We start from the raw sequence: 56,773 nt of genomic DNA on the forward strand, positions 1-56,773 counted from the left end.
GCGGCGCCACGAAAATGGAGCTGTACGCGCCGCAGGTCACGCCGACCAAAAGGGCCACGATAAAGGTTCGCAGAGAATCTCCGCCGAAGATCAAAAGCGCCACGACCGCGAAAAGCGTCGTCAGCGACGTGTTGATGGAGCGGCGCAGACACTGGTCCACGCTGTTTTCGATGATTTGCTCGATGGTCAGGCGGCTCCGTCTGCGGCTCGCGAGATTCTCCCGGATCCGGTCGAAGATAACGATCGTGTCGTTGATGGAATAGCCCACGATGGTCAGGATCGCCGCGATAAAGGGCGTATTGACCTCGTAGCCGAGGATGGACACGAGCCCCAGAGCCAGGATCACGTCATGCAACAGGGCCACAATGGAGCCTATCGAAAAGATAAATTCAAAGCGGAACGTGATATAGAGTACGATCAGGACGGATCCGACCGCAAGGGAGATGAGCGCCGCGTATTTGAGCTCTTCCCCGATACTGGCCCCGACTTTTTCGATCTTGTCAATGCTGTAGTTCCCCTGGGATTTGAGATTTTCCAAAACCGTTTCCTTTTCGTCCTCGCTGATCTCCTGGGAACGCAAAATGATGATCCTGTCTTCGGATATCTGGGTTTTCCGGCTGTTGGAGCTCATCTGGGGAATTTTGTCCCCGAGCTTGTCCAGGGATTCGTTGACGGCGGCCAAAGTCACGGGCTTTTCATAAGTCACCTGGAACAGATTTCCTCCGGAAAAGTCGATCCCGTAGTTGAGCCCCTTGAAAAATACGGCTGCCAACGCCAAAATCACGCAGACCGTGGGAATCAGCAGATAAATTTTCTTGTGTTCGATCAGTTTTAATTTCATGTTACGCCTCCTCCTTGACCACGCCGAAGAATTTGATGTCGCGCAGGTTGAAGGTGCGGACAAAGATCAAAAGCAGCACTTTTGTGATCGTAATGGCCGTAAACATCGAAGCCAGAACGCCGATGGCGAGCGTTACGGCAAAGCCCTTGATGGGCCCCGTGCCGAAGGTGAAGAGGATTACTGTCGTAATCAACGTCGTGATGTTGGAGTCGAAGATCGACACGAAACCCTTGCTGAACCCCGCGTTGATGGCGTTCAGGATGCTGTTTCCGTGGCCCAGTTCCTCCTTGATCCGCTCAAAAATAATGACGTTGGCGTCGACGGCCATGCCCGCCGAGAGCACGAGTCCCGCGATCCCGGGAAGCGTCAGCGTCGCGTCGATAAAATTGAGAACGCCGATCGTGATGATCCCGTAGATGGCCAGGGCAAAGTCCGCCACAATACCGGGCAGGCGATAAAAGAACAACATAAAGACGCAGATCAGGATCATGGCCAGAATCGAGGCCCGTTTGCTCTGGGCGATGGACTCTTCTCCCAAGGTAGCCCCCACGATTCGCGTCTCGGCCACTTCGGCCTTGATCGGCAAAGCGCCGGCGTTGAGCAGCGTCGCCATGGCCTTGGCCTCGTCGGGCGTATAGCGGCCGGTGATCTGGCCCCTGCCGCTGGGGATCTCGCTCTGGATCACGGGCGCGGTCTGCTCCACGCCGTCAAGGGTAATGGCCAGCTGCTTTCCGATGTTTTCTCTCGTGATGACCGCGAATTTTTCGGCCCCTTCCTGGTTCATCTCAAAGCTGATCACGGGGCGGGCCAGTTCGTCTGTCGTGACGGAAGCAGATTTGAGGGCGCTTCCGGTCAGAAGCGTCTCGCCCAGGGTCCCGTCGTCGTTTTTCAGTTTAAACTCCAAAAGGGCGGTCTTTCCGATCATTCTGACGGCCTGTTCCGTGTCCTGGATCCCGGGCAGCTCTACGATAATGCGGTTGCTCCCCGCCAGCTGCACTTCCGATTCCGCGACGCCGATCCCGTTGATCCGGCGGTCGATGACTTCCATGAGCCTGCGCATGGCGTCGGCGTCTATCTTGGTATTTTCATCCTCGACGGCCTCCAGTACGACATAGACCCCCCCTTTCAAGTCAAGGCCCTGCTTGATGGGCTTGTGCAGCGCGAGGTAGAGGGCGCCCGCGACCACAATGACCACAAACAGCAGTTTAATCCATAGTTTCTTCATGTTCTCCTCCAATCCGTAATTTGTTTTTTGTCCGTTCTTGTTCCAGAAAATTTTCCAGGATCAGGGCCGCCGCCAGCTTGTCAATGCGCTTTCTTTTTTCCGGCGCGCCTTTTTCCATGATTTCGTTCAATATCCTGTCCGCGGCGACGGTCGTATAGCGCTCGTCGCATTCATAAATCCGGGCTTCCGGCATGGCCTCTTTCAGTTTCGCGAGAAAGGCCCGCACTTTTTCCGCCTGCCTTTTTTCGGTCCCGTCAAGGCTTTTGGGTATGCCCGCCACGATATCCGCGATCCCTTCCTCAAGGCAGATTTCGCGGATCCGCCCGACGGCTTTTTCCTTCGTCCTGTGGATCACGACAAGGGGCGTCACCACAATCCCCATAGCGTCGCATTTGGCGACGCCGATCCGAACGTCTCCGATATCGAGACCGAGGTATTTTTTCCCCACGGCCTCACCCCCGGCCGAAGGCGTCGTCGATGATCCGGCGGACTTCCCTGAGGGCCTCGGGGATCATCCCGGGATCCTTTGCGCCGGCCTGGGCGAAATCGGGTCTGCCGCCGCCGTTTCCTCCGGCGGTCTGGGCCGCTTTTTTGACGAGGTCCCCGGCCTTGATCACGCCCGTGAGCCCCTTGGTCACGCCCGCCGCAAACAGCGCTTTGTCGGTCTTTGACGCGAGGAAGATCACGGCGTTCTCATGCCGGTCTTTGAGATAATCCACGGCGTAGCGCAGTTCCTCAATGGATTTTTCGGGGAAACTGCCGATGAAAATTTTCGCTCCGCCCCGGATTCCGGCCTCTTTTTCGAGGTCCTCGATTTCATATTTGAAGAGTTTTGTCTTGAGGTTCAGGATTTCTTTTTCGCCCGCCCGGATTCTGTCGAGCATCTCGTCAATTTTTTCCCTGACGTTCATGGCGTTTGTCTTCATGGTCTTTTCGATCCGGTCCAAGATCTTTTCTTTGATGGCCGCGTCATGGTAGGCGTTTAAGCCCGTCAGGGCCTCGATCCTGCGGATCCCCGCCGAAACGCCGCTTTCGCTTTCGATCTTGAAAAAGCCGATCCGGGCCGTGTTATCGACGTGGGTGCCGCCGCAGAGTTCTTTGGAAAAGTCCCCGGCGCTGACGACCCTCACGACGTCCCCGTATTTATCCTCAAAGAGCGCCTCCGCGCCTTCTTTCTTCGCTTCTTCCAGCGACATATGCCCCACGTGGACCGGAATCCCCTGGGCGATCTTGATGTTGACCAAAATCTCCACTTCCTCGAGCTCCCGTTCCGTCAAAGCGTCATAATGATTGAAGTCAAAGCGCAGTTTCTCTTTGTCGGCGTAAAAGCCCGACTGCTGCACATGGTCGCCCAGGATGAGCTTGAGGGCTTTAAACAACAGATGGGTCGCCGAATGGTTTTTCATCGTGGCAAGGCGTGTCATTTCGTCGACTTCGAGGAAATATTCCGCGCCCGCGACGGGTTTTCCCTTTTCCACGGCCACCTTGTGCATAAAGATCCCTTTTTGCTTTTGCACATCGAGGACCGTCCCCTCGAAGCCTTCCCCGGTGATCTTGCCGGCGTCGCAGTGCTGACCGCCCGATTCCGCGTAAAATGGCGTCTGGTCGAAGATCATTTGCACGGCGCCATCCCCGGCGTCCTTGACGTGGAGGAGCCTTCCGGTGTCCGTCAGCGTCTCATAGCCCGTAAAACGGGACGCGCCGTATTTGTCGTAAAAAGCCTCCAAAAAGGCGTCCTGTCCCTGCTCAAAGACGATTTCTCGGGCGAGACGCGCCTTTTCGCGCTGTTCTTCCATTTTACGATCGAATTCCTCCCGGGAGACGAGGATGCCCTTTTCCCGGCAGATTTCCTCGGTGAGCTCATAGGGAAAACCGTAGGTGTCGTAGAGTTTGAAGACCATTTCCCCTTCCATCTTAACTGCTTTTTCGGCCTTGAGCCGCTCGATTTCCAGCTCGACCAGCGTGATCCCCTGGTCGAGGGTCCGGGAAAATTTTTCTTCTTCGATCCGGATAATCTTTTTTACATGATCGCGGTTTCCCGGCAGGTCCGGATAGGCGTCCCGCATGATTTCCACGACCTTGTCGACGATCTTGTACAGGAAAAGCTCCCGCTGCCCCAAAAGCCGACCGTGGCGGACTGCCCGCCGCAGGATCCTTCTCAGGATGTAGCCCCGTCCCTCGTTGGCGGGGAGCACCCCGTCGTTGACGAGAAAGGTCACGGCCCGGGCGTGGTCGGTAATGACCTTGAGGGAGAAATTGTCCCGTTCGCTCCTCCCGTAAGCGCTTCCGGTCAGTCTTGCGGCCTCCTCGAGGATCGGAAACAGCAGGTCCGTCTCAAAATTGTTGGGTTTTTCCTGAACGACAGCGGCGATCCGCTCAAGGCCCGCCCCCGTATCGATATTTTTCTTCGGAAGAGGCTCCAAATGGCCGTCTTCGAGGCGGTTGTATTCGGTGAATACAAGATTCCAGATCTCGATAAAGCGGCTGTCGCAGTCGGGATCTCCGAGCCGCGAATTTTCCGTGCCGCCGTAGGCCGTCCCCAAGTCCACATAGATCTCGGAGCAGGGGCCGCAGGAGCCTGTGGGACCCGCCGACCACCAGTTGTCCTCTTCCCCGAAACGCACGATGCGCTCTTTGGGGAAATCGCATTCCCGGATCCAGATGTCCTCGGCCTCGTCGTCGGTGGTAAATATGCTGACCCAGAGTCGTTTTCTGTCGATGCCCAGGACTTCGGTCACAAATTCCAGAGACCAGAGGATGGCCTCTTTTTTGAAATAATCGCCGAAGGAAAAATTCCCCAGCATCTCGAAAAACGTGTGGTGCCGGGCGGTCCGACCGACGTTTTCCAGGTCGTTTGTGCGGATGGACTTCTGATAGGTCGTCACCCGCGGATAGGGGGCCTCCTTTTGGCCCAGAAAATAAGGCTTGAAGGGGACCATGCCCGCCACGGTCAGAAGCAGCGTGGGGTCGTCCGGAATTAAGGACGCGCTCTCAAAGTGCTTGTGTCCGTGCTTTTCGAAAAATTCTATAAATTTGCTCCTGATTTCATTCCCTGTCAGCAATTTTCATTTCCTCCTGATCTTTTCTCTTGTTTTTATCTTTGCCTTTTATCGTTTGTTTTTTTTTCTTTTTGTCTTCCCTTTTGTCTCCGTCAATCGCTTTCTGCCGGGTCCTATTCGAGCCGGAAATTGTCGCCGAGATAGGCTTTTCTCGCCCGCTCGTCTCCCGCGATCTCCTGCGAGGTGCCGCTCATAAGGATCTTTCCCTCGTGCATAATATAGGCCTTTTCGGTGATCGTCAGCGTCTCCCGCACGTTGTGGTCCGTGATCAGAATCCCCAGTCCCTTTCCCTTCAGGTAGCGGATGCTCTCTTGGATATCCTCCACCGCGATGGGATCGACCCCCGCGAAGGGTTCGTCCAACAGGATGAAACTCGGATTGTTGGCGATGGTCCGGGCGATTTCGATCCGCCGTCTTTCCCCGCCCGAGAGGGAATAGCCGTAAGATTTTCTGACTTGCAAGAGTTTGAATTCCTCAAGGAGCCGCTCCATGGTCTCCTTCTGTTCGGCCTTAGGGAGGCCCTTCATCTCGAGAACCGCCAGGATATTTTCCTCCACGGTCAGGTTCCGGAAGACCGAAGGTTCCTGGGCGAGATAGCCTATGCCCATATTGGCCCGCCGGTACATCGGCATATCCGTAATTTCCTCGTTGTCGCAGAGGACCCGTCCGGCGTCGGGCCTGATGATGCCGGTAATCATATAAAAGGTCGTCGTCTTTCCGGCGCCGTTGGGGCCTAAAAGCCCCACGATCTCTCCTTTGTGGACTTCGATATCCACATTGTCCACGACGCGTCTTTTTTTATAGCTCTTGCAGAGTCCCTGCGCTTCGAGATTTCTCATGTTTTTCCCCGTCCCCGCTCTTCAATTAATGCTCTCTTGATCTTTTTTCCTTCTCATTTTTTCTTCTCAGTTCTTTTTTTCTCAGTTCTTTTTTTCTCAGTTCTTTTTCTTCTTGTACTCCATATACACATTGCCCCGGGCTTTGGCCTTGCGTCCGGAAAATTCGTAGAAAACCCGGTCGGCGGCGACAATCCCTTCCGGCGACTCCAAGCGCGCGTTTCCGATGAGTTCCGCCTCTTTACGTCCGTAATGGAGCGTGGCCCGGTCTCCCGACCCCGTGGACACGTCCCCGTTTTTCGCGGTGTTTTTCAATTTGACGTCTCCGGTGAGGAGCGCCGTCTCCTGCAAAATATCGGCGTTCAAGATATGCCCTTCCGCTTCCGACAGCCCGTTTTTCTCATCGGAGCCCAGCACTCTTACCTGATCTTTGGCGTAAAGCCGCTTTTTCTCAAATTGATACTCGAGATATTCCGCGTAGGCCTCCCGCTCCTTTTGTTTGAGACTCACGCTTTCTTCGGCCTCAACGCGGGCCGGGACATAATTTTTCCCCTCTTTTTTGAGAAACACCCGGGCTGTTCCGCCCGCAAAATCTGTCGTTTCTCCGTCTGTCGTCCGTCTTGCGGTGACGTTTCCGGTAAAATCCATTCGCAACTCCGATAGCCTGCCCGCTATGGCGTCGGCTTCCAGAAAGTCCCCGTTTTGCCCGGAAATTGCGATGGGCTTTCCGGCCAACTCCCCGCTTTGCTTTCCGTAGCGGAGCCGATCCCCTTTGGCCTTATAGATTTCATAGCTTGCCGTATATCCCGCTTCCGCTTCGATTTCTTCCGTTTTCTTATAGTAGATGAGCCGCGTCCCTTGGAGGACATTGCCCGGGACCGCTCTGCTCCGGATCACGGCGTTTCCCGAAAGCGTCATCTTTTCTCCCGGAAAATCATACCAGGCCTCGTCGGCGGTAATGTGATACGCCTCATAGTCGGCCACAAGGCTTTTTCCCTTGAAGAGCGCGCTGTTGTTGTCGTAGATCCCGCCCTGCAGCGTCCCCGCGAAACTCCCGTCGCGGCTTTTGGCCCGGATCTCGTCAGGTAGCGTCACCAGCTCCGTCGTGAGATCATAGACGCCGTTGGTCGTTTCGGCGTAGATTTTTTCATTTTCCAGCGTGACAGCCCCGGTGATCCGGATTTCCTTATCCTTCAAAAATGTACATTTTTCGGCGATAATCTTTGTGCCCTGGGCGTTTTCGATAAGGATCCTGCTCCCCACGTCGCCGTAGCCGCTTTCCTCGCTGTAGGTGAGGTCGCGGCCGTAGGCCTCGAAATTCTTCCCGCTGACCCTGACGTCCCCTTCATCGATAAACTCGCCTTTTTCGGCGTTATAAAGGGCGTCTGTCCCTTTGTAGGTCATTTCCTTTTTCTTCATGTAGACGCTGTAGTCGCCCCGAATCAGGGAATCGGTCCCCTTCTCGTGATATTCCACATAGGGGGCCCTCAAAATATAGCTGTCGTTTTCGACATAAGCGGCGCCGTCGAGAATATAGGTTTCCTTCAGGCGGTCCGCCGTGATTTTCTCCCCCTCGACGCGCTGACGCTTCTCCTTATCCAGAATCCACGCGCCGGAGAGCTCCCCGGCCTTTTCGTCGGCCCGGTAGAGGGCCGCTTTGCCCTCGCTTTCCCAGCGGGGTCCCGCGAAGGTATAAGGATTCCCGATCGTGGCTACCCGCGCCGTCAGGTCATAAACGATATTTTTTGTACATAATTCGCCCTCGACCGATTGGTAGCGGACCTTGTCTTTGGCTTTGATCTCCACGGTATTTTTGTCGTTGTCAAAAATGATCTCGTTTCCCTGGAGTTTCTCCCCTTTGGCCGAAGTGAGCTCCAATTTTCCGTCTTCTCCCAGCAGATAAAGTTTTTTTTCGGAAATCCGGTATTCCCCCCGCTGTGCCTTCATGCCGTATTCGGCGTTTCCGCCCGAGACGGGACCGTCGATGTAAACGATATCCCCCATGGGTCCCCGCCGGATCCTCTCGGCCCGGATCGTGTAGCCGCCCCCTTCAAAGCTCACGTCTTTCGTGATCTCAAAGGATTCGTCGGCCTCGTTCATGACGAGTCTGCCGCCGTTCAGGCGGATTCCCCGGTACAGCAGGTGAAAGGGATCTTCGCTGCGGATTTGTTTTGTCCCGATATGATAATACAGGCGTTTGAATTCCCCGCCTATGCTGTTGTTGTCCTTGTCGTAGCCGCTGACTTCGATTTTTCCCGAAAGGACAAGCTCCTTCGTCTTGTCGCTGTAATCCCCGCTGTCGCCGGTGATTGTCACTTTTCCGGTCGAGATCTCGACGTCCTCCCGCATTTCCATAAACGTCACCTTGGCGTCACTTCGGTAACGCCTGCTGGAAATCGAGAGGTCCCGGTTCATGTCCCGGGCCTTTACCCCTTCGTCGGAGCTGATCTCGTCTTTGGCTTTGTGATAGTAAAGCTGCTCCGAATTGAGCCGCCAGCCGCTTTCGCTTTCGCCCTCGATATTTTTTCTCAGGCTCACGTTGTTTTCCTTGTCCATCTCCATGTTGTCCGCCCGGAGGATCGTCCCTTTCTTCAGGAGTTTCAGCTCTCCGTCGGCAAAAAACGTGTCCTTGGATTTGAGAAAATCCGTCTGTTTCGCGGCCGTCACGTGGTAATCCTCGTTTTCGTAGACGGCGTTTGTGGTCTCGATCCGCTGGTTGGCGTCGTCGGGCAGATTTTCCTCCCGGAAATAATTGAAATACACGAGGATTCCCGCGATCAGAAAAAGCGCTATGGCGATTGTTTTTTTTCTCATGGCCCGCATCACTTCCGCTTGTCAGAGCATTTTTTTCCACTGGCTGATTTTCATCAGCGCCTCCAAGGGCGTCAGATTGTCGGCGTCCGTATCCTTGAGGAGCGAAAGGACAAGTCTTTCCTTTGTTTCCCGCTCCCGTTCCCGGGACCGTTCCGCTTCCCTTTCCCGCAGGCGTCCGTAGTCGCCGGTTCCCGATCCGGGCAGATCCGCCGCTTCAAAGAGCTGGAGCTGACTGCCGTCTATCCGGCTTTCGATCAGTTCTTTTCTGTCCTCAAGCTTGTGGAGGATTTCCCGGGACCGGAGCAGAATCTCCCTCGGAAGGCCCGCCATCCTAGCGACTTCGATGCCGTAGGACTTGTCGGCGCCACCCTTGACGATTTCCCTGAGAAACAGGATCTCCGTCCCCGCTTCCCTGACCTCTATGCGGTAATTGGCCGCCCGCCGGAGTTTTTCCTCCAGCTGGGTCAGCTCGTGATAGTGGGTCGCGAAGATGGTTTTGGCGTTGATTTTTTCGTGAATGTATTCCGTAATGGCGGTCGCGATGGAGATTCCGTCAAAGGTTGACGTTCCGCGGCCGATTTCGTCAAGGAGGATAAAGGAGCTTTCCGTGGCGCTGTTGACGATATTGGCCACCTCGCTCATCTCCAGCATAAATGTCGACTGCCCCGAAAGGAGGTCGTCGCTGGCCCCGATCCGCGTAAAGATCTTGTCGGTCACGGGGATCCGCGCCGCGTCCGCCGGCACATAGCAGCCCATATGGGCCATGATGAGGATCAGCGCGATCTGCTTCATGTAGGTGGACTTTCCCGACATGTTGGGTCCGGTCAGGATAATCAGCTTTTTTTCCGCCGTGAATTCCACGTTGTTTTTGACGTATTCCCCGGGGGGAATGAGTTTTTCCACGACCGGATGGCGCCCTCCCGTCACGGAAAGGCTCGTGCCTTCGACGATCTCGGGCCGCGTGTAGTTGTTTTTCACGGCCACATGGGCAAAATCCGCGATGACGTCAAGCCAGGCGATCCGGTAGGCGAGGTCGAGCAGTTCCTTCCGATGGGTTTTGATTTCATTGGTCAGCGCCTTAAACAGGGTATATTCCAGCTCGGCCGTCTTTTCGTCGGCCGAAAGGATTTTTTCCTCAAGGTCCTTCAGCTCGGGCAGCGTGTAGCGCTCGGCGTTGACCAGCGTCTGCCGCCTGATGTATTCGGGCGGGACGAGTTTTTCGTTTGTCTTGGTGATTTCGATAAAATAGCCGAACACTTTGTTATATTTGACTTTGAGACCCTTGATGCCGGTTTTTTCCCGCTCCCTCGCTTCCAGCTCCGCGAGATAGTCCCTGCCGTTTCGGGAAATGTCGTGTAACTCATCCAATTCCGCGTCACAGCCCGCTTTGATCATGCCCCCTTCCCGCACGGAAAAGGGCGGATCCTCCACGAGGGTCCGGTCGATGACGTCGGCAATGGCCCCCAAGCCTTGGGCGTCCACGGGAAAACTCAGCTTGTCTTTCAGGATTTCAGCCAGGGCCAGGGCGTTCCGGATCGAGAGTTTGAGGGCCGTGAGGTCCTTGCCGTTTTCGTTTCCGAGCACGAGCTTTCCCATGATCCGCTCTATGTCATAAATCTCCCTGAGGCCCTTTCTGACGTCTTCCCGCAGGATCACGTCATCGACGAAAAAGGCCGTTTCCCTTTGTCTTTTTTCGATTTCTCCCCGGTCCAGGACCGGATTTTTCAAAAATACCTTGAGGAGCCGGGAGCCCATGGCTGTCACGCATTGGTCGAGAACCCAGATCAATGTCCCGTAAGTTCCCTTTTCCCGATAGCTTTCGAAGAGTTCAAGATTTTTCTGGGTGTTGACGTTTAGCTCCATGAGCCCGTCGGGATTCGTGTAGACGATTTTTTCGACGGGGAGCGCGTTTCCCTTCTGGAGCTCGTCGAGATAAGACAGCAGCATGGCGCTGACCGACAGCGCCTCCGCTTTTCCGGCAAGGCCGAAGCTTTCCACGGAAACCACGTGAAACCAGTCTTTGATATAGCGGGCGGCGTCTTTCACTTCTTCCCGGCTGCCCGTGGTCACGTTATCCAGGGCGGCCGCGCCCGCCAATTTTCCGGCGTAGGCGCCGTAGGTTTTTTCCTCAAGGAGAATCTCCCGGGGTTTGATTTTGTTGATTTCCCCCAAAAGCCTGAAGAAGAGATTGGCCCCTTTGAGCTCCGCGGCCCGAAATTCCCCGGTTGTGACGTCTACCCAGGCCAGGGCGCACGTCGTCTCCGTGAGCTTTATCCCGAGCAGATAGTTGTTTGTTTTTTCATCGAGGTATTCGGGGTCTATGATCGTCCCGGGCGTCACGATCCGGGTCACGGCCCGTTTGACGATCCCTTTGGCAAAACGCGGATCTTCGGTCTGATCGCAAATGGCGACCTTGTAGCCTCTGGCCAGAAGTTTCGCGAGATATCCCCCGATCGCGTGGTGGGGAACGCCCGCAAGCGGCACGTCGATCCCTTTTTCCTTGTTCCGTTTCGTGAGCGTCAGGCCCAGTTCCCGGGAGGCCGTCACGGCGTCCTCAAAAAACATTTCATAAAAATCGCCCATGCGGTAAAACAGCAGGCAATCGCTGTGTTGCGCTTTGATTTCCTTATATTGCCTCATGAGCGGGGTTTCCTCAGGCATGGCGGGACTCCTCGTTTGTGACGTTTTCCGCTTCAAGCTCCCGGGCATAGGCCGCAAGGGCGGCTTCGATTTCCCCGTAGTCTTCCATGCGGTTCAGGCGGTTTTTGAGGACCGCGCTGTTCCGGAGCCCTTTGAGATACCAGCAAAGGTGTTTCCGGAGCTCGTAGACAAAGGGCGCGCCGGGGTTGTCCGCCCGGGTCAGCCGCGTATGCGCCACGGCCATGGCGATTCTTTCCGACGCCGATATTTCTTCGCTTTCGCGTCCTGTTTCAAAATATGTCCGGATGTCCCCGATGAGCCAGGGATTGCCCAAAATGCCGCGGGCCAGCATGACGCCGTCGGCATGGGACGACGCGATTTTTTCAACGGCGTCCCGGACCGTATAAATGTCGCCGTTTCCGATCACGGGGATAGCAACGCTTTCCTTGAGCCGCCGTACGCAGTCCCAATCGGCCGCGCCCGTATACAGCTGCTCCCGGGTGCGCCCGTGGAGCGTCACATGGGTCAGGCCCAGCTCTTCGGCGATTTTTCCGATTGCGAGATAGGTTTTTTCGCCGCGGATTCCGGTCCGGATTTTGATCGAAAGTCGCGCGTCGGGTCCCGCCGCGCTTTTCATTTCCGAAAGGATGGCCCGGACAAGGTCGGGATCGGCCATGAGCGCCGCGCCGTTTCCCGAATGAACGATTTTTTTCATGGGACAGCCCGCGTTCAAGTCAATATCTCTGACGCCCATTTCCGTGAGCTTTTTCGCGCAAAGGGCGGCCAGTTTCGGGTCGTGCCCGAAGATCTGCACGCCGTCCCCCGGATGTCGCCGGAGCATTTTCCCCAAGGTCTTTTCGGATCCGTGGGCCATGGCGTCGACGCTGATCATTTCCGTCCAGGTCATATCAGGCGAAAAGCGGCGCAATATGCCGCGGTACGTATAATCGGTCACACCGGCCATGGGCGCCGTAAAAATTTTGATCATAGAAAAAGTTTCCTCGCGAATTTTGACGATACTAACTATAGATTTTAGCACATTTATTGGTTTTTTTCAATGTTTTCCGGCAGTTTTTTTGCTTTTTTCTCTTTTTCGGGGCTTCTTTTTTTCCGCGTTTTGTGATATAATGGGCGAAACGGCGCGTCACGGCGATTTTGGCCGCCGATCCCCGAAAGGATGTGGGAAACATGAAAAAGACAAACGCCCTGCGAGAGCTGGACCGGGCGAAAATCCCTTACGGAACAAGAGAATACGCCGTCGACGAAAACGATCTCTCGGCGACTTCCGTGGCCCTCAAGACCGGCGAGGATCTCGCCCGGGTGTTCAAAACCCTGGTTTTGACCGATGAAAAACGGGAAATGCTCGTGGCCTGCATCCCCGGCGCCGATTCCGTGGATCTCAAAAAACTGGCCAAAGCGGCCGGCGTAAAGCGCGTCGAAATGCTCCCCCTGAAGGATCTTTTCCCGATGACGGGCTATCTCCGGGGCGGCTGCTCCCCTGTGGGGATCACGAAGCGTCACCGAACCTTCTTGCATGAAAGCGCCCTCCGCCATGAAAAAATTCTCGTTAGCGCGGGCCTGCGGGGTCTTCAGGCGGAACTTTCCCCCAAGGACCTGGCCGCGCACCTTCAGGCCGTCTGCGCCGATATCGTCCTGTGAACCCCCGCGCTTTCGCGCGAAACCCATCATACACCAAGGAGGCCCTATGCTGAAAAAACTATCCTTAGGCAATTTCCCTACGAAGATCGAGCCGCTGCCCAAGCTCTCGGCGGAGCTGGGGAAATCACTCTACATCAAAAGGGACGACCAGACCGGAACGGAATTTTCCGGAAACAAGATCCGAAAACTGGAATACGCCGTGGCGGAAGCCCTGGAACAGGGCGCGACGACCCTCATCACCTGCGGCGGCATCCAGTCCAACCACTGCCGGGCCACGGCGGCCGCCGCCGTTCGTCTGGGGCTAAAGTCCATCCTCGTCCTCCGCTCGGACGAAGCGCCCAAGGTCGAAGGCAACTATCTCCTGGATTTGCTCCTGGGGGCGGAAATCAGACTGATCTCAAGCCAAGACTACGCCGAGCGCCTGCCGGAGATACTCACAGACATCGCCGCCGGGCTTCCGAAAAAAGGGGAAAAGGGCTATATCATGCCAAGCGGCGCGTCCAACGGCGTCGGCATGCTCGGCTATTTTTCGGCTTTTCAGGAAATCACGGCCCAGGAAGAGGCCATGGGCATCCGCTTTGACACCATCGTCTGCGCCGCGGGCTCGGGCGGCACTTACGCCGGGCTTTGCGCCGCCAACAAAGTTTCAGGGAAGGGGAAGGACATCCTGGGCGTCTGCGTCGGCGGTAACGCGGCTTCTTTTGTCGGCAAATGCGCGGAAATCGCCGAAGAAAGCAAAAAATATCTCGATTTGCCCGATCTTTCGCTCACCCCCGCCGATATCCACATCGTCGACGGCTATGTGGGCCGAGGTTACGCCCTTTCCACCCCGGAGGAACTCGCTTTTATCCGGAAGGTGGCCTCCACCGAAGGGATCGTCGTGGATCCGGTCTACACCGGAAAGACGCTCTACGGGCTCTGGCACGAGATCAAAAAGGGAAACCTCCCCAAGGCGAAAAACATCCTGTTCATTCATACGGGCGGTCTTTTCGGCCTTTTCCCGAAACAGGACGAATTCGGTCTCTAAAAGAATCGAGCGGAAAAAAAGGCCCGCGCCCCGTGCGCGAGCCTTTTTTCTCTATTTCGTTTCAAGTTCGTTTCATGCGCAATGTTTTGAAAGGATTTCCTTCAACTGGCTCCTGGAAATAAGCCCCGTCAGCTGGTCCACGGCCTTTCCTTCCTTGAGGATCACCATGGACGGCACGCTCTTGATGCCGAAGCGGCCGGCGAGACCGGGATTGTCGTCCACATCCACTTTATAGACCGTCGTCTGCGTTTCTTTCGAGATTTCCTCCACGATGGGCCCCATGACCTTGCAGGGTCCGCACCAGTCCGCCCAGAACTCCAGGAGCACCACCTGTCCGGGATTAAACATGCCGGCGTCAAAGGTGCTGTCATTCAGATTTACCAAACCATACATCCGATTCCTCCTTCTCTCTTGCCGGATTTTCAGCGCATTTCCGGCGTTTTCACGTTTGATTTTATTGTATCGGGAAATCCGGAAAAAGGCAAGTTTTTTTCTTTGCGTGTTTTCCGGATTTTTCGGGTTTGGTCTTCAATTTTGTATTGATTTCGATACAGAGATTTTATTTTTGATACAGTTTTTGAACTTTTTCCGGATTTTTTCTCCCCGATCGGAGAGAAAAAAAGTTCCTCCCTTTTTACGGATTCATGTCATTTTGTTCTGTTTTTAACCGTTTTGGATTTCCCGGCGCTCCTTGTTCCGTTCGGCCTGGGATTTCCCGGCGTATCGGGCCTCAAGGGAAAAAAGCTTGTCGGGCGTCCGCGACATCGCGATCCGGGCGATCGTTCCAGCGCCGGGAATCGTCAAAATTTCCGGCGCCACAAGCGCTTTTTCGTCAAACCGCGCGCGGATTCGCTCCGCGTTGACCAGGGCGCCTTCTCCGGTAAAGAGCGTCTCTTTCGAGGGGTCCAGGGCGTCCAGCAGCGCGTCAATGTCTATATTTTCAATCTCTCCGGTCCTTTCGGGAAACTCCGCGGCCCCGTAGGCGTAGCGGGCCGCGTACACGCGTCCGCCCCGGGCGTCCAGCATGGGGACAATCTCCTCTCCCCGGCGGGCAATCTGCGCCGCCAGAACATCCAGCGTGGATACCCCGACGATATCCTTTCCGCACGCGTAACAAAGTCCTTTGGCAAGGGCGAGACCGATCCGTATGCCCGTATAGGAACCGGGCCCCACCGTAACCGCAACCCGGTCGATTTCGCCGATTTTCCGCTCCGTCAGCTCAAACAGCGTTTCGATCAGCTTTGTCGCCACGGCCGAATGATTGGTCCCGGGCCTTACGGTAAGCTCCCCCAGAAGCCCCCTTCCGCTTTCGTAAAGGGCCGCGCTCCCGGTCTTTGATGCCGTATCAATGGCCAATATCAGCAATGTTCTTCTCCCTCCTTCTTTCCCGTGAAACGGATTTCCACGATCCGCTTTTCTTCGTTTGCGGCGCCGCCCGCCGCCCCGTCTTCGGGGACGTAGCAAAACCGTATCCGCGTAAACGCTTCAGGCAGGTAGTCCGCGATCCGCTCCCCCCACTCGAGGAGAGCCACGCCGTCTCCGCCCACATATTCGTCATAGCCGATCTCAAAAATCTCGGCGGGGTCCGCGATCCGGTAGCAGTCAAAGTGATAAAGCGGAAGCCGCCCGTCCCTGTATTCGAGCACATAGTTAAACGTCGGGCTTTTGACGCTTCCCCTGACGCCGAGACCCTTGGCGAAGGCCCGGGCGAAAGCCGTTTTCCCCGTCCCCAGCTCGCCCTCAAGGACGATGACGTCGCCGGGCCGGGCTTTTTCGGCAAAATCCTTGGCCAGGGCGTTAATTTCATCAAAACTCATGATCTTTTTCACGGCTATTTCTCTCCTTCGGCGCGACCGGCCTCTTGGATTGCGGCTATGGTCGCCGTCGTCGATTTTCCCGGCACAAAGGATAAAATCCGCACTTCCCCGCCGTTTTTTTCGACAACGGCCGTCTCGGGAAGCGCATCTTTTGTGTAATCGCCGCCCTTCACATGGACGGCGGGTTTGAGTTCGTCAAGGAGAGCTGTCGGCGTCTCCTCGGAAAAGATCACGACGTCGCAGACGGGTTTGAGCCCGTCCAAAAGCTCCGCCCGGTCCGCTTCCCCGTTGACGGGCCGCGCGGGTCCTTTGATTTTTTTGACCGATTCGTCGGAATTGAGGCCGACGATCAGATAATCGCCCTGTTTTCTCGCTTCCGTCAGGTAGCGCAGATGCCCCGTGTGCAGAATATCAAAAACCCCGTTGGTGAAAACGGTCACTTTGCCCCGCGCCTTGAGCCGGGCAACGGTCGCCGCCGCTTCCGCTCTGGTGAGTATCATGTGATTTTCGCCTCCCCGCCTGCCTTGAGCCTTTCGCAAAGATCGTAGATCATCCCCGCCGTGAGGCCCCAGACGACTTCCCCCTCGTATTCCCAAAAAAAGACGTCCCGCGCGAATCCTCCCCAGGGTCTGTGATAATGCTCGGGGATGTTGCTCCCCATCATATAGGCCGAAGGGAGGTTTTGCGTTTTGATTTTTTCCCGTCTCGGCGGCGTCCGGAGAAAAAAGTCCAGCGGAATCGCAAGGATCCGTTCCACTTCGCTCTTTTGCGGGGAGAATTGCGCCGGATCCCCGATCTTGAGACGCCCCAGATAGCAATGGATCATGGAGCCGAAGGGGGTCAGCTGGGCGCCGTATTTTCCGGCAATTTCAATGTCTTCGGCCCCTATGCCCAATTCTTCGACAGTCTCCCGGATCGCCGCCGCCCGCGGGTCTTTGTCACAGGCTTCCACGGCGCCGCCCGGAAAGGAAATTTCTCCGGCCTGCCGGATCCCGGCCGCCCGTTTTTCAAGGATAAGCGAAAATCCTCCATCCAGCTCGGCCGTTGCCATCAGGACCGCGAAATGGAGGAAATTTTTTTCCCCGATGATATAGCGCTCGTTGCCGGTGAGCGCCTTCACGCTGCTCCAGTCCATAACGCCCCGTTATTTTGTCCCGAAGATCCGGTCGCCGCAGTCGCCCAGTCCCGGGTAAATATAGCCTTTGTCGTTCAGACCCTGGTCGATTTTGGCCGTATAGATATCGACGTTGGGATGATTGTTCAATAATTTGGAAAGCCCCTCGGGCGCCGCCACGAGACACATGAAGATCGTGTCCTTTTCCTTGACGCCGACGTTTTTCAGATAATTGATCGCGTAGACGGCCGATCCGCCGGTAGCCAGCATGGGATCGACGACGATGACCTTTCTCGTGAGGATGTCCTCAGGGAGCTTGCAGTAATAATAGACGGGCTCAAGGGTCTCCTCGTTGCGGTAGACGCCGATATGTCCGACTTTTGCCGTCGGCAGCAGATCGAGGATCCCGTCCACCATGCCCAGCCCCGCCCGGAGGATGGGGACGATGGCGACTTTTTCGCTGAGCGTATAGCCCGTCATGCGCATAAGGGGCGTCGTGACTTCGAATTCATCGACTTTCAGCCCCTTGGTGGCCTCGTAGGTCATGAGCTTCGCGATTTCGTTGAGATTTTCCCGGAATGATTTCGTGTCGGTTTCGATGCTTCTGAGGATCGTCAGCTTATGCTGGATCAGCGGGTGATTGATTTCGATTACTGCCATGTTCCCTCCTTTGCCCTGTCTATGAGAAAAAGACGGTCTGCCTCGCAAACCGTCAAAAATTCTAATTTCCCTGTCTGTTATATTTCTTGTTGAATTTATCCACGCGGCCCGCGGCGTCGACGAACTTGGCTTTTCCCGTATAGAAAGGATGGCACTTGGAACAAACAGCCAGCTTCAAACCGTCTGTTTTTCCGTACGTGGACATAATTTGAAATTTTTCTCCGCAGGAACATTCGACATCTACCAGATGGTAATCCGGATGAATTCCCTTTTTCATGTTTTCACCTTCCCGTCTTTTTCTTTAGAATCCGAAAAATATTATATCATAATTCTGGAACTTTTACAAGATTTTTATTTTTTCATTTTTCGGGTGACTTTTGGGCGCAAATGCGCTATAATGTAAAAAAACCATTTTTGGAATGGATGATTTTTCTTTGCGCGGGAGGACCTTTTGGGTAAAATTTACGGCTGGTACCTTGAAATTGAGGGAAAAAATGGGCTTTGCGAGACCTGGGAGGAATGCAGGGCAAGGGTCGCCGGGAAAAAAGCCCGCTACAAATCCTTTGTTTCCCGCGAGGCTTGCGAGGCCTGGCTCGCGGTGGGCGCTCCCTATGAAAAGAAAAAACCGCCCGAGGCGCTTTCCCCCGGGATCTACTTTGACGCGGGCACCGGCAGAGGCCTGGGCGTCGAGGTCAGGGTCACCGACGAAAGCGGGCGCTCCCTCATCAAAAGCGATTTTCACGCTTTTCCCAAAAATGAATTCGACAACATTTTTTTGGGAAAGGAGCGGACGAACAATTTCGGCGAATTGCTGGGCCTTGCCATTGCCTTGACGATCGCCGGGGAAAAAAAGATCCGCGCCGTTTTCGGCGACAGCCGCCTGGTGATCGATTTCTGGTCCAGAGGGCGCTGCCATGAGGAAAATCTCGATCCGGACACCGTCAAGCTCATTTCCTGGGTAGCCCGGCAGCGAAGCAAATTTGAAGCCCTCGGGGGGGCGGTTTCCCATATCCCGGGAGATCTCAATCCCGCCGATCTGGGATTCCATAAATAAGCACAAAAAGGAGGGGTCATGCAAGAAGCCTTTAAACTGTTCGGAGCGGCGCACATCCTGATGATGGTCCTGGGCATCGTGGGGGTCGTCGTGGCGCTGTTTCTGTCCAACGTCAACTACCGCCTGTTTCCCAAGATCCTGGCCGTCCTGATTTTGATGACAAAGGTCGGGGAACTGGCCTACCGGCATACGATCTTTCACGAGCCGATAACGAATCTGCTGCCTTTGCATCTGTGCAACATCTCCCTGCTGCTGGCCATCGCGGTCATCCTTTTCGAGTCGAAATTCCTGTTCCAGCTGCTGTACTACTGGTCTGTGGGGGCGGTCTTCGCGATCCTGACGCCAGAAGTCAAGGTTCCGGTCACGAATTTTGTCTCCATGAGCTTTTTCGCGACCCATTTCTTTATCCTCTACGCGCCGCTCTGCTGCATCTTCATCTACAAGATGAAACCTACAAAATCAGGGCTTTGGGCGTCTTTCGTGGCGCTGAACCTCCTTTGCGTGGCGGTCTATTTCATCAACCGCAAACTGGGGACCAATTTTATGTATATCAACGGCATGCCCGATTTCAAGTCGCCGCTGCAATTCATGGGCAAATGGCCCTATTACATTATCGGCATGGAGGTTCTGTTCCTTTTGCTGGCGCACCTGATGGCGATCCCCTTCCGGAAGCCCAAGCGCTCGCAATATTTTTACCGGAGGTAAGAAAACCGCTAAGCGCAAAATAAAAAAACGCCTGTCCCGACGGATTTGCCGCGAGGCAGGCATTTTTGTTTTTTTCTTACTTCACTTTTTTGCCGTGTTTGTAGACGGCCGCGATATGCTGAAGCGTCTCGATGTTTTCGAGAGGATTCTCGTTGAGAACCACAAGATCGGCCTTCTTTCCCTCCCGGATAGAACCGTAGAGACCATCCAGTTTCAGCATTTCGGCGGCCTTGATGGTCCCCGCCTGAAGGGCCTTGAAGGACGAAAGCCCGTGCTCCTTCATCAGTTTAAATTCATACCAGGAGTTCTTATGCTCATTGAAGGGCGTGCCGGCGTCTGTGCCCATGGCGATCTTGACGCCCGCTTTGACTGCCTTTTCAAAGCTTTTCATGTGGTCGCTCTCGACCATTTTCGCCTTTTGGACAGCGTACTCGGGGATGCCCTTGCCTTCGCCGTTAATCACTATAAAATGCACCGCCGCCAGCGTCGGGCACAACCAGGTCCCTTTTTCGAGCATGAGCCCGATGATTTCGTCCGTCAGATAAATCCCGTGCTCCACTGTGGTGATTCCGGCTTTGACGACGTTCAGGATCCCTTCGGACCCTTGCGCGTGGGAACTCGAAAACTTCTGGGCCTTTCTCGCTTCGTCGCAGATGGCTGCCAGTTCGTCATAGGTGAGCTGCGGCGATCCCGGCAGCACGTTTGGCGTCATGACGCCGCCCGTCGCCATCATTTTCAGGGAATCGACCCCTTCCCGGATCAGCCAGCGGGCGTTTTTCCGACATTCGTCGGCGCCGTCGGACTGAAGGCCGTTTTTCCAACCGTGGCCCCCGGTCATGACAATGGCGTTGCCGCAGGCGACGATATTGGGGCCGGTGATCTGTCCTTCCCGGACCATGTCCCTCAGGTGCACGTCCAGGAGATCAGGGGATCCCTGGTTCCGCACGGTCGTAACGCCCGATTCCAAAAGATCCTTCAGGTTTTGCAGCGCCCAGATCACGCGCTCGGTCTTGTTTCGCGGATCCGTATTGGGGAGATGGCTCGTCCCCAGATGGACGTGGCAGTTGAACATGCCGGGCATCAGAACCTTGTCCCCGTAGTCCACCAGCTCTTTTCCGGAGAATTCTCCGATCGGCTTGATTTCGGCAATCGTGTCGTCCACGATGCGAATTCCGACATTTTCCAGCAGTTTTTCCGTTTCGCCGGTAAAGACTTTACCGGCCTTGATGATCATTTCACCCATAATACCTCCGTTTGTCCGTTTTATATGTATGGTAGTTCCTTGTTGCCTCGCGGCGCGACGGGGGTCTTTTTCAAGCCACGTCGTTGATGACTTTGATCACGCGTCCCACGACTTTGAAGTTTTCCCCGGGGCCGATATAAATCGGCTTGTAATTGGGGTTGTCGCTGATCAGGGCCACATAGTTGTCCGTGACCTTGAGGCGCTTGACGTAGGCGTCCTCATTGACGACAAAGGCGCCGATTTCGTCGTTTCCCAGCTCCTGGCACTGTCTGCACAGGATCAGCGAGGAATTTCTGATCGTGGGCTCCATGGAATCTCCGGAAACCCGGACAGCGAAGAGTTTGTCGGTATTTTTGATCCCGGGTACGGAAATGTATTCCTCGGCCTCCTCTTCGGCCAGGGCTCCGAGGCCCGCGCTGATCCTGGGAAATACCGGGATCGCGTTGGCGAAGGGGATCGTCCCCGAAAAGCGTTCGAGGGTCTTTTCGCGGAGCTGTCCCTCGAGGGTTTTGACTTTTTTCTGCAGGGCCTCCAGCCGCTTCAGAACAATGGCGGGCGTACGTTCCACGGCCGCCAGGTATTTGAACTCCTCGGCGGTCTTTTCGTCCATTTTGAGCGTCACCGCCATTTTGTCCAGGACTTCCTCGCTGGGGGGATTTCTCACTTCGCCCCGCTCGATGTTGTTGTAGTAGGGCTGCGTAATGCCGATTTCCTTGGCGAATTTGTTCTGGGTATATCCCGATTTTTCTCTTTTGTTCCTTAACATGGTCAGAAAATCCATAACTCACCTCCTGTATATATACCTATTTATAGCATGGATCGGCAAAAAAAGCAAGTCTTTTTTTTTTTTCTTTTTTTGCCGCCGCCGCTTCGCGGTTTCAGGCGAACCGGCGCAGGTACAGGCCCAGCAGCAGCAAGTGCGCCGGGTAGAAGGCGTAAAAAATATATTTGGGGAAGGCCGCGCCCCGTTTTCCGTTATAGAGAGCGATCGGGACAAAGGGCGTCAGCGCCATGGCGAAAAGCCAGCAGCCCGCGCCCAGATAAAGCCCTTTGACGGGGGTTCCGGCGCTCAGGGCTTCGAAGAGGGGCTCCGCCACATACAGCAGGAAAAACATGGCCGCCACGCCCAAAAAGCGCTTGAATGGCTGTTTTTTGAAAAAATACATCGAGAGGATGATCCCGAGACCGTAGGCGCCGTAATCGGTCCGCAGGCCCCAACATAGGACGGCGCCGACGGCGATCACCAAGCCCTGCGGGCCCCGTTTTCCCCGGAAGCGCTCCAGGCCCCAAAGGGTCATAAGCCCGATAAAAAGCGTAAAAAACACGTTTTGATACGAAAATTCCAATGTTCGTTGAAAAATCGCGAGATCGAAGGGGCTTTCGGACAAAAATCCAAACAAAAGAAGGCTCGCCGCGTATTTCCGCAGATTTTTCGTATGCGTGAAGCCTTCGACCAAGAGAAAGGCGAATAGGGGAAAGGAAATCCGCCCCAGGCCCCGGAGAAAAATCTTCAAAAGTATAAGGTTCTTGGCGCCCATGCCCAGGCGCATCAGACGCGGGATCCAAAGCATAAAGGTCGCTTCCGTCACGTGGTCCACCACCATGCAAAAAACCGCGATCATCTTGAGCGCAAAGCCCGTCAGGACGCCGTTTGTTGTTTTTCCTGCCCCCCTCGCCATATTACCCCTTTATCTCTTCAAACATCGGTAAAACCGACAAAATCCAGTTTTTGATCCGGTCGGGAGTGAGTCCCGGCTGATTTTCCTCGTCGAGGGCAAGCCCCACGAAACGTCCGTTCAGGACCGCGGGCGATTCCTCATACTTGTATCCGGCCGTATCGGTCGTTCCGACAACTTTGGCCCCCCGGGCGGCGACGAGATCATAGAGGGTCCGCATGGCCCCGAGGTAGGATTCCCCGAAGGCGTATTGGTTTCCGAGCCCCGCGAGAGCCACGGTCTTTCCATGAAAATTCATGGCTTCAAGGGCTTCTCTGACCGCTTCCCAATCCGTCTGCAACTCCCCGACGCCGTAAGTCGGCGCGACAAATATCAGGTTTTCATATTCGCCCATGGCGGAAACGCCTTGGGCCACGTCATAAAGGCCGCAATCTTCCTTTCTCAGATAAAATTCGATTTCTTCGGCGCACGCGGCGCTTTTTCCGCCGGTCGATCCGTAAAATACGCCTATTTTCTTCATTTTTCTCCTTTCGCGTCTTTCCCCGTTGTACTTTTATTATACGCCATCCGGCGTATTCTTGCAATCTCTTTTCGCTTTTTTCTTTCTTTTCTTCTTTTCTTTCTTTTCGCTTTTTATCCGGCCTTCCGCTTTTCGGCAAAACATACACAAGAAATCTATTAAATTTTCCTTGACTTTCCGTTCCCGTCGTGTTAAGATTTTGTAACAAGTACAAATATTTGGACCGCTTGATTTACCCGCAATTTGAACAGCGTTCATTGTCTGAACCGGCGCCATAATGTCTGAAATCCCAGGAGGTAAAATATTTATGAAAGATGTGAAGGACTTGAAAGGAACAAAGACCGAAGCGAATTTGAATGAAGCCTTCGCCGGCGAATCCATGGCCAGGAACAAATATACATTCTACGCGTCAAAGGCGAAAAAGGACGGTTTCGTCCAGATTTCCCAAATTTTTGAAGAAACGGCGGGAAATGAGAAAGAGCACGCCGAAATCTGGTTCAAGCTCTTGCACGGCGGCGAAATCGCAGCGACTTACGACAATCTGAAGGACGCCGCGGCCGGAGAAAACTACGAATGGACGAGCATGTACGCCCGGATGGCCAAAGAAGCCAAAGAAGAAGGCTTTGATCGGATCGCCATGCTGTTTGACGCCGTCGGCAAGATCGAAAAAGAGCACGACGAACGCTATACGGCCCTGGCGGACAACATCGCCCAGGACGTGGTCTTCAAGCGACCCGAGAAAGTCTATTGGATTTGCTCCAACTGCGGACACGTACATCTCGCGTCGGAAGCGCCCTCCAAATGTCCCGTTTGCGATCATCCCAAAGACTACTTCAAACTCTGGGTCAAAGGCTATTGATCGAGAAAGAACCCAATCTGTGTTTCTACCCGCCGCCCCTCGGGGCGGCGGCTTTTTTTCGCGCAAAGTTTTTTTGAAATTTTCGTTTGCTTTCCGTAAAAATGATGATATAATTGATCATAGGATTTATGACAAGGAGGGTTAAAAATGATTTTAGAACACTTGAAAAAAGACGACCCGGAAGTCTACGGGGCCATCGAGGCTGAAGAAGCCCGTCAAAATAACGGCATTGAGCTGATCGCGTCGGAGAATTTCGTTCCCCGCTCCGTTCTGGAGGCCGCGGGATCCGTAATGACAAATAAATATGCCGAAGGTTATCCCGACCACCGCTATTACGGCGGTTGCTCGTGCGTCGACATCGTGGAGAAACTGGCCATCGAACGGGCCAAAAAGCTCTTTTCCGTGGATTACGTCAATGTCCAGCCCCATTCGGGCTCCCAGGCCAATATGGCCGTCTACAAGGCGCTGATCCAGGTGGGGGACAGAATCATGGGTATGAAGCTCGACCAGGGAGGCCATCTGACCCATGGGAAAAACGTCAATTTTTCCGGAAAAGAATACGAGGTCTTCTCCTACGGCCTGAAACGGGACACGGAAACCATCGACTTTGAAGAGACCGAAAAAATTGCCCTTGAGGCTAAACCCAAAATTATCGTGGCGGGCGCCAGCGCCTATCCCCGGATTATCGATTTCAAGCGCTTCCGGGAAATCGCCGACAAGATCGGCGCCTATCTCATGGTAGATATCGCCCATATCGCGGGACTGGTCGCGGCCGGCGTACACCCGAGCCCCTTTCCCTGGGCCCACATTGTGACGACCACGACCCACAAGACCCTGCGGGGCCCCCGGGGCGGCATGATCATGACAAACGACCCCGAGATCGCCAAAAAAATCGACAAGACCATTTTCCCGGGCATCCAGGGCGGGCCGCTGATGCACATTATCGCGGCCAAAGCCGTTTCCTTCAAGTTGGATCTCGAGCCTTCCTTCAAGGAATACAGCCAACAGATCGTCAAAAACGCCAAAGTTTTGGCCGAAGAGCTGGCCAAAGGAGGACTCCGGATCGTTTCCGGCGGGACGGACAATCACATGATGCTTGTCGACGTCAAATCAGGATTCAACCTCAACGGTAAAATCGCCGAAGAGGCCCTCGATAAGGCCGGGATCACCGTCAACAAAAACGGCATCCCCTTCGATACGGAAAAACCCATGGTCACTTCGGGCATCCGGATCGGAACGCCCGCCGTCACCACCCGCGGCATGAAAGAGGCGGAAATGAAGGTAATCGCGGGCTTTATCGTAAAAGCGCTCAAAAATACCGGCGACGAGGCCCTTCTTGCCTCGATCAAGACCGAAGTCAAGGCCTTTTGCGACAAATTTCCGCTGTATCAGGATTAATTTTTTCTAAAGCGAGAGCGAAAAGGACAGGTACCCCCGGTATCTGTCTTTTTTGACGCCGCCCAGGTTTCGGTCTCCTTTGACGACGCCGGCGTCTATCGTGAGCTTTTCGCCGTACCAGCGAAGGCCCGCCGAATATCCCGCCGCCGTCATGACGGGGCCGCCTTTTTTGCCCGAGGCGTCATAGTTGTCCCGGACTTTGCCGAAATCGATGCCCGCATAGGGACGGAGCCGCGAGAAAAAGCGCCCGACGGGGCCCGTCTTTTCCGGTACGGGAATCACCCAGGAGAGTTCCGTCCGGGCATAAAAGCCCAGATCCCCGGAAAGTCCAGTCCCGTAGCCTCTTACGCTGTCAAAGCCGCCCACGGTGATCCTTTCCCCCGAAAAGAGGTTGTCCCGGCTGAACTGCCCCGAAGCCATGGTCCGGAATGTGAAGCGCTGACGCCCCAAGGCGAAGGGTCGGTACCAGGAAACCGCCGCCGTCCATTTCCGGAAGGCGTATTTTTTGTCCGAAGAAAGGGCGTCGGGATCGGGCATAACCCCGATGGACGTTGCCGTATCGCGACTTTTGGCGTCTGTCGAGAGCCCCTGATGGTAACGGATTTCATAGGAAGCCATGCCGCCCAGAGCGCGCCAAATCCCGTTTACGCCCAAAGTGAGGACGCCGTAGGTCCTGTCCTGGCTCACGAGCCTTGTCTTGTCGAGAAAGGTCTTTTCGCCTTTGAGAGCGAAGCCCGCGTCAAAGCGGATCTTATGATCACTGTTGCGGAAAATCAGTTTTCCCGCCGTAAAGGAGTAGTCCTTTGTCCGGGTCTCCAGCTCATAGAGGGAAAAGGCGCCCATCCGATAGTTTTTTTCCGAGCTTTTGTTGAACCCGAAGGAAAACTCCCAGGTCTTCAGCGGAAAAGACCAGGCGGCGCCGTAGGAAGCGGTCCTGTCTATTGCCTTTTTGTCGCGGCCGAAGTCCCGGGCGTCGGCCGTGTAATAAAGCGAGAGGCTGTCGTTGATTCCGAAACCGTTATCCAGCTCAAGGGACGTTCGCACGCGCTGCTTATCCCGTCCGATATCGCTGTAGCCGACGCCGGCCCGCCATCTTTTTTTGCGGTTGCTGGCGACGATAACCCGGGAATAGCCGAAGGTCTCCCCGGGGACGAGATCCATGGCGGCGGCGTTTGACTCGAGACGGTTCAGGTTGTCGATGCCCTGGTCCAGGTCCCGCAGATTGAGGATGTCGCCCGCTTCCGCCGGAAAGGCCGCGGCGATACTGCGGCGATCTCTTTTGCCGTCGCCGTCAAGAACGATTTCCGCGATTTTTCCGTAAACCACGACGAGTTTCAATTCCCCGGTCGTAATGTCCTGGCCCGGCAGCATGACCTTTGTTGTCACATAACCCGCCTTGGCGTAGGCCGCATTCAGCTCCTCGCCCAGAGCCTTGATGTCGAGGTAATTGAGTTCCCTGCCTTCATAACTTTCGATAATCCCGTATTTGAGTGCGTCGGGCAAAAGCTGCGCCTCGTCCGCCAGCCAGATCGTGTGGATCGGAAAGCGCGGCAGCGCCGCAATCTGCGCCGCCGTAAGGGTCTGTGCCCCGGGGGTTTCCCCGCCCTGTCCCCGCTCGAAAAACTCCCGCTGTTCTTTGGGGAGTTCCTCTTTGAGAATTTTGGGGCCCGTATCCTGCTTTTTCGCCTTATTCGCGCCCGGGCGGGCCGTCGCTTTTTCTTTGCCGTAGCGGCGGGCCAAGAGCTTTCTCTTGTCGTCTTTCACATAGTCGGGCTCGTCGTTGGCGCCGAAGCGGAACTGATAGCCCAGGGAGAAGACAATACGAGAAAAATCAGCCTTTCCGCCGGATTTTTGGAAGAGATAGTTTTCGCTTTCGATTTTTGCCGTATTGACGGTATAGCTGACGTCAAAGGTAAAATTTTTGTAGCCGACGCCCGCTCCCAGGCTGTAATAGAGCCCGTCTTTGGCCTTGAAGCGTCGGAGCCAACCTTCGTCGGCCACGACCCCCGTCGTTTTGTAAATGGTCTCGTAACGGTTCGTGTTTTTCTCGTTGATGTTGAAGGACCAACCGAGATTTGCCCGGAGGTAGGGCTGCCAGTCGCCGTTTTTATTGAATACATAGCGGGCCGTGAGGTAGAGGGGAATCGAGTCGTAGAGCTTCGTTTTCCCGACGTTTACTTTGAGCGTCGGGCTTTCGACGTCGGTATAGGCTTTGACGGCGCCATGCCGCTCGTAACCTGTCCCGAAGCCCAACTCAAATCCGCCTTTGACGGCTTTTCTCACTTCCGCCGTAATTTCCCATGAGGGTTCCGCGTCTTTTTCGGGTTTTGTGGTATATGTCCCGGCGGGGGCAAGGCCGACCTTGAGCTCGACCGCTGCGGCGCTCAGGCCTTGTCCCGCGAATAATCCCAGTATGCACAAAATCAGCACAATCACATTGTTTCGTTTCATCTGTAACCCTCCGGTAACGCTGTCATTTTCCGGTATTCTTTTTTTGTAAAATATCTGGTATTCTATCACACTTTCCGACAAAAATCCACCGCTTTTTTTGCGGCAAAAGAAAAAGACCGCCATAGAGCGATCTTTTCAGGCGGGCTTGCCCGCGTTTTTCACATCTGGTGCTTCGAGATGGGACTCGAACCCATAACCTCGTCCTTACCATGGACTTGCGCTACCGATTGCGCCACTGAAGCAAAATGGTGCCGATTATAGGACTCGAACCTACAACCTAATCATTACGAATGATTTGCTCTACCGATTGAGCTAAGTCGGCACAGAATTCCGTCTACTATTCTATCACATTTTGGAAAGAAATGCAAATCCATTTGCAATTTTTTCCCCTTTTTTCCCTTTTTTTAAAAATATGGCGTCGGATTGATGGGCTTTGAGTTGAACCGGAGCTCGTAATAAAGATTGGGCTTGCGCTCGGAAGAGAGGCCCAGGACCCCGATGGCTTCCCCCTGCTTCACCTGCTGATTGAGCTTGACGTTGAGGGAAATCAGATTACCGTAGACCCCGATCGTATTATAGCCGTAATTGATCATCACGACGCTCCCCAGGCCCTGGAACTTGTCGGCGTAGACGACTTTGCCCGAAGCCGCAGCCGTCACCTGGGTCCCCATTTTGCTTGCGATCTCGATGCCGTTGCTCTCTACGGCCCCGCCTTTGGCCTCGCCGAAGAGTACCGCGTAGCTTCCCGCCACAGGCTTTTTCAGCTTTCCGATCTTGAGGGCCGCCTCTTTGATCGTGGCGACGCTTTCGTCCCTCGTGGTCCGCTGGTTGATGACCGCCGTAATCTCGCGGTTGATCCGCTCCTTTTCTCGTCTCAGGCGCTGAATGTCCTCCCGGTGGGTCCGCTGTTCCCTGTCCAGCTGAGCCATCAGCTTGCTCTTTTCTCCCTTTTTGGCGTCCATTTCCTTTTTGTTGGCGTCCAGTTTATTCCGGAGGTCCCCCAATTTCTTCCGCTCATACTCAATTTCCCGCTTGACTTTCTGAATGTCGAATTGCACGCTCTGGATATGCTCCATCCGGGAAATGTCCCCGTACAAAAGGCCCCGGAAGTTTTTCCGGGTCAGGGAATCGTTCGGGTTGTTGCCGCGGCTTTTGACATATTTGTCCCAGAGGATGATCTTTGTCCCGTATTCGCCGCGCTTGCGGTCCAGCTCCCGGGTCGTCATGCCGAGGGATTTTTCCCCGTAGTCGATATTTTTGGAAACGACGTTGATTTCGTTGATAATCTCCCGCTGCTCTTTTTCAATGCCGCGCATGTCCCGGTCGATATCCTGGATCTGGGACGCGACGGTCTTTTTTTCGCCGTCGATTTCCCGGATAATCCCTTGTTTTCGCTCAATCTTGGCGTCGATGTCCCGGACCTTGTTTTCAAGCTCCGAGACGTTTCCGGAAAAGGCGGCCCCGGCAAGCAGCAGAGAAAACAGCAGAAGCGCGTTCCGCCCGCCGTACATCAGGTTTCACCGCCTGATTTTTTGAGCGGCCAGAAGGGAACGGCCGCGATGAACAGGCAGATCCCCAAGACGCCCACGCTCTGCGGGATCAGCAGTTCCCGGAGGCTTAATATCCGCGCCTCGGGCCGGATCGTAAGCAGCAAATCCCCGAAATAGAGATAGGCGTTGACGAAAACAAGACTGGAAATGACGACGCAAACCAGCATGGGAAGTACGTTTACCCATTTCGCCCGACGCCGCAGCTTCCGCTCGTCAAGGCTCTCGTCGATTTTATTGGCGTACTCGAGGGAAAAGCCGTTGTAGAAAATGAAGCCGGTTAGAATCAGAAGCGGCGCAAAAAAGATCCCGAATAGGATCACAATCAAAAGTTTATAAAATTTGACCTCGTTTTCGCGGTATTGGATCTGCAAAAGATCGATATAGGTCTCTTTGACGTCGGCCATGGCTTCGAGCCTTTCCTGCAGGTTCGAGAGGTCGCTCTTGTTCCGGAACCAGACGATCATGCTGTCGGCCAGAGAGTTTTCACTCTCGGGAAGGGCGATGCCCAGCTGCGTCTGCAAATCCCTAAAAGACGCGTCTCGACTCACATAGCGGACATTTTTGACCCCATAGACCGAAAGAATCTGTTTTTCCAGCGCCTCTTCCTGCGCCATGGAGAGATTGGGCCGCAAATCCACCGAAAAGAAATAATTTTTGTCGATTTCTCGCGCGCACATATAAAAATTGAGGATCGTCGCGCAGAGGGCGTTCAAAAAAAAGAAAACGATCAGGAAGGGGACGACGGTGCAGCGTTTGAGCTCCGTCCGGGAAAAGCGAAGCCCCATGTCGGCGGGCGCTTCCATGACGGGGTCGTCGCTTTCAGGCGCTTCCGCCGCCATAATCGGAATCCGGATGCCCTTGTTTTCAGGCTGCCTGCGTTTTTCCTTCTCCTCAAATTGTATAAAATCAAATTCCATGGGTTTCCTTCCCTTTCCCCTTTTTCTTACATTATAGTCTTTCGGGGCTTTCTTTGTCAAGGAAGAAAGCGCTTCTCTTTTTTAATTTTTTGTGCTCAGGAGAACACGGGATTTTCAAGTTCCGCGAAGAACGCGTCCAGCGTCCCCCAATAGAGGATTCCTTCGAGGGCTTTGTGATATTGCGCCTTTTTATTGGCCACAAGGTTGATCAGAAGCGTCCTTTTGTTGTCCTTCAAGCGCGTGTTGTCAAAGCGGATGAAATATCCCTCGTCCCTTTCCTCAATGAGGGCAATGCCTTGGGCTTCCGCCTTCATTTTGATCGAGAGGTAGGAAAAAAGCTCCCCCACTTCCTCAGGGGCGGGGCCGAAGCGGTCTTCGATCTCCTGTAGCAAATTCCGGAGTTCCGCCTCGTCTTCGATTTCCACCATGCGCTTGTAAATCACGATCTTTTCGTCTTTTTCGATATAGGTATCGGGGATGTAGCCGTGGTTCAGCACCTTGATTTCCGGCATATCCCGCTCTTCGCGGTATTCCCCTTTCAGTTTCGCCATTTCTTCCTTGAGCATTTTGATATACATATTGTATCCGAAGGTCTCGAGGGCTCCGTGCTGCTTTTCCCCCAAAATCTCGCCGGCGCCCCGGATGCGCATGTCCTCAAGGGAAAGTTGAAATCCGCCTCCGACGTCTTTAAGCTCTTTGATGCTCTCTTCGCGCTCCCGCACTTTCTTTCCCCCGGAGAGGGCGTTGACAAGATAGCAGTGGGCTTTGCGCTCCCCCCGGCCGATCCGTCCCCGGAGCTGATAAATCTGGGAAAGGCCCAGTTTTTCGATGCCTTCGATGATCATGGCGTTGGCGTTTTCGATGTCGATGCCGTTTTCGATGATGGTCGTCGAGAGCAAGACGTCCAAGTCGCCGTTTTCAAAGGCCGAAATCTTCCGCTTGATCTCTCTGGGTTGCATCTGGCCGTGAATATAGTCGAGGCGCACATAAGGGGGAAGAATGGCCCGGAGCTCCGCCGCCTTTTCTTCCATGCCGCGCACATAGTTGTAAATGTAAAAGACCTGGCCCTCCCGGGCGATTTCCCGCATGACGGCGGCCTTGATGAGGGCGTCCTCCTTTTCGATGAGGACGGTTTCGATGGGTTTTCGCCCCTCGGGGGGCGTATCGATAATGGAAATATCCCGTATACCCAGAAGCGACAAATTGAGAGTCCGGGGGATGGGCGTCGCCGTCATCGTAAGCACGCTGACCTTCGTCCGCAGTTTTTTCAGTTTTTCTTTGGCTTTGACGCCGAATTTCTGTTCCTCGTCGATGACGACCAGGCCCAGGTCATGAAAATCGAGGTCGTCAGAAAGGATCCGGTGGGTGCCGATCAGGATATCGACGGTTCCGCTCTTGACTTTTTTGAGGATTTCGGCCTGTTCGCCCTTTGTCTTCAGGCGGCTCATACAGGCCACCGTGATCGGGTAATTGGAAAAGCGCTCCGTAAATCGCTCGTCGTGCTGCTCGGCCAGGACCGTTGTTGGGACGAGGATCGCAACCTGCTTTCCGTCCGTAACGGCCTTGAAGGCCGCCCGCAAGGCGATTTCCGTCTTTCCGTAGCCCACGTCGCCGCAGATGACCCGGTCCATGATCCGACCCTCTTCCATGTCTTTCTTGACGTCGTTGATGGCCTTCAGTTGGGAAACGGTCTCCTTGTAGGGAAAGCCCTCCTCAAATTCCTCCTGCCACACGGTATCGGGGGAATAGACAAAACCCCTTTCCTTTTCCCGTCTCGCCTGGATTTCAATGATTTCCTTGGCGAATTTGATCATCTCTTCCTTGAGCTTTTCCTTTTTCCGTCGGAAGCCGTGGCGGCCCAGGCGGTAGATCTCGGGGATTTCGCCCGGAGTGGAGACGTATTTTTCGATATTTTTAATGCTTTCGACGGGGACGAACAGCCTGTCCTCGTCGGCGTAGCGGATTTTCAAATAATCCCTGCCGTCGATGACTTCTATCCCCAGATAGACGCCGACGCCGAAATTCTTATGGATGATATAATCGTTTTCCCGTATTCTCGATACGTCAATATAGCGGAGTTTGCGGCGCTCCTCTTCTCGGGGGCTGATCTTGATCCCCTTCAGTTCCCGGTCCGTCAGAACCAGCCGCTCCTTCCGGCCCTTTTTTTCCGAAAAGCCCTCGAAATAGCGATAAGGGTGGATTTTGACGCCGCTATTTTTGAGAAGCTCCCGGTAGCGCATCTCCTCATAGGTGTAGAGCTCCACGGAAATGTTTTTGTCCGATCCCAGGGCCTTGACGGCTTCGACGCTCCGGAATTGCTCCAGCCTCTCTTCGGGAAAGGACAGCAGCTCGATCTCCCGCCCCTCCTCATAGAGACGCATAAAGCGCTCCCGTCGGAGCTCTTCATCCTCTCTGTTTTTTAAGACCATTTCTTCAAATTTGTAGGCCAAAAGCTCGAGATTTTCAAAAAAAACCGCTTTTTCCGGATCGGGGTCCAACGTGAGAAAATCAAGAAAAGAAAGGGGTTCGGCATTATTGTTGTGAATATACACATCAAGTTTTTCATGCTTTTTTATGCTGCGCTGGCTTTCAGGGTCAAAATGCGTAATCCGTTCCGGAATTTCATCGAAAAATTCCAATCTGACGGGATATTCTCCGCTGATCGGATAGATGTCCACGATATCGCCCCGTATACTGTATTCTTTTCTTTTTTCGACCATATATTTTTTTTCGTAGCCGCTTTGAATCAATTTCTCCTCGAGATCCTTCCGCTTGACGGCCTCCCCCAGCGCGAAACGCCAGGCGTCCCCTTTGCGGTAAAAATCCCTCAAATAGCCCTCCAAAGAGAGTAGCACAATATAGCTCGACTGCGTCTTCAGGGCGTCCAGCGCGTCATAGTTGTTCTTTTCCTTTTCCTCGCTGTCCCCGGCGCTTTCGACCCGCACGAGGGCCCCCGCGAAATTTTCGCGCAAAAAAGACGAATAGTCTGCGATATTCCGGTTGGAAGAGCAGACATAGACGATTTTTTTCGCTTGGCTCAGAAGATACTCGGGGATTTTTCCCCGGTACTCCCGGATCAGTTCTTTTTCCATGATGGTTTCCCGGCCGGATCCCTACCAGCCGATATAAAGTCTCGCGAGCAGAAAAATCTGCGTCGGCAATAAGATAAAGAGCGCCGCTTTCAGGATCCGTCCGCCTTTTTTTTCTTTGAAGCGGAAAAGCCCGTAGAGAATCCCCGGGGTTCCCGCCAAAACCGCGTAAACGACAAGTCGGAAAATCGGAATTTCCGCTTTCCCTTTTTCCCGTCGCCGCCCCATTCGCCAGATCAAAAGAAAGCTCCAGAGATTGACCGCGAAAATCCAGCCCGCGAAAATCCCGAGCCAGGGAAGATCCCGGGCATAACTGAGAAAATCGCTGATGAGCGCGTCCATGGCGGCCTCCTTTTTCATGTGTATATTCTTAAAAATAAAATTTGGTTTCTTTGTTTTTGCAAATTGGCGTCAGCGCCACAAACCGACCCCTCCGGAGACGCCCGGGCCTTTATTTGCCGACGCAAAAATCCCGGAATATCCGATCCAGCAAGTCCTCCGTGGAGACCGCTCCGGTGATTTCCCCCAGAGCGTCCGCCGCCTCCTTCAGGTCAAGGGCCATAAGGTCCGCGGGATAGCCCGCGGCAATGGCCGACAGGGCCGAAGAAAGCGCCTCCGAGACCCTGGAAAGGGCCGCCTTGTGCCGGATATTGGTCAGGATCAGGCGCGATCCCGCCGTCTCTTTTTCTTCTTTCAGCAAAAATCCGCCGATGGTTTCCTCAAGGGCTTTGATCCCTTCTCCGGTCAGGGCCGAAAGCGCGGCCCGGGCTTTAATCCCCGGAAAGGCTTCTTTGTCTTCGTTGACGCCTTTGTCGATCTTGTTTAGGATCCAAAGGGTCTTCGGATAGCGCTCAGCGCCGATGTTTTCGTAAATGGCCAAATCTTCGCCGTCAAGAGGAACCGAGGCGTCGGTCACAAAAAGAATCAGGTCCGCCTCCTCAAGGGTTTCCCTGGATTTTTTGACGCCCATGGCCTCAATGGTGTCGGCGGTCTGGCGGATCCCCGCCGTATCCACCAACACGAGCCGAATCCCTTTGATTTTGACTTCTTCGACGATGGTGTCCCGGGTCGTCCCGGGGATTTCCGTCACAATGGCCCGCTCTTCCCGCAAGAGGGCGTTTAGTAAGCTCGATTTGCCGACGTTGGGTTTTCCCACGATGGCGGTTTTTACCCCGTCCCGGATCAGTTTTCCCGCGTCATAGGAAGCGATCAGGGCCTCGCAGCTGTCATTCACGCTTTGGAGATCCGCCGTAAGATTCGCGGGGAAAGGTTCTTCGATCCCTTCCTCGGGATAGTCCAGGACGACGTTGACATGGGCCGAAACGGCCAGAATTTTCTCTCTCAAGGCCTCTATGCCTGCCGCAAGATCTCCCCGTAGCTGCTTTAGGGCCAGCGTCAGGGCGCCGTCGCTTTTTCCTTCGATCAAGTCACGGACGGCCTCGGCCCTGGTCAAATCTATTCTTCCGTTCAGAAAGGCCCTTTTGGTGAATTCGCCTTTTTCGGCCAGCCGGGCGCCGTTTTTGAGCGTGAGGGACAGAATTTTTTCCGCGAGAATCCTCCCCCCGTGGCAGTTGATTTCCGCCGTATCTTCACCGCTGTAGGTCTTTTTGCCGCGCATCAGGGAAACGAGGGCTTCGTCCACGACCGGCGTCCCTTGTGTCAAATTGTCCCGGATATGACCGTAGCAAAGCGAAAAACTCCGGATATCTTTGAGCGGCCTTTTTGATTTGGGGAAAAAGATTTTTTCCGTAATGTCCATGGCTCGCGGTCCCGATATCCGGATAACGGCAATACCCCCCTCGCCCGGGGGGGTGGATATGGCAGCGATCGTATCGTATCGCATGAAAACGCTCCCTATCGTTTTTTCTTGATGATGATAAATCTGTTCGGTTCCCTTCCTTCGCTGAAGGTATCGATCTGCGGGTATTTGTTCATCACTTCGTGGATGATTTTCCGCTCCCTTGCGGGCATGGGATTGAGTTTTACGGTTTTTCCGGTCTTCAGCACTTTTTCGGCCATTTTTTTCGAGAGCTTTTTCAGCGTGTCGTAACGTTTTTCCTTGAAACCCTCGACGTCCACCTCAATCCGGTACTTCTTGAAAATGGATTTCAACAGATACTCGAAGCTGTTGAGGGTCTTGCCCTTTTTGCCGATGATGATGCCGTTGTCCTCGCCAAAGATCTCAACGAGATAATTGCGCTCGGAGAGCTTTGTGACGTTGACATTGAGCACAAGGCCCATTTTTTCAAGGATGGCCCTGGTTTTTTCGGCAAGGCTTTCCGTGATGTCCTCATAGCGCTCATCGGCGGCGGGGGTCATGTCCTCGCCCTCGTCGTGGATCGCGTCAAAAAACGCGGCCTTGTCGGATTTTTCTGGGGCGGAATCAGGAATTACCGCGCTTTTTTCTGTTTTCACGGGTTTTTCCCTTTTGCGCTCGTCGCGCTTGCCCTCTCGCTTTTCCTCTTTACGGAGGTCTTTTTTGCCGTCTTTTGCCGTCTCTCGCGGGGTCTCTTTTTTCTTTTCCTGAGGCTCCGCCTTAGGCTGGGGCTTTCTTGTCTTGTCGATTTCTACGGAATAGATCCCTTCGGACGTGAAAAGCCCGAAGAATGAGGATCTGCCTTTTTTCACCTCGGTCACGGCCACAATGTGCTCCGGCTTCGCCTCGGCGATATTCAAAGCCCGTTCGACGGCTTCTTCTTTCGTCATTGCCTTGATGTCATCGATAACTATGGTTTTTCCGGCCATAGCTCAGTCCCCCTTTTTCATGATCCAATATTGCTGCACCATGGACAAAACCGTCGACACAAACCAGTAGATCTGTACGCCGGAAGGCATGTTGAGCGCGATAAAGGCCATGAGGATCGGCATAAATACCGTCATATTCTTCATCATGGGGTTTTCGTCGCCGCCTGTCATCAACTTTTGCTGAAGCCAGGTCACGACGCCCGTCAGGATCGGCAGGATAAAATAGGGATCGGGATTGACGAGGTCCATCCACAAAAACACGGGGCCCACCATAAATCCCGATACAAAGCCGACGCCGTTTGAAAAAATTTCCGCGACGGCCCTGGCGAATTCGGGAATGATGCCCGAACGCAGTACGCCAAAGAGCGCGATCAGGATAGGCATCTGGATCAGAAGCAGAAGACATCCGCCCATCCCCATAAAACTGATGCCGTGCTTTTTATACAAATCCATGGTCGCTTGCTGTTGGGCCTGCTGGTCCCCTTTATACCGCTCTTTGATTTTATCGAGTTCCGGTTGCAGCTTTTTCATTTTTTTCATGGATTTGTCCTGCTTGATCGTCAGCGGCAGCATGATGATTTTGATCACAATAGTCGCCAGGATAATGGCAAACACATAGTTGCTGACAAATTTGTTGATCCCCAGAATGAGGTTGGCGATCAAATCCTTGATCGTCTGATAGACAACGTTGGAGCGTTTTACGACGCCGTAGCTCTCATCCCGGACAAGGGTCTCATCGAGAATGTTGCGAACCCCCTCGGCCAGAGCCTTTTCTTCGTAAGCCGCGTCTGTCGGTAGACTGACGTCGGGTTTTCTTTGATCGAGATAAGTCGTGATCAAAGCGGCGAGCCTCGCCGTCTCTTTTTCCCCGAGACCCATGGCTTGCACTCTGAGTTTATCGATTTTTTCACTGCTGATTACCGCTTCCAATTGCATAAATTCGCCGTTTTCCATTCTGACCAGCGTTCTGAAAGTCCCGACGGGGAGCTTGTCTTTTTTCTCCCGGGTGAGATTCATGGCGCGGGTGAGCGTCCCCTTGATGGCGTCCGCGGCCAGGGAAAGTCCCTGCTGTTCTTCTTTGACATCCGTCAGATCCACGAATTTATCGTTATTTTCCGCGATCAAACGGGAAGTGAAACGATCCACAAGGGCGGCGTTATTGAGGTAAAAATCTCCTTTGGCCACCGTTATCGATTCGATTTTGTCCTTGCCCAGGGTGATGGCCAGCACGTCCGTCAGGGGCGCCGGTTCTTTTTTCGCCTCTTTTTTGAAGATCCCTGTGATTCTCTTCAGAAATCCCGTTCGCTCGGGATATTGGACGGCCGCGTAATAGGTTCCCGGCTTGTATTCACTCTTTTTGCTGCCGTTTCCTTCCTTGTTGCGGAAAAAGACGAACATCACGATAAACAATATGATCATCGGCAGATATTTTTTTATGCTATCCATTTACGTATGAAATCCTCCTGAAATTAAAGACTTGGTTCCTTTTTTTTCGGTACGGGGTCATATCCCCCTTTGTGAAAGGGGTGACATCTCAATATTCTTCTGATTCCCAAATAAGTTCCTTTTATCAGACCATGAACTTCGATGGCCTCGTAGGCGTAAGCGGAGCAGGTGGGGATAAAACGGCAATTTTTCCCCAAATATGGACTGATCTGGCGCTGATAAAAGCGAATCAGGAAAAGCGCGATTTTTTTCATGGACAAAGGGCCCCGTACGATGCAAATTACATGATAAAAAGATTGCTCTGTCTGAACATCTTTTCCAGATCCCGTCCGAGGGTATCGTATGACAGGGACTTGATGTTCTGACCGGCAATTCTTTTTCCGACTAAAATCAGGTCGTAACCGTTTTTGATCCTCGCGTCGTTTATTCTCAAATATTCGCGGTATAAACGCTTGATCCGGTTACGGCAGACGGCGTTTCCTGTTTTCTTGCTGACAACGAATCCGCAATTTTTGGTGTTGGAGGAATTTTTAAGAAAAAAAATCAGAGAGTAATAGCCAAAAGTTTTTTTTCCCTGATTATAGATCAGTTGAAACTCTCTGTCTTTTTTGAGCGTATTCATCAATCGTTACTCCGGCGGCCGGATCAGGCCGACAATTTGTATCTGCCTTTAAGTCTGCGCCGTTTCAAAACTTTCCTGCCGCCCCTGGTTTCCATCCGCGAAAGGAAACCATGTTCTTTCTTCCTTTTGTGCCGGTTGGGCTGATAGGTTCTTTTCATTTTGTTCACCTCCCGTCTGAAGTTGTCTCAGCTATTTATTATAAAAGATTTTTCCGATTTAGTCAAGTCTTTCCTGCAATTTTTGAAACGGAAGCGGTTTGTCTGTTGTATTTTATTGAGTTCAGGTTTTGTTGTACAGAGGGCGCAAAGTTTGGAGAGACGGAAAAGCGCGGGCAGGCGGGCAAAAAATATTTTTATTTGAAAACACAAGAAAAAGAGCGGAAAAAACCCGTTCCAGGGAGGGAGAAGAATGCGGAAACAGGCAAAAAACGGGAAGAAAAATTATTTTTATCCGTATATCGCGAAAAAAAGCCGAAAAACGGCGGATTTTTCCCGGGAAAGGGAGTGGCTCTTTCCGAAACGGCGCGGGAAGGCGCGAAGGGCTTTTATTTTTACCCGTATACACATTTATTTTTATCCCTGTGCATAGCGGGAAAAGCCAATATTTCAGGGGTCCAGCTGAAGAACGCCGGCGAAAGGGCGTCAAACCGCAAAAAACTTTATTTTTGTTGATGGACACCAAAGCCCTGCTTTTTGTGGGGTATTATTGATTATATACACGAAAATTTTTTTCGCCGTTCTTTGGTGACAATTTGTAATGAGTTGCTTTTTCCATGAAAAATAAAGTTGAATTCTTTTGACTTATAGGTTATAATAGGCTTGCTATCTGCATATCTTTTTAAAACATCAGCAAGGAACGATCGACTATGACAACCGAAGAATTTTTTGAACCTGTCGTCCCTCAAGAAGGCAAGACCGACATGACCGATTCCTTTGACAGCCTTACCATCCTGAATTCCGGTTCCCTTTTGGAAGATCTCAAACATGTGGAAATATCCATCAACGAAGTCCCCGATATTGAAGTCAAGGAGATTGTGCTTCGGGAAACGGGAAACTTTTTGAATTTGGAGGAGAGACGGATCAATATCCCGCTGGAAATGATCGTTTTCCCCTTTTTCACCTACCAAAAGCAAAACAAGCGCGTCAACTTTGAATACGTGTTTCAGGATTTGGGCGTAACCATGCAGAGCACCCTTATTCCCAGAAGCAACGCCGACATGGTTTTCCAGCCCTCCACCTTCGAGGAAAAGATCTATACCTACCTGATCTCTATGTACGAGGTCAAGGCCGAAGTGGACGAAAAAGAAGATTTTCTCGAGTTTGAAATACGGGATTTCATCGAGAAATTCCTCGAGCTCAAAATGAACCGGACCTACTACAAAAAAGTCGAGCAGGCCCTGAAAAATCTCTACAGAACGGAATATCAATTTACCATAGACAACCACACGAAGATGGGAAAATTCAAGTTTGAAGACGCCTCCTTCAGGCTGCTTTCCTACCAGAAGCTTTCCAAGGGCAAAAAGCGCTTTTACCGGGTGTACCTCAACAAAAACGTCCGGAACAAAATCAAAGAAAAGCGCTATATCATCTACAAATCAAAAGAACTGGTCCGCCTTTTGGAAGAAGATCCCATCGCGGCCCGCATTTACAAGTACATCAGTCAGATCCGCTTCGCCGACAGGGAAGGCCGGATCAACATCAAGACCCTAGCGGCCATTATCCCCTTAAAGATCGAGCAGATCACAAAACGCGTCAACAAAAGAGGCGTGGAGAAAGAATACGTGCTCTCGCGAGTCAAGCAGGTCCTCAAAAGAATCGAAAAGGCCTACGACGTCCTCGTGCGTGCGGGCTATATCCTCTCCTACGGATCGAGCTACGTCAAGGCCGAAGATACGTATTACATCGAGTACAGCTTTAATCCGGAAAAAGACGGCACCTGTCATATTTCCGAATGGATCAAGGAAAAAAACCGGGAAGCGCGCAATCTTCCCGCAAAGGCGCCGGCGGCGCTCCCCGACAAATCCAGCGACGCCGTGGCGGATGCGGGCTTTCGCGTAACGAAAATCGCCCTTGCGGGGGCGACTGCCGAAAGAGTCCTCCCCGAGGCGCTCAAAGAGCAATTGCGGGCCGTCAAAACGAATCCTTATATCGCCAAGGCCTGGAGCCGCGAGGCGGAGGAAAAACTCCAGACGATCTATGAGACAAACGGCATCAAATACGCGAGAGAAGTGTTGCTGGCGCTCAAAAGCGTCAATTCCTCCATCAAAAAAAGCCTTGTCCAGTATATCAACGGCGTACTGAAAAACAAACAAAAAGAAGCGGCCAAGGAAGACCGGCAGATGTCCCAGCAAATGAGACTCTTTGACGACTACGCCAAAGTCATTGACGCGGGAGGGGCCTCCCCCGAAAAAGAAACGCGGGCGGAGGCGACAGAAAACGCCCGGGACAAATGGGAAAGCCTCTTCGCGGGCATGGAGGAAACCGACAAGACCGCCTTGCTGGAGGCGGCCGTGGCCAGAGCCGCCGGAGACAACCCGGCCTTTGCCATAGACAGCGCAAAGGTCCGAGAAAACGTCGTCTATGAGGGCATGGTGCTCCCGTATGTGGAAGAGATGCTGGCGGGAAAAAAATAAAAACCGTTGACTTTATTGCAAAAATATGATAAAATCATATGGTTTATCAGGTATTCCGCTTGGGGCAGGGGACCATCCCCGGATCCGCCAATGAATATCTTCAAGGAGGAAAGCGAAACATGAAAGAAAAATTGATTGAGCTCGCCGAAAAAGAATATCTGAGAACGGATATTCCCAAATTTAAGGCCGGCGACACCATTGCGGTCCACTACAAAGTCATCGAGGGCAACAAAGAAAGAATTCAGGTCTTTGAGGGCGTTTGTATCAGAATCAGCGGCGGCGGCGTATCCAAGACCTTCACGGTCAGAAAAGTGAGCTCGGGCATCGGCATTGAGCGCATTATTCCGATGAATTCCCCGATGATTGAAAAAATCCAGGTTTTGAAAATCGGCAAAGTGCGGCGGAGCAAGCTCTACTACTTGCGGGGACTCTCCGGAAAACAGTCGCGAATCAAGGAAATCAGAAAATAAGCGGAAGAAAAAACCGGACAATCCCGGTTTTTTTCTTTTCCTTTTTCGCAAAGTGTGATAGAATATCTGTGAAAATGGAAAGGGGGATGAGATGAACAAAGGAAAATTCTACTTTTATGTGGCCTTTTACGTGATTTTGACCGCGATTCTGCTCTATGTGCTGATCCGGGAAGAAAAAGTGGGGCGGATCCTGGCGGAAAAGCGGGAAAAGCTTACGGCGACTGTAATCGCGGGGTTCCACGTGACCGGGACCAAGGCGAAACTCGTCGTAAGAAACGTGATCTGGCTTCTGGAGTTTGTCGCAAGCACCCTGGCGGTCCTTTTTCTGATCCGGGCCTATTATTTGGGGAATTTTGTCGTTCCCACGGGATCCATGATCCCCACGATCCTGGAGCAGGACAGACTTTTCGCCAATATGGCGGTCTATCGGTTCAGAAAGCCCAGGGTCGGCGAGATCTTCATTTTCAAGGAACCGGTTACCGATAAAGACCTCTATACGAAGCGGGTCATGGGGCTTCCCGGGGACAGGGTCAACATCAAGGAAGACAGTCTTTTCATCAACGGGGAGAAAGTCCCCGGAAGAAGTTATATCAACGCGGGGAAGCTCGGTTATGAGACCTGGATCATCCCCAAAGCCGGGGACGCCATCGAGATCATCCCCAAAATGGACTATGAAGCCTGGCTCAAAGGGCGGAAAATAGATGTCAAAGAGGTGCAGGACTACCTGATCGGGGACATGTACGAACTGGACAAGATCCTCCCGGATCTTGAAGTGCGCGTAAACGGTGAAAAGACCGGCATGCTCCTCGATGTTCTCCACGAAAAGGGAAAACTTGAGCGGCTCATGCGGGGGGAGACCTTAAGCTTTATCTCGAAAAAAGACTATTATTTCGCGCTGGGCGACAATACAAAAAACAGCTTCGATTCCCGCATGTGGGGCTTCGTGGCCGAAGACAGAATAAAGGGACGGCCCCTTTTGCGCTTCTGGCCCTTGCGCCGGATCGGGCTTTTGCGGTAGGACCTATGGAAAAAATTCTGGAGATCGCCGCCATAGAGGCCGCGGCTTTTCCCACAAACGCCCTTTCGGCGGCGGAAATTTACTTTATGGAAGAAAATCCCGGCTATGAGATTCTGACCGAGGGAAGGGACGCGGTCGAAGCCTATCTGATTCTCTTTGATACCATCGAGGCCTGGGAAATGATCAAATTGGCGACCCGGGCCGACTGCCGGAAGAAAGGCCTTGCCACAAGGCTTCTCGCCAAGGCCAAAGCCATGGGAAAAGAGAAGATCTTCCTGGAGGTCAGGCAAAGCCACGGGGACACGATCCGCTTTTATGAAAAAAACGGCTTCAGAACGCTGAGTTTACGGAAAAACTATTATCGCGACACCAATGAAAACGCCGTCATCATGGTATACGAAAAGAAGGGGTGAAGTCATGGAAAAAAACCGCTATGAAAACCCGCTGGCCGAGCGCTACAGTTCAAAGGAAATGCTCTACAATTTTTCTCCGGAAAAAAAATTTACGACTTGGAGAAAGCTGTGGACGGCTCTGGCCGAAACGGAAAGGGAACTGGGCCTTCCGATTACGGAAGAGCAGATCCGGGAACTCCGGGACAACATCACGAATATCGACTATGAAGTCATTAAATTACGCGAGGCGGAAGTCCGCCACGACGTCATGGCCAATGTCTACGCCTACGGACTCGCGGCCCCTTCGGCCAAAGGAATCATCCATCTGGGGGCAACCTCGGCCTTTGTGGGGGACAATACCGATCTGATCCAGATCCGGGACGGCCTTGGGATCCTCAAGCAAAAGCTCGTCAACGTCATCGCGGACTTGAAGGCCTTCGCTCTGGCCCACAAGGCCCAGCCGACGCTGGGGTTCACACATTTTCAGGCGGCCCAGCTGACGACGGTGGGAAAACGCGCGACGCTCTGGACCCAGAGCCTTTTGCTGGACCTCGAAGAGCTGGAATTCCGGGAACAGACGCTTCGTTTCCGGGGGGCCAAAGGAACCACCGGCACCCAGGCCAGCTTTGCCGAGCTCTTTGACGGGGACTATGAAAAAGTCAAAAAGCTCGACCGGAGAATTGCCGAAAAAATGGGCTTTGACAGGCGCTTTTCGGTCACGGGCCAGACCTATGACCGAAAGATCGACGCCCAGATCTTGAATCTTTTGGGAAATCTCGCCCAGTCGGCCCACAAATTCACAAACGACATCAGGCTCCTGCAGCACAGAAAGGAAATCGAGGAGCCCTTCGAAAAAAGCCAGATCGGATCTTCGGCCATGGCCTACAAGAGAAACCCCATGCGTTCGGAAAGAATCGCGTCCCTGGCCAAATTTGTCATGGCGCTTTCCCAGAGCGTCGGCATGACCGCCGCGACCCAGTGGTTTGAACGGACCCTCGATGATTCGGCCAACAAACGGCTTTCGGTCCCCCAGGCTTTTCTGGCCGTTGACGCCATTTTGCTGATCTGGAAAAATATCCTCTCGGGCCTCGTGGTCTATCCCAAAATGATCGAAAAAGGGATACGGGAGGAGCTCCCCTTTATGGCGACGGAATACATCATCATGGAATGCGTCAAAGCGGGCGGCGATCGGCAGGAGCTCCATGAACGGATCCGCGTGCATTCTATGGAAGCGGGAAAACGCGTCAAGCTCGAGGGGAAAGAAAACGACCTGACCGAGCGGATTATCGCCGATCCGACTTTTAAGCTCAACAAAGAAAAATTTTTATCGCTGATAAATCCTAAGAATTTTATCGGTTTTTCCCGGGAACAGACCGAAGAATTCATCCGGGATGAAGTCGATCCCGTTTTGGAAAAATACAAAGACCTCCTCGGGATGGACGCGACGCTCCATGTATGACGCCGGATTAAGCGCAGACGAAAAAAAGAAAATGAGCCGCCTTGTGCTCTATCTGCTGCTGGCGCTCTATGTGTCCATACTGGAGACGCTGATCCCCAAACCGGCCCCCTTTTTGAAACTGGGGCTGGCCAATGTGGTGACGCTGGCGGTCCTGGAAAAAGAGGGCTTTCGTATGGGGCTGACGCTGACGACGCTCAGGGTACTGATCCAGCATCTGGCCTTCGGGACGATCCTCACGCCGGGCTTTTTTATCAGTCTTTCGGCGGGACTTGCGGCGGTTTTCGTCATGGGGGCGCTCTTTCGGGCGAGGCAGGGGCTTTCTCTTGTGGCCATCAGCGTGGCCGCGGCCTTTACCCACAATCTTGTCCAGCTTTTGGTCGTGTGGGCGCTTCTTTTCCGGAACATATCGCTTTATTCCCGCTACACGCTTTACTTTATCGCGTTTTTTTTATCCATGGGAATCCTGTCGGGTCTTGTGACGGGGGTCCTTTGCGCGAGGCTGACGATCAGAAAAAGAAAAAAGACGAAGGAGAAATGAGATGAAAAAATATTTCGGCACAGACGGCATAAGAGGAGAGGCCAACCGGGAGCTGACGGCGGAACGGGCGTTTTTGTTGGGCGCCGCCTTGGGCTATTGGATGAACCGGGAAAATCCCCGGGGAAAAAACGCGCTTTTGGTGGGCCGGGACACGCGAATCTCGGGCGCCATGCTGGCCTCGGCGCTGTCTGCCGGCGCAAACGCCCAGGGCGTCGACGTAAAATTTTTGGGCGTCCTACCCACGCCGGCCGTGGCTTATCTGACCAAGGAATCAAAAGCCGGAGCGGGCGTCGTAATTTCGGCTTCCCACAACCCCGCCAAGGACAACGGCCTCAAGGTTTTCGGCCCCGACGGCTATAAGATCCCCGACGAGACGGAGGAAATGATCGAAAAACTCATGGACGACGCGAAAAAACTCACGGAAAATCCCGTGGCCGGAGACCGGGTCGGGACCCTTTTCCGGGACAGACGGGGCTATTTTCATTACCGCAGATTTTTGCTGCAGACGGTAACAGGGGATTTTTCAGGCCTCAAAATCATCCTCGATACGGCAAACGGCGCGGCGTACCAGATCGCAAAAGACGTGTTTTCGACTTTATCGGCGGAGGTCGTGGCGATCCACGACGCCCCCGACGGGCTCAACATCAACCGGGACTGCGGCTCGACCCATCCGGAGGTCCTCTCCCGGGTCGTCACGGGCTACGGGGCGGATCTGGGCTTTGCCTTTGACGGCGACGCCGACAGACTTATCGTCATAGACCGGCGGGGGAAAATCGTCGACGGCGACAAGGTCATCGCGGTTCTGGCCGAAGCGCTTCTGAAAAAGGGAAAACTCCCGGGGAACAAAGTTGTGACGACCGTCATGAGCAATATGGGCCTTGAGAATTTTCTCAAAGAAAAGGGCGTCCAAATGCTGCGGGCCCAGGTCGGAGACCGTTACGTGCTGGAGCTTATGCGAAGCGAAGGGGCAACCTTGGGGGGCGAACAGTCGGGACACGTGATCCTCTCCGATTACGCCGTCACGGGAGACGGGATTTTGACGGCGCTAAAACTCCTTGAGACCCTGAAGGAAGCGGGAAAACCCCTGGACGAAGTCATCTCGGGAATCGAGGACTGGCCCCAGACGCTGATCAATATTACCGTATCGGCGGAAAAGAAAAAGACCTGGGACAAAAATCCCGAAATCGCCGCCTGGCTCGCGAAAGCGGAGAAAAAAATGAAGGGGCGGGGGAGAATCCTCGTCCGGGCCTCGGGAACCGAGCCCTTGATCCGGGTCATGACAGAAGGGCGGGACCGGAGCCTTGTGGAAAAAACCGCCAGGGAGACGGCCGCCTATCTGGCCGAAGTCCTCGGCTGACAAATTGAACAAAAGAGGTGGGCGATGTATCACTATCTTTCGGGCATTTACGACAGCTTTATGGCCTACGCCGACTATGGCAAATGGGAGGCGCTCGTTGCGGAAACCATAGGTAAAACAGGCGTCCCCCGGGAGGCGGTTCTCGATCTTGGCTGCGGTACCGGGACGCTTCTTTTTCTGTTGGAACCGAAATTTCAAAGACTCAAAGGCCTCGATCTCTCGGATAAAATGCTGGCCCTGGCCCGGAAAAAATACCGGCGAGCCGTGGCCGCGGGGGAAAACGCGGCGGGCAAAATAGAATTTGTGTCGGGCGATATGATTTCCTTCGAATTTCCCGAAAAATACCCGCTGATCACGTCTTTCTTCGATACGGTGAACCACATTTTGTCCGAAGAGGAGCTGAGTTGCCACTTTCGTTCGGTCAAAAACGCCTTGACGCCCGGCGGCGTCTATATTTTCGATCTCGTGGACAGGGCGTTTATGGGGGAAATGTTTCCGCAAAACAGCTATGTGGACAATCGCGAGGAATTTTGCTGCATCTGGGAGCTTGAGCGGGACGAGGACATCGACTACATCAAGGCCACGTACTTTATCCGGGAGAAGGGGGAGAGTTACAAAAAATATTACGAGGTCTATACGAAAAAAATTTTTTCCGCCGAAAGTATACAAAAATGTATTGAAAAAAGCGGCCTTGTGACCGTGGAAAGGAAACGTCACAAAGACCTTATGGGTTCACGCTGGGTCTATGTCCTCAAAAGTTAGGGCTTGACAAAGAGGGTTTCGTATACTACAATTAAAATTAGAATCCAATCTGAATAATAAGGAAAGAGGAGCCTATGGATATTCAATTTCAAGAACTGATCGACAAAATAAAAAAAGACGGCATTGAAAGCGCTGAGGCGGCTTCGGCCCAATTGAAGGCCGAAGCGGAAAAAAACGCCCAAGACATCGTTGCGGCCGCCAAAAAAGAGGCGGCGGGCATTGTGGAAAAGGCCAAAGAGGACGCCGAACATCAGGAAAAAGCGGGCATTGCGGCCATAGAGCAAGCCTCCCGCAATCTTGTGCTGTCCTTCAAGACCGAGATCGAAAATTTACTGGGAAAACTCCTGCAAAAAAATGTGTCGGAACTGTATTCGGGCGATGTCCTCAAAGGGATCATCCCCAAGGTCGTTTCGGGCTGGGCCGGAGGCTGCGACAGGATCGACGTGATTTTGGATGAGAAGGAGCTCGCGGGGCTTACGGCCTGGAGCAAACAGGCCCTTTCCGAAGAGATCAAAAAAGGGGTTTCCGTCAAGGCCGGAAAGAATATCGGCGCGGGATTCCGGATCGGAGAAAAGGACGGCTCGGCCTATTATGATTTTTCCGCCGAAGCGGTGGCCGAGGCCCTTTCGGAATATCTGAACCCCGTATTGGCCGAAATCATGAAAAAGTCGGCCGGGGAGGTTTAGTTGGCCTATTATTTTCTCGTGGCGCAACTCCCTTATTTGTCGGCCCAGGCGCAAAAGCCCCCGATGACGGCGGAAGCCTTCCGGGCAATGTGCGCGGAGCATCTGACGGCAAGGGAGCTCGCGGAATTGGATAAACTCGATCCGGGCTACCGCTTTGGGGAAGAAAAAGCGGGCGATCAAGGCTCGGGCTTTTTCGCGGCCTGGCAGAAACGGGAGGCCGATCTCGAGTATGCCATGGCGAAACTCCGGGCGGCAAAGCTCAAACGGGACATGCCGGGGGAAGCGAGGGCCGTGCCGCATGAAATCGAGAACGAGGCCAGGACCGCCTTTGCCATGGAAAATCCCCTTGAGGCCGAACTCTATCTGGACAAAGGCCGCTGGGAATTCGCCGAAGCCCTGGCGGGGCTCGATTATTTCGGGGTGAATGTGCTCTACGCCTACCGGATCAAGCTGCTCCTTCTGGAAAGGAGACAGGCTTTCCAGGCCGGGGAGGGCTTGACGGAATACGAAGCGTTGTATGAAAAAATCTTGAAGATGGCGCCCGGCAGGGCCGCCGCGGGAGATATGACATGACAGGAACGAAAGGATTAGTCGCCGCAGTCAACGGAAATATGGTCAACGTCAGCTTTGACGGACAGGTGTCCCTCAACGAGGTGGCCTATATCAAACTGGGCGAAAAAAAGCTGAAGAGTGAAGTCATCCGGATCCGGGGCGACGTCTGCTCGCTGCAGGTATTCGAATCGACGAGAGGCATCAAAATCGGAGAGGAAGTGGAATTCGCGGGGGACATGCTGGCCATCGAGCTGGGACCCGGTCTTTTGGGGCAGGTCTTTGACGGCCTCCAGAACCCGCTGCCGGAGCTCGTGGAAAAAACCGGCTATTTTCTCGAAAGGGGCGTGTATCTGGAACCGCTCCCGGTCGAAAAAGAATGGCCCTTTACGCCCCTTGTGGGGACGGGCGACGCCGTATTGCGCGGGGAAGCCATAGGGACCGTTCCCGAAGGGATTCATACCCACAAAATCATGGTTCCCTTCCATATGTACAAAAAATATACGGTCAAAAGCATCAAACCGGCGGGCATGTACAAGGTCCATGACGTGATTGCCGAAGTTGAGGACGAGGCGGGCGAGGTCTATCCGCTCAAAATGAGCTTCAACTGGCCGGTAAAAAGGGCCGTGGACTGCTTTGAGGAGCGCTTTAAGCCCACGGAGCCGCTGGATACCCAAATGCGGATTATCGACACGTTCTTTCCCGTGGCGAGAGGCGGGACCTATTGTATCCCGGGCCCCTTCGGCGCGGGGAAAACGGTACTGCAGCACGCCACGAGCCGAAACGCCGACGTGGATATTGTTATTATCGCGGCCTGCGGCGAGCGCGCGGGGGAAGTCGTGGAGGTCCTCAAGGAATTTCCCGAGCTCATCGACCCCAAGACGAACCGCTCGCTGATGGAAAGGACCGTTATCATCTGCAACACCTCCTCAATGCCGGTTGCGGCCAGAGAGGCCTCCCTTTATACGTCGGTCACGATCGCCGAATACTACCGGCAGATGGGCTTAAACGTCCTTCTACTGGCCGATTCCACGTCCCGCTGGGCCCAGGCCCTGCGCGAGATGTCGGGCCGTCTCGAAGAGATCCCCGGCGAGGAAGCCTTCCCGGCCTATCTCGAATCGACGATCGCCAATTTCTATGAAAGAGCGGGAGTCGTGCGGCTCAAAGACGGATCTTACGGGTCCGTTACGATCGGGGGCACCGTATCCCCCGCGGGCGGCAATTTTGAAGAACCCGTAACCCAGGCGACGCTTAAAGTCGTCGGGGCCTTTCACGGGCTTTCGAGAGAGCGCAGCGACGCGAGAAAATACCCCTCGATCCATCCGATCGACTCCTGGTCCAAATACAAGGGCAAGATCCCCGAGGAAAAGGTCAATTACGCCAGACATTTCCTGATCCGGGGCATGGAAGTGGAGCAGATGATGAAGGTCGTGGGCGAGGAAGGGACGTCCCTTGACGATTATATCATCTACCAGAAGGGAGAATTCCTCGATTCCGTATATTTGCAGCAAAATTCCTTCGACCCCGTCGACAAGGCCGTAAGCCCCGAGCGTCAGGCGCAAGTTTTCGGGATACTTTTGCAAATCCTGGCGGCAAAGCTCAAATTCGCCGGGAAAGACGAGGCCCGGAGCTGGTTCGCCCACCTGCGGCAGCGCTTCATCGACTACAATTACGCCGAGTACAAGAGCGACAAATTCGAAAGTCTCGAAAAGGAAATCAAAGAAACCCTTGAAAAAACCAGCGCGGGCGTAGAAGCCGCCGCTGAGAAAATTCTGGCTTAGGAGGTGAGGCGACATGAAAAAAATCTATAGCAAAATCGAATCCATCGTAGGAAACGTCATCACGGTCCGGGCCGACGGGATCAGCTACGGCGATCTGGCCATGGTCGAATCGGCCTTCGGCGTATCCCTTGCGGAAGTGAACCGCCTCGACGGCGAGAAAGTCGCCCTCCAGGTCTTTTCCGGCGGCAGAGGCATCTCTACCGGCGACAGCGTCCAATTTCTGGGCCACCCCATGCAGGTCTCCTTTTCGGATAACCTCATGGGACGGGTATTTACGGGATCGGGAAAACCCCGGGACAACGGGCCCGAACTCCATGAAAATCTCATCGAAATCGGAGGCCCTTCGGTCAATCCCGCCGTGCGCATTGTGCCGCGGAACATGATCCGGACCGGCATCCCCATGATCGATCTGTTCAATACGCTGGTGGTATCGCAGAAACTCCCGATTTTCTCCATATCGGGGGAGCCTTACAACGAGCTTTTGGCGAGAATCGCCATGCAGGCCGAGGTGGACGTCATTATCCTGGGCGGCATGGGCCTCAAATACGACGACTATATCTATTTCCGGGATACGCTCGAACAGGGCGGTTCCCTTTCAAAGACCGTCATGTTTGTCCATACGGCGGCGGACCCCACGGTGGAATGCCTGATGGTGCCCGATCTGTCGCTGGCGGTGGCCGAGCGCTTCGCGCTGCAGAACAAAAACGTCCTGGTGCTTTTGACCGACATGACGAGTTTTGCCGATTCCCTGAAGGAAATCGCGATCTCCCAGGACCAGGTGCCCTCCAACCGGGGCTATCCGGGAGACTTGTACAGCCAGCTGGCAGCCCGTTACGAAAAGGCCGTGGACTTCGAGACGGCGGGATCCATCACGATCCTTGCGGTCACGACCATGCCCGGCGACGACGTGACCCACCCGGTGCCCGACAATACCGGCTACATTACCGAAGGGCAGTATTACCTCAAGGGCGGGAGAATCGAGCCTTTCGGATCCCTTTCGCGGCTGAAGCAGCAGGTGAACGGCGACACGAGAAAAGACCACCGGGCCATTATGGACGGCATGATCAAGCTCTATTCCTACTACAAAGACACGCTGGAGAAAAAGTCCATGGGCTTCATGATGAGCGCCTGGGACGAAAAGCTCCTCAAATACGGCGTCCGCTTTGAAAGCGACATGATGGACCTTTCGGTCAACATTCCCCTCGAACGGGCACTGGACTTGGGCTGGGAGATTCTGGCTGACTGCTTTACGCCGGAAGAGACAGGCCTCAGGACAGAGCTTATCGCGGAATACTGGAAAAGTTGAAAAACAAAACGAATAGCTCTCAGGTGAGGATATGGCAAAAATCAAGCTGACAAAAAACGAGCTCAAAAAGCAAAAAGACGCGCTCAAAATGTTCCGGCGGTACCTGCCGACGCTGCAACTGAAAAAACAGCAGCTGCAGGCGGAGATCCGCTCCGTGGAACAGCGGGTCCGCGAACTCCGGGAAAAAAAGGCCGCGCTCCACGAGAGCTTCAAGGTCTGGCTCGGGGTATTCGGGGAAAAGGGCGTATTTTTGCCGAAGATTTTAAAAATCACCAAACTTCTGACGAGCCGCGGAAATATCGCGGGCGTGGAGATTCCGGTATTCGAAGGGGTGGAATTTGAGACGGAACGCTACAGCTTCTTTGAAAAGCCGCTGTGGCTCGATGCCGCAGTGGACCGCATGAAGACGGTCTTAGCGGTGGATCTGGAGGCGAAAACCATGGAAGAGCAGCAGGAGCGCCTCGAAAAGGAGCTTAGGACGACTTCCCAGCGCGTGAACCTCTTTGAAAAGGTCAAAATCCCCGAATCCCGGGAGAACATCCGGAAAATCCAGGTCTATCTGGGCGACCAGCAGACGGCCGCCGTCGTGCGCGGAAAAATTTCCAAGGAGAAAAAGGAGAGGACAGCCCAATGATTATACCGATGAAGAAAGCGGCCATCCTGACCCTTGAAAAGGACATTACGGCATCCCTGGAGCGCCTTCGCGCCCTGGGCGTATTGCATATCGAAAAAAAGGAAGTGGCCTCCGCCGAGCTGGAGGCGAGACTTGAGGAAAAGGCCCGGATCGAAAAGGCAAAGCAGATTTTGATGAACTTTGCCCCGAAGAAAAAAGAAGAAGTCGCCGATGGCGCTTCCGACCCGGGAGAAATCCCCGCGGATCCGGCCGGAGCGATCTTGTCTCTGGCGGAAAGCCGCAAGCAAAAAGAAGAAGAAATCGCCAAAAACGCGCGGGAAATGGCAAGAATCGCCCCCTGGGGGGATTTTGACCCCGAGACTTTGGCGGACATCGAAAAGACCACTGGTCCCTTATATCTCTACGAGCTTTCGGACAAGACCTACGGCAACCTCCCCGAAGACGCGAGGGTCATCGTATTAAAGAAAGTCAAATCCCGGGTGTTTCTCGTCGTACCGGGGACGCCCCTTGAAAATGAGACGCCCTTTGCCGTTCCCAAAGAATCCCTGGGGACGCTTTCCGCGAGAAATGAGGCGCTAAGCTCTGAAATCGCCGATATTGGCGCAGGCCTTACGGAGAAGGCAAGACTTTTGCCCTATCTCGATACGCTTCTTAAGGAAGCGGAGCGGGCCGTCGAGTACGAGACCGCCAAGGCGGGAAGGGAAGCGGTTACCGCAAAGGATGAAGGGGTCATTCCCATATCGCTTCTTTCGGGCTGGATCCCCGAGCCCCTTTTGGGGGAAGTGAGCCAATGCGCAAAAGAACAGGGCTGGGCCCTTTCCGTAAGCGATCCCGGTGAAGGGGACAGACCCCCGACCTTAACGAAAAACAACAAAGCGGTCGAGATCATCAAGCCCCTTTTCGGCTTTATCGGGACGGTCCCGGGCTACAGCGAATACGACATCAGCCCCAGTTTTCTTCTTTTCTTCAGCGTATTTTTCGCGATGATCTTCGGAGACGCGGCCTACGGCGTGATCTTGCTGGCGGCCACTTTGGCCGGGGGCCTTCTCGCGAAGAAAAAGAGCGGGAAATTTCCCGACGCGGCCAAGCTCTTTACGCTTTTGGCTTCAACGACGATCATTTGGGGCGCCGTCAACGGATCCTGGTTTGCCGCCCCCTACGGGAGCCTGCCGGGCGTCCTTCAGGCGCTGGTCATCCCGCAATTCCGGGAAGGAGGGCCGCTTTTCTTAAGATTCTTCAGCGGGCTCATGGGTCTCGCGCCGGGCTATACGCCTTCGGACGCCGCCCAGTGGAACGTGCAGTTCTTCTGCTTCAGCCTGGGGATCGTGCAGCTCGTCTACTCCCACATCAAAAATATCAAGCGGCTGGTAAAGGGAGGTTCGACCTTGGTCGCCTTATCCCAGGCCGGCTGGCTCATCATGATGCTGGGGCTCTATTTCCTGGTGCTCTCGATGTTACTCAAAGTGAGACAACCGGGCTTTACGGTTCCGCTGATCCTCGCGGGGATCATCATTTATTTCATTTTCGCCAATCAAACGGGCGGGAACTTCCTCGTCAACATCGGAAAGAGCTTCGCCAACTTCCTGCCGACGTTTTTAAACGCCGTGGGGAGCTTCGCCGACATCATCAGCTATATCCGGCTCTTCGCGGTGGGACTGGCGGGCACGAAAATCGCCCAGTCCTTTAACGCCATGTCGGGGATCGGCGCCGTAAGCGCGGGAGGACCGTCGGTCGGGACATTTATCTTAAGGCTCGCGGGCGCGATTTTCATTCTGGCCTTCGGGCACGGGCTCAACATGATGATGAACGCCCTTTCGGTCATTGTCCACGGCGTGAGACTCAATCTTCTGGAATACGCGGGGAACCACCTCGGCATGGAATGGTCGGGCTACGCCTACAAGCCCTTTGGCGGCGGGGCGCGGCAGGAACAATAAAAAGCTTCACGGAAACAAGTAAATCACATATCGAACAAGGAGAGGAATATGGATCAAGGAATTCTCGGACAAATCGGAATAGGCGCCTGCCTGGGACTGGCGGCGATGGGATCGGCGGCCGGCGCGGGCGTCGCTGGACAGGCGGCAATAGGCGCCTGGAAGAAATGCTTTGTACAGAACAGACCGGCCCCCTTTATCCTGGTGGCCTTCGCGGGAGCGCCCCTGACACAGACGATCTACGGCTTTATCCTGATGCAGACGCTGGCCGGGGCCGCAAGCCTCACGGCCTATCAGCTGCTGGGCCTGGGGATCTTCTCGGGCTTGGGAATCGGGGCTTCGGCCCTCGTGCAAGGACAATGTTCGGCCGCGGCCTCTGACGCCTACGCCGAAACGGGACAGGGCTTCGGAAACTATATGCTTGTGGTCGGCCTTTGCGAAACCATCGCCCTTTTCGTGATGGTATTCTCAATGTTGATCGCGGGGTAACGGGCGAATCACGAAACAACAAAAAAATCTGTTACAGGGGATGGTTCCCTTGTAACAGAATTTTTGCGTCCGTGAATTTTTTCAGGCCAGTGGCGCCCCCATGGTCGGGGTGTCGATACGGATCACCAGGTATTTGACGAGGTCTTTGGCGATCAACCTGTGGTCGGTTCCTTTGGGGACGACGATAAATTCGCCTTCGTCCAGTTTGATAAACCTGTCTTCGGTCTCCAGATAAAAGGACCCCTCGATGACGTAGAGCATTTCGTCGGATTGGGGATGGCAGTGGTATTCCGTCGTTTTTTCCTCAAGGGTGAACACGTTCAAATTGAGATCGTTGAGCCCGCCGACTTTTTCATAAGAAGACATTGCGCAAGCGCTGTTTACCGCTTCTTTCAGATTCACTTTCCGAAGCATCTGAAACCAACCTCCTGAAATAAGAAATCAATACACCCGTATTATAACATAAACTTATGGAAAATCAATAACTTATATATTATATCAATCATTTCCGAAAAAGAGGTTGTTTTTTTGATCAAATCATCCCGAAAGCGACCAGGTTGACAGATTTTCCACAGGGTCATATTTGAATTTCCGTTCCGCATAGCGGAACGGCAGGGGAAAAGGAAGAAAATGGGCGGGGAAACGCCCCGGAAAGCGGGAAAAGTTAAAGAGGGGAAACCCGAAAATTCCGGAAAAAGCGCGGGAAAGACTTGACAGAACAGGAAAAAAATGATAAAATGGTATGCTTGAAAAAGACACGCGGCCTGATGACGGGGCAGGGTGTTCCCTTTGGGAATGGCTTCGTTTCGAAGGCGGCGGAAGAAAAAACCAAAAACAGGAGGAAAACATGTCAGTTGTAACAATGAAGCAGTTGCTGGAAGCGGGGGTACATTTCGGGCACCAGGCCAAAAGATGGAACCCCAAAATGTCCAAATTTATTTTTACCGAAAGAAACGGCATCCACATCATCGATTTGCACAAATCGCTGAAACGGATCGAGGAAGCCTACAACGTCTTGCGCAACATCGCCCAGGACGGCGGCAAGATCCTTTTCGTGGGAACGAAAAAGCAGGCCCAAGAAGCGGTCCGGGACCAGGCGGAGCGCTCGGGGATGTACTATGTGAACTCCCGCTGGCTCGGCGGCATGCTCACGAATTTTCAGACGATCAAATCCCGGATCGAGCGGCTCAAGGAGCTGGAGCGCATGGATCAGGACGGGACCCTCGATTCTTCTTATACGAAGAAAGAAGCGGCCAAATACCGCAAGGAAATGGGGAAGCTCGCCAAGAACCTCACGGGGATCAAAGACATGAAACAGACGCCCGCCGCGATTTTTGTGGTGGACTGCAAAAAAGAAGAACTGGCGGTCAAGGAAGCGGCCAATTTGGGCATTCCCGTTATCGCCATGATCGATACCAACGTGGATCCGGATTTGATCACGTATCCGATCCCCGCCAACGATGACGCGATCCGCTCCGTCAAACTGATCTCGTCGGTTGTGGCCAACGCCATCATCGAAGGAAACCAGGGCAAGGAAGAAATGATCGTCGACGAAGAGGCGGCCCCCGCGGCCAATGTAGAAGTCGGCGCGGCCAATAACGCCCCGACGGCGTAAAAAAAATCAGGAGGAAAGAGAAACAATGGCAGAAATTACCGCAACACAGGTCAAGGAATTACGGGAAAGAACGGGCGCGGGCATGATGGATTGCAAGAAGGCGCTCATTGAAAATAACGGCGATATGGAGAAAGCCATCGATTATCTGCGCGAAAAGGGCATCGCCAAAGCCGTCAAACGGGGCGGGAAAATCGCCGCCGAAGGGCTCATTTTTGACGCCCTCGCCAAAGACAACAAAGACGCGGTATTGGTGGAATTCAATTCCGAGACGGACTTTGTCGCCAAAAATGCCGAATTTATCGAATTCGGGAAAAAGCTGGCGGCCACGGCCCTCGAAAAGAAGATCACCACGGTGGAAGATTTGGCCAAAGCCGAATTCGCCCCGGGCAAGACCGTAGAAGAAGCGAAGACGGATCTGATCGCCAAGATCGGGGAAAACATGAATATCCGCAGACTCACCCTCGTCCACGCCAGAGAAGGCTTTGTGGTAACCTACAGCCATCTGGGCGGAAAATTGGGCGTTATCGTCGAGCTCACCGGTGAAGCGACCCCCGAAAATATCGTGATCGGAAGGGACATCGCCATGCACGTGGCGGCAATGGATCCCCGCTATCTGCACCGCTCTGAGGTTACGACCGAAGATCTCGAGCACGAGAAGGAAATCGCGAGAAAGCAGCTCGAAGCCGAAGGAAAACCGGCCCAGATCATCGAAAAGATCCTGATCGGCAAAATGAACAAATTTTACGAGGAGAACTGCCTCTGTCACCAGGAATTTGTCAAAAACAAGGACCTGACCGTGGAAAAATACGCGGGTTCCCTTAAAGTCCTCTCCTTCGTCCGCTACAAGGTGGGCGAGGGCATCGAGAAAAAAGTCGAGGATTTTGCGGCGGAAGTGGCGGCCCAGATCAGGGGATAAGCAAAAAGACCTTAAAAATAGGGGAGCCGCCGGGCGCCTCTATTTTTTCGAGAATAGCCAAAAAGACGGAGGTTCCATGGACACAAAACCAGTTTACCGCAGAGTGCTTTTGAAACTGAGCGGAGAGGCCCTGATGGGGGAAAGGGAGTTCGGCATTTCCTCCGACGTCATCACCTCTTACGCGAGACAGATCAAGGAAATATCGCAATTGGGCGTGGAACTCTCGATTGTGATCGGCGGCGGCAACATCTTCCGGGGACTCTCGGGGGCG

Annotated in this window: 57 protein-coding genes and 2 tRNA genes (2 of these 59 only partly in view); 26 read left to right on the top strand and 33 right to left on the bottom strand. The window is 53.8% G+C overall.

Features of this window, described 5'->3' with window-relative positions:
* The 8 genes from secF to dusB all read right to left on the bottom strand — a co-directional run.
* Positions 1 to 841, bottom strand: the 5' portion of a protein-coding gene (gene secF / locus LBQ97_01990) for a protein translocase subunit SecF (GenBank protein MDR1831489.1). The gene continues 92 nt to the left of window position 1, outside the view; 841 of the gene's 933 nt are visible here — the first part of the coding sequence; the start codon lies at positions 839 to 841; its stop codon lies off the left edge, out of view.
* A gap of 1 nt (position 842) precedes the next feature.
* Entirely contained in the window at positions 843 to 2,066 is a 1,224-nt protein-coding gene (gene secD, locus LBQ97_01995) for a protein translocase subunit SecD (GenBank protein ID MDR1831490.1), read from the bottom strand.
* Positions 2,047 to 2,514, bottom strand: a complete 468-nt coding sequence (gene ruvX / locus LBQ97_02000; GenBank protein MDR1831491.1) for a Holliday junction resolvase RuvX — start codon at positions 2,512 to 2,514, stop codon at positions 2,047 to 2,049. Before ruvX ends, secD begins: the two co-directional genes overlap by 20 nt.
* 4 nt (positions 2,515 to 2,518) lie before the next feature.
* Entirely contained in the window at positions 2,519 to 5,128 is a 2,610-nt protein-coding gene (gene alaS, locus LBQ97_02005; protein ID MDR1831492.1) for an alanine--tRNA ligase, read from the bottom strand.
* Positions 5,129 to 5,238: 110 nt separating this feature from the next.
* Positions 5,239 to 5,964, bottom strand: coding sequence for an LPS export ABC transporter ATP-binding protein (lptB, locus tag LBQ97_02010; protein MDR1831493.1), 726 nt, complete (start codon positions 5,962 to 5,964; stop codon positions 5,239 to 5,241).
* Positions 5,965 to 6,060: 96 nt separating this feature from the next.
* Positions 6,061 to 8,775: an LPS export ABC transporter periplasmic protein LptC gene (gene lptC / locus LBQ97_02015; protein MDR1831494.1), complete on the bottom strand. Its 2,715-nt coding sequence runs from the start codon at positions 8,773 to 8,775 to the stop codon at positions 6,061 to 6,063.
* A 21-nt stretch (positions 8,776 to 8,796) separates the two neighbouring features.
* Positions 8,797 to 11,436 (bottom strand): DNA mismatch repair protein MutS, encoded by a 2,640-nt coding sequence (mutS, locus tag LBQ97_02020; GenBank protein MDR1831495.1) that lies wholly within the window; start codon positions 11,434 to 11,436, stop codon positions 8,797 to 8,799.
* Complete coding sequence (dusB, locus tag LBQ97_02025; GenBank protein MDR1831496.1) at positions 11,429 to 12,403, bottom strand: tRNA dihydrouridine synthase DusB; 975 nt, start codon at positions 12,401 to 12,403, stop codon at positions 11,429 to 11,431. Before dusB ends, mutS begins: the two co-directional genes overlap by 8 nt.
* A gap of 200 nt (positions 12,404 to 12,603) precedes the next feature.
* On the opposite strand from dusB, the gene ybaK reads away from it, so the two are divergent.
* Together ybaK and LBQ97_02035 are read left to right on the top strand one after the other, a co-directional pair.
* Complete coding sequence (gene ybaK, locus LBQ97_02030; protein MDR1831497.1) at positions 12,604 to 13,074, top strand: Cys-tRNA(Pro) deacylase; 471 nt, start codon at positions 12,604 to 12,606, stop codon at positions 13,072 to 13,074.
* Between the two features lie 46 nt (positions 13,075 to 13,120).
* Positions 13,121 to 14,101 (top strand): D-cysteine desulfhydrase family protein, encoded by a 981-nt coding sequence (locus tag LBQ97_02035; protein MDR1831498.1) that lies wholly within the window; start codon positions 13,121 to 13,123, stop codon positions 14,099 to 14,101.
* A 72-nt stretch (positions 14,102 to 14,173) separates the two neighbouring features.
* Here the strand turns inward: LBQ97_02035 and trxA are convergent, their stop codons facing one another.
* From trxA to rpmE, 7 genes are all read right to left on the bottom strand, one after another.
* Positions 14,174 to 14,494, bottom strand: coding sequence for a thioredoxin (gene trxA / locus LBQ97_02040; protein ID MDR1831499.1), 321 nt, complete (start codon positions 14,492 to 14,494; stop codon positions 14,174 to 14,176).
* Between the two features lie 270 nt (positions 14,495 to 14,764).
* Entirely contained in the window at positions 14,765 to 15,466 is a 702-nt protein-coding gene (tsaB, locus tag LBQ97_02045; GenBank protein MDR1831500.1) for a tRNA (adenosine(37)-N6)-threonylcarbamoyltransferase complex dimerization subunit type 1 TsaB, read from the bottom strand.
* On the bottom strand, positions 15,460 to 15,918 hold the full coding sequence (gene tsaE / locus LBQ97_02050; protein MDR1831501.1) for a tRNA (adenosine(37)-N6)-threonylcarbamoyltransferase complex ATPase subunit type 1 TsaE: 459 nt from the start codon (positions 15,916 to 15,918) through the stop codon (positions 15,460 to 15,462). The genes tsaB and tsaE overlap by 7 nt, the downstream gene beginning before the upstream one ends.
* A gap of 14 nt (positions 15,919 to 15,932) precedes the next feature.
* Entirely contained in the window at positions 15,933 to 16,418 is a 486-nt protein-coding gene (gene rfaE2 / locus LBQ97_02055) for a D-glycero-beta-D-manno-heptose 1-phosphate adenylyltransferase (protein MDR1831502.1), read from the bottom strand.
* Complete coding sequence (locus LBQ97_02060) at positions 16,415 to 17,053, bottom strand: CoA pyrophosphatase (GenBank protein ID MDR1831503.1); 639 nt, start codon at positions 17,051 to 17,053, stop codon at positions 16,415 to 16,417. The genes rfaE2 and LBQ97_02060 overlap by 4 nt, the downstream gene beginning before the upstream one ends.
* A gap of 9 nt (positions 17,054 to 17,062) precedes the next feature.
* Positions 17,063 to 17,692 (bottom strand): uracil phosphoribosyltransferase, encoded by a 630-nt coding sequence (gene upp, locus LBQ97_02065; GenBank protein MDR1831504.1) that lies wholly within the window; start codon positions 17,690 to 17,692, stop codon positions 17,063 to 17,065.
* Positions 17,693 to 17,753: 61 nt separating this feature from the next.
* Positions 17,754 to 17,969: a 50S ribosomal protein L31 gene (rpmE, locus tag LBQ97_02070; GenBank protein ID MDR1831505.1), complete on the bottom strand. Its 216-nt coding sequence runs from the start codon at positions 17,967 to 17,969 to the stop codon at positions 17,754 to 17,756.
* Positions 17,970 to 18,143: 174 nt separating this feature from the next.
* Here rpmE and LBQ97_02075 point away from each other — a divergent pair, with 174 nt between their 5' ends.
* Positions 18,144 to 18,746, top strand: coding sequence for a ribonuclease H family protein (locus tag LBQ97_02075; protein MDR1831506.1), 603 nt, complete (start codon positions 18,144 to 18,146; stop codon positions 18,744 to 18,746).
* Positions 18,747 to 18,764: 18 nt separating this feature from the next.
* The gene (locus tag LBQ97_02080) at positions 18,765 to 19,451 is read left to right on the top strand and encodes a TIGR02206 family membrane protein (GenBank protein MDR1831507.1); all 687 of its coding nucleotides are present in this window, start codon (positions 18,765 to 18,767) and stop codon (positions 19,449 to 19,451) included.
* A 76-nt stretch (positions 19,452 to 19,527) separates the two neighbouring features.
* Here the strand turns inward: LBQ97_02080 and LBQ97_02085 are convergent, their stop codons facing one another.
* From LBQ97_02085 to LBQ97_02100, 4 genes are all read right to left on the bottom strand, one after another.
* Entirely contained in the window at positions 19,528 to 20,694 is a 1,167-nt protein-coding gene (locus LBQ97_02085; protein MDR1831508.1) for an amidohydrolase family protein, read from the bottom strand.
* A gap of 70 nt (positions 20,695 to 20,764) precedes the next feature.
* Positions 20,765 to 21,475, bottom strand: a complete 711-nt coding sequence (locus LBQ97_02090; GenBank protein MDR1831509.1) for a LexA family transcriptional regulator — start codon at positions 21,473 to 21,475, stop codon at positions 20,765 to 20,767.
* Positions 21,476 to 21,572: 97 nt separating this feature from the next.
* A complete protein-coding gene (locus tag LBQ97_02095) occupies positions 21,573 to 22,373 on the bottom strand; it encodes a conjugal transfer protein TraX (protein ID MDR1831510.1) in 801 nt (266 codons plus the stop codon).
* A 1-nt stretch (position 22,374) separates the two neighbouring features.
* Positions 22,375 to 22,890, bottom strand: coding sequence for a flavodoxin (locus LBQ97_02100; GenBank protein MDR1831511.1), 516 nt, complete (start codon positions 22,888 to 22,890; stop codon positions 22,375 to 22,377).
* Between the two features lie 307 nt (positions 22,891 to 23,197).
* Here LBQ97_02100 and LBQ97_02105 point away from each other — a divergent pair, with 307 nt between their 5' ends.
* Positions 23,198 to 23,749 carry a rubrerythrin family protein gene (locus LBQ97_02105; protein MDR1831512.1) on the top strand — a complete coding sequence of 184 codons (552 nt, stop codon included), beginning with the start codon at positions 23,198 to 23,200 and terminating at the stop codon, positions 23,747 to 23,749.
* Positions 23,750 to 23,896: 147 nt separating this feature from the next.
* On the top strand, positions 23,897 to 25,147 hold the full coding sequence (locus LBQ97_02110; GenBank protein ID MDR1831513.1) for a serine hydroxymethyltransferase: 1,251 nt from the start codon (positions 23,897 to 23,899) through the stop codon (positions 25,145 to 25,147).
* A 6-nt stretch (positions 25,148 to 25,153) separates the two neighbouring features.
* On the opposite strand, the gene LBQ97_02115 is transcribed toward LBQ97_02110, so the two are convergent.
* From LBQ97_02115 to rpmH, 13 genes are all read right to left on the bottom strand, one after another.
* Entirely contained in the window at positions 25,154 to 27,598 is a 2,445-nt protein-coding gene (locus tag LBQ97_02115; GenBank protein ID MDR1831514.1) for an outer membrane beta-barrel protein, read from the bottom strand.
* A gap of 165 nt (positions 27,599 to 27,763) precedes the next feature.
* A tRNA-Thr gene (locus LBQ97_02120) sits at positions 27,764 to 27,840 on the bottom strand.
* 4 nt (positions 27,841 to 27,844) lie between these two features.
* Positions 27,845 to 27,920 (bottom strand) — tRNA-Thr (locus LBQ97_02125).
* An 82-nt stretch (positions 27,921 to 28,002) separates the two neighbouring features.
* Entirely contained in the window at positions 28,003 to 29,109 is a 1,107-nt protein-coding gene (locus LBQ97_02130; GenBank protein ID MDR1831515.1) for a peptidoglycan DD-metalloendopeptidase family protein, read from the bottom strand.
* Positions 29,109 to 30,065 (bottom strand): permease-like cell division protein FtsX, encoded by a 957-nt coding sequence (locus LBQ97_02135; protein MDR1831516.1) that lies wholly within the window; start codon positions 30,063 to 30,065, stop codon positions 29,109 to 29,111. The genes LBQ97_02130 and LBQ97_02135 overlap by 1 nt, the downstream gene beginning before the upstream one ends.
* A 95-nt stretch (positions 30,066 to 30,160) precedes the next feature.
* Entirely contained in the window at positions 30,161 to 33,157 is a 2,997-nt protein-coding gene (locus LBQ97_02140) for a DEAD/DEAH box helicase (GenBank protein ID MDR1831517.1), read from the bottom strand.
* A 21-nt stretch (positions 33,158 to 33,178) separates the two neighbouring features.
* Complete coding sequence (locus LBQ97_02145; GenBank protein ID MDR1831518.1) at positions 33,179 to 33,514, bottom strand: hypothetical protein; 336 nt, start codon at positions 33,512 to 33,514, stop codon at positions 33,179 to 33,181.
* 91 nt (positions 33,515 to 33,605) lie between these two features.
* The gene (gene mnmE / locus LBQ97_02150; protein MDR1831519.1) at positions 33,606 to 34,997 is read right to left on the bottom strand and encodes a tRNA uridine-5-carboxymethylaminomethyl(34) synthesis GTPase MnmE; all 1,392 of its coding nucleotides are present in this window, start codon (positions 34,995 to 34,997) and stop codon (positions 33,606 to 33,608) included.
* An 11-nt stretch (positions 34,998 to 35,008) separates the two neighbouring features.
* Entirely contained in the window at positions 35,009 to 35,899 is an 891-nt protein-coding gene (locus tag LBQ97_02155) for a KH domain-containing protein (GenBank protein MDR1831520.1), read from the bottom strand.
* A 3-nt stretch (positions 35,900 to 35,902) separates the two neighbouring features.
* Positions 35,903 to 36,571: a YidC/Oxa1 family membrane protein insertase gene (locus LBQ97_02160; protein MDR1831521.1), complete on the bottom strand. Its 669-nt coding sequence runs from the start codon at positions 36,569 to 36,571 to the stop codon at positions 35,903 to 35,905.
* A gap of 797 nt (positions 36,572 to 37,368) precedes the next feature.
* Complete coding sequence (gene yidD / locus LBQ97_02165; protein MDR1831522.1) at positions 37,369 to 37,599, bottom strand: membrane protein insertion efficiency factor YidD; 231 nt, start codon at positions 37,597 to 37,599, stop codon at positions 37,369 to 37,371.
* A 26-nt stretch (positions 37,600 to 37,625) separates the two neighbouring features.
* Positions 37,626 to 37,967 (bottom strand): ribonuclease P protein component, encoded by a 342-nt coding sequence (gene rnpA / locus LBQ97_02170; protein ID MDR1831523.1) that lies wholly within the window; start codon positions 37,965 to 37,967, stop codon positions 37,626 to 37,628.
* A gap of 23 nt (positions 37,968 to 37,990) precedes the next feature.
* A complete protein-coding gene (gene rpmH, locus LBQ97_02175) occupies positions 37,991 to 38,125 on the bottom strand; it encodes a 50S ribosomal protein L34 (GenBank protein MDR1831524.1) in 135 nt (44 codons plus the stop codon).
* On the opposite strand from rpmH, the gene LBQ97_02180 reads away from it, so the two are divergent.
* The 16 genes from LBQ97_02180 to LBQ97_02255 all read left to right on the top strand — a co-directional run bounded on the left by LBQ97_02180 (position 38,078) and on the right by LBQ97_02255 (position 53,971).
* Positions 38,078 to 38,638 (top strand): hypothetical protein, encoded by a 561-nt coding sequence (locus LBQ97_02180; protein ID MDR1831525.1) that lies wholly within the window; start codon positions 38,078 to 38,080, stop codon positions 38,636 to 38,638. The two genes, rpmH and LBQ97_02180, sit on opposite strands and share 48 nt — an antisense overlap.
* Before the next feature lie 194 nt (positions 38,639 to 38,832).
* A complete protein-coding gene (locus LBQ97_02185; GenBank protein ID MDR1831526.1) occupies positions 38,833 to 40,599 on the top strand; it encodes a chromosomal replication initiator DnaA in 1,767 nt (588 codons plus the stop codon).
* Between the two features lie 119 nt (positions 40,600 to 40,718).
* Positions 40,719 to 41,069 (top strand): 50S ribosomal protein L19, encoded by a 351-nt coding sequence (gene rplS / locus LBQ97_02190; protein MDR1831527.1) that lies wholly within the window; start codon positions 40,719 to 40,721, stop codon positions 41,067 to 41,069.
* Between the two features lie 91 nt (positions 41,070 to 41,160).
* Positions 41,161 to 42,087, top strand: a complete 927-nt coding sequence (gene lepB, locus LBQ97_02195) for a signal peptidase I (protein MDR1831528.1) — start codon at positions 41,161 to 41,163, stop codon at positions 42,085 to 42,087.
* Between the two features lie 5 nt (positions 42,088 to 42,092).
* Positions 42,093 to 42,500 (top strand): GNAT family N-acetyltransferase, encoded by a 408-nt coding sequence (locus tag LBQ97_02200; protein MDR1831529.1) that lies wholly within the window; start codon positions 42,093 to 42,095, stop codon positions 42,498 to 42,500.
* Positions 42,501 to 42,504: 4 nt separating this feature from the next.
* Positions 42,505 to 43,938, top strand: coding sequence for an adenylosuccinate lyase (gene purB, locus LBQ97_02205; protein ID MDR1831530.1), 1,434 nt, complete (start codon positions 42,505 to 42,507; stop codon positions 43,936 to 43,938).
* A 31-nt stretch (positions 43,939 to 43,969) separates the two neighbouring features.
* On the top strand, positions 43,970 to 44,476 hold the full coding sequence (locus tag LBQ97_02210; GenBank protein MDR1831531.1) for a Gx transporter family protein: 507 nt from the start codon (positions 43,970 to 43,972) through the stop codon (positions 44,474 to 44,476).
* 1 nt (position 44,477) lies between these two features.
* Complete coding sequence (gene glmM, locus LBQ97_02215) at positions 44,478 to 45,833, top strand: phosphoglucosamine mutase (protein ID MDR1831532.1); 1,356 nt, start codon at positions 44,478 to 44,480, stop codon at positions 45,831 to 45,833.
* A gap of 24 nt (positions 45,834 to 45,857) precedes the next feature.
* On the top strand, positions 45,858 to 46,595 hold the full coding sequence (locus LBQ97_02220) for a class I SAM-dependent methyltransferase (GenBank protein ID MDR1831533.1): 738 nt from the start codon (positions 45,858 to 45,860) through the stop codon (positions 46,593 to 46,595).
* A gap of 74 nt (positions 46,596 to 46,669) precedes the next feature.
* A complete protein-coding gene (locus LBQ97_02225) occupies positions 46,670 to 47,281 on the top strand; it encodes a hypothetical protein (protein ID MDR1831534.1) in 612 nt (203 codons plus the stop codon).
* Entirely contained in the window at positions 47,282 to 47,854 is a 573-nt protein-coding gene (locus LBQ97_02230) for a DUF2764 domain-containing protein (protein ID MDR1831535.1), read from the top strand.
* Positions 47,851 to 49,611 carry a V-type ATP synthase subunit A gene (locus LBQ97_02235; GenBank protein ID MDR1831536.1) on the top strand — a complete coding sequence of 587 codons (1,761 nt, stop codon included), beginning with the start codon at positions 47,851 to 47,853 and terminating at the stop codon, positions 49,609 to 49,611. Before LBQ97_02230 ends, LBQ97_02235 begins: the two co-directional genes overlap by 4 nt.
* Before the next feature lie 13 nt (positions 49,612 to 49,624).
* Positions 49,625 to 50,917 (top strand): V-type ATP synthase subunit B, encoded by a 1,293-nt coding sequence (locus LBQ97_02240; GenBank protein MDR1831537.1) that lies wholly within the window; start codon positions 49,625 to 49,627, stop codon positions 50,915 to 50,917.
* Positions 50,918 to 50,948: 31 nt separating this feature from the next.
* Entirely contained in the window at positions 50,949 to 51,551 is a 603-nt protein-coding gene (locus LBQ97_02245) for a V-type ATP synthase subunit D (GenBank protein ID MDR1831538.1), read from the top strand.
* Positions 51,548 to 53,485, top strand: a complete 1,938-nt coding sequence (locus LBQ97_02250; GenBank protein MDR1831539.1) for a hypothetical protein — start codon at positions 51,548 to 51,550, stop codon at positions 53,483 to 53,485. Before LBQ97_02245 ends, LBQ97_02250 begins: the two co-directional genes overlap by 4 nt.
* Before the next feature lie 48 nt (positions 53,486 to 53,533).
* Positions 53,534 to 53,971, top strand: coding sequence for a hypothetical protein (locus LBQ97_02255; protein ID MDR1831540.1), 438 nt, complete (start codon positions 53,534 to 53,536; stop codon positions 53,969 to 53,971).
* Positions 53,972 to 54,052: 81 nt separating this feature from the next.
* Here LBQ97_02255 and LBQ97_02260 read toward each other — a convergent pair whose 3' ends face one another.
* On the bottom strand, positions 54,053 to 54,385 hold the full coding sequence (locus tag LBQ97_02260; GenBank protein ID MDR1831541.1) for a cupin domain-containing protein: 333 nt from the start codon (positions 54,383 to 54,385) through the stop codon (positions 54,053 to 54,055).
* Positions 54,386 to 54,681: 296 nt separating this feature from the next.
* Between LBQ97_02260 and LBQ97_02265 the strand changes: the two genes are divergently transcribed.
* The 4 genes from LBQ97_02265 to pyrH all read left to right on the top strand — a co-directional run.
* Positions 54,682 to 54,831, top strand: a complete 150-nt coding sequence (locus LBQ97_02265; GenBank protein ID MDR1831542.1) for a hypothetical protein — start codon at positions 54,682 to 54,684, stop codon at positions 54,829 to 54,831.
* Positions 54,819 to 55,586, top strand: coding sequence for a 30S ribosomal protein S2 (gene rpsB, locus LBQ97_02270; protein MDR1831543.1), 768 nt, complete (start codon positions 54,819 to 54,821; stop codon positions 55,584 to 55,586). Before LBQ97_02265 ends, rpsB begins: the two co-directional genes overlap by 13 nt.
* A gap of 25 nt (positions 55,587 to 55,611) precedes the next feature.
* Positions 55,612 to 56,502: a translation elongation factor Ts gene (gene tsf, locus LBQ97_02275; protein MDR1831544.1), complete on the top strand. Its 891-nt coding sequence runs from the start codon at positions 55,612 to 55,614 to the stop codon at positions 56,500 to 56,502.
* 76 nt (positions 56,503 to 56,578) lie between these two features.
* Positions 56,579 to 56,773, top strand: the 5' portion of a protein-coding gene (pyrH, locus tag LBQ97_02280; protein MDR1831545.1) for a UMP kinase. Its footprint extends 528 nt past the window's final position; 195 of the gene's 723 nt are visible here — the first part of the coding sequence; it begins with the start codon at positions 56,579 to 56,581; its stop codon lies off the right edge, out of view.

It is taken from the genome of Fusobacteriaceae bacterium (assembly GCA_031272775.1).
GTDB lineage: Bacteria > Fusobacteriota > Fusobacteriia > Fusobacteriales > Fusobacteriaceae > JAISST01.

Bases quoted from the DNA above. Each gene is read 5' to 3' on its own strand.
- secD (MDR1831490.1), bottom strand. From the start codon at position 2,066: ATGAAGAAACTATGGATTAAACTGCTGTTTGTGGTCATTGTGGTCGCG.
- lptB (MDR1831493.1), bottom strand. From the start codon at position 5,964: ATGAGAAATCTCGAAGCGCAGGGACTCTGCAAGAGCTATAAAAAAAGA.
- lptC (MDR1831494.1), bottom strand. From the start codon at position 8,775: ATGAGAAAAAAAACAATCGCCATAGCGCTTTTTCTGATCGCGGGAATC.
- mutS (MDR1831495.1), bottom strand. From the start codon at position 11,436: ATGCCTGAGGAAACCCCGCTCATGAGGCAATATAAGGAAATCAAAGCG.
- dusB (MDR1831496.1), bottom strand. From the start codon at position 12,403: ATGATCAAAATTTTTACGGCGCCCATGGCCGGTGTGACCGATTATACG.
- ybaK (MDR1831497.1), top strand. From the start codon at position 12,604: ATGAAAAAGACAAACGCCCTGCGAGAGCTGGACCGGGCGAAAATCCCT.
- LBQ97_02035 (MDR1831498.1), top strand. From the start codon at position 13,121: ATGCTGAAAAAACTATCCTTAGGCAATTTCCCTACGAAGATCGAGCCG.
- trxA (MDR1831499.1), bottom strand. From the start codon at position 14,494: ATGTATGGTTTGGTAAATCTGAATGACAGCACCTTTGACGCCGGCATG.
- tsaE (MDR1831501.1), bottom strand. From the start codon at position 15,918: ATGAGTTTTGATGAAATTAACGCCCTGGCCAAGGATTTTGCCGAAAAA.
- rfaE2 (MDR1831502.1), bottom strand. From the start codon at position 16,418: ATGATACTCACCAGAGCGGAAGCGGCGGCGACCGTTGCCCGGCTCAAG.
- LBQ97_02060 (MDR1831503.1), bottom strand. From the start codon at position 17,053: ATGGACTGGAGCAGCGTGAAGGCGCTCACCGGCAACGAGCGCTATATC.
- upp (MDR1831504.1), bottom strand. From the start codon at position 17,692: ATGGCAGTAATCGAAATCAATCACCCGCTGATCCAGCATAAGCTGACG.
- rpmE (MDR1831505.1), bottom strand. From the start codon at position 17,969: ATGAAAAAGGGAATTCATCCGGATTACCATCTGGTAGATGTCGAATGT.
- LBQ97_02080 (MDR1831507.1), top strand. From the start codon at position 18,765: ATGCAAGAAGCCTTTAAACTGTTCGGAGCGGCGCACATCCTGATGATG.
- LBQ97_02085 (MDR1831508.1), bottom strand. From the start codon at position 20,694: ATGGGTGAAATGATCATCAAGGCCGGTAAAGTCTTTACCGGCGAAACG.
- LBQ97_02090 (MDR1831509.1), bottom strand. From the start codon at position 21,475: ATGGATTTTCTGACCATGTTAAGGAACAAAAGAGAAAAATCGGGATAT.
- LBQ97_02095 (MDR1831510.1), bottom strand. From the start codon at position 22,373: ATGGCGAGGGGGGCAGGAAAAACAACAAACGGCGTCCTGACGGGCTTT.
- LBQ97_02100 (MDR1831511.1), bottom strand. From the start codon at position 22,890: ATGAAGAAAATAGGCGTATTTTACGGATCGACCGGCGGAAAAAGCGCC.
- LBQ97_02105 (MDR1831512.1), top strand. From the start codon at position 23,198: ATGAAAGATGTGAAGGACTTGAAAGGAACAAAGACCGAAGCGAATTTG.
- LBQ97_02110 (MDR1831513.1), top strand. From the start codon at position 23,897: ATGATTTTAGAACACTTGAAAAAAGACGACCCGGAAGTCTACGGGGCC.
- LBQ97_02115 (MDR1831514.1), bottom strand. From the start codon at position 27,598: ATGAAACGAAACAATGTGATTGTGCTGATTTTGTGCATACTGGGATTA.
- LBQ97_02130 (MDR1831515.1), bottom strand. From the start codon at position 29,109: ATGTACGGCGGGCGGAACGCGCTTCTGCTGTTTTCTCTGCTGCTTGCC.
- LBQ97_02135 (MDR1831516.1), bottom strand. From the start codon at position 30,065: ATGGAATTTGATTTTATACAATTTGAGGAGAAGGAAAAACGCAGGCAG.
- LBQ97_02140 (MDR1831517.1), bottom strand. From the start codon at position 33,157: ATGGAAAAAGAACTGATCCGGGAGTACCGGGGAAAAATCCCCGAGTAT.
- LBQ97_02145 (MDR1831518.1), bottom strand. From the start codon at position 33,514: ATGAAAAAGGAGGCCGCCATGGACGCGCTCATCAGCGATTTTCTCAGT.
- mnmE (MDR1831519.1), bottom strand. From the start codon at position 34,997: ATGCGATACGATACGATCGCTGCCATATCCACCCCCCCGGGCGAGGGG.
- LBQ97_02155 (MDR1831520.1), bottom strand. From the start codon at position 35,899: ATGGCCGGAAAAACCATAGTTATCGATGACATCAAGGCAATGACGAAA.
- yidD (MDR1831522.1), bottom strand. From the start codon at position 37,599: ATGAAAAAAATCGCGCTTTTCCTGATTCGCTTTTATCAGCGCCAGATC.
- rnpA (MDR1831523.1), bottom strand. From the start codon at position 37,967: ATGAATACGCTCAAAAAAGACAGAGAGTTTCAACTGATCTATAATCAG.
- LBQ97_02180 (MDR1831525.1), top strand. From the start codon at position 38,078: ATGTTCTTTCTTCCTTTTGTGCCGGTTGGGCTGATAGGTTCTTTTCAT.
- rpmH (MDR1831524.1), bottom strand. From the start codon at position 38,125: ATGAAAAGAACCTATCAGCCCAACCGGCACAAAAGGAAGAAAGAACAT.
- LBQ97_02185 (MDR1831526.1), top strand. From the start codon at position 38,833: ATGACAACCGAAGAATTTTTTGAACCTGTCGTCCCTCAAGAAGGCAAG.
- rplS (MDR1831527.1), top strand. From the start codon at position 40,719: ATGAAAGAAAAATTGATTGAGCTCGCCGAAAAAGAATATCTGAGAACG.
- lepB (MDR1831528.1), top strand. From the start codon at position 41,161: ATGAACAAAGGAAAATTCTACTTTTATGTGGCCTTTTACGTGATTTTG.
- LBQ97_02200 (MDR1831529.1), top strand. From the start codon at position 42,093: ATGGAAAAAATTCTGGAGATCGCCGCCATAGAGGCCGCGGCTTTTCCC.
- purB (MDR1831530.1), top strand. From the start codon at position 42,505: ATGGAAAAAAACCGCTATGAAAACCCGCTGGCCGAGCGCTACAGTTCA.
- LBQ97_02210 (MDR1831531.1), top strand. From the start codon at position 43,970: ATGAGCCGCCTTGTGCTCTATCTGCTGCTGGCGCTCTATGTGTCCATA.
- glmM (MDR1831532.1), top strand. From the start codon at position 44,478: ATGAAAAAATATTTCGGCACAGACGGCATAAGAGGAGAGGCCAACCGG.
- LBQ97_02220 (MDR1831533.1), top strand. From the start codon at position 45,858: ATGTATCACTATCTTTCGGGCATTTACGACAGCTTTATGGCCTACGCC.
- LBQ97_02225 (MDR1831534.1), top strand. From the start codon at position 46,670: ATGGATATTCAATTTCAAGAACTGATCGACAAAATAAAAAAAGACGGC.
- LBQ97_02235 (MDR1831536.1), top strand. From the start codon at position 47,851: ATGACAGGAACGAAAGGATTAGTCGCCGCAGTCAACGGAAATATGGTC.
- LBQ97_02240 (MDR1831537.1), top strand. From the start codon at position 49,625: ATGAAAAAAATCTATAGCAAAATCGAATCCATCGTAGGAAACGTCATC.
- LBQ97_02245 (MDR1831538.1), top strand. From the start codon at position 50,949: ATGGCAAAAATCAAGCTGACAAAAAACGAGCTCAAAAAGCAAAAAGAC.
- LBQ97_02250 (MDR1831539.1), top strand. From the start codon at position 51,548: ATGATTATACCGATGAAGAAAGCGGCCATCCTGACCCTTGAAAAGGAC.
- LBQ97_02255 (MDR1831540.1), top strand. From the start codon at position 53,534: ATGGATCAAGGAATTCTCGGACAAATCGGAATAGGCGCCTGCCTGGGA.
- LBQ97_02260 (MDR1831541.1), bottom strand. From the start codon at position 54,385: ATGCTTCGGAAAGTGAATCTGAAAGAAGCGGTAAACAGCGCTTGCGCA.
- rpsB (MDR1831543.1), top strand. From the start codon at position 54,819: ATGTCAGTTGTAACAATGAAGCAGTTGCTGGAAGCGGGGGTACATTTC.
- tsf (MDR1831544.1), top strand. From the start codon at position 55,612: ATGGCAGAAATTACCGCAACACAGGTCAAGGAATTACGGGAAAGAACG.